We start from the raw sequence: 56,346 nt of genomic DNA, 5'->3' as shown, positions 1-56,346 counted from the left end.
GGCTGCCTGACGTTGGCGTCGATACCAAGACAAAGATTGCGATTCTTTTCAAAAAAGCCGTCAGCCCGCGGCCTGTGCGCTGTGCAGCTGTGCGCCTTGGGTCGGTTGCAGGGCCACGGAACAGACGCTGATCAGGTTGCGCATTTTTTCACCGATGACCTGGGCGCGGTGCCAGCTCAGGCCGTCCAGCACGATATCGATCGCCAGCAGTCCGTCGCCCTGTTGCGCCTGCACTTGTCGCGGGGTCAGGAACTGCAGGGCAAACAGGTTCAGCAGGCGGCAGAGCAGGTCCGGTTCGGCTTCGGCGAGGACCTGGTAGCGCACCTGGCAGTGGGCATTGCCCGCCGCCCAGACATCGGCACGGGTGGGGGCGTCATGGAGGGCTTTGGGAGAAGGCATGGTGGATTTCCTGGGGCGGCGACGGGATAGGCTGGGGGAATTTTTACACGCCGAGCCGGGTATTTCTTATCTATGATGGGCTGATAAGCTCTGATCAAGAGATGATCTATTCGACAATAGCCAGTTAGAGGGTTTTTTTATGCAAGGCGAGCTGGACACCTACGACCGCCGGATCCTGGCCTTGCTGCAAGAAGACGCCTCGCTTTCCAGCGCGCAGATTGCCGAGCAGGTGGGGTTGTCCCAGTCACCCTGCTGGCGGCGGATTCAGCGGCTCAAGGAAGAGGGGGTGATCCGTGCCCAGGTGACCTTGCTCGATCGCAAGAAAATCGGCCTCAACACGCAGATCTTCGCCGAGGTCAAACTCAACGCCCATGGTCGCTCCAATTTCACCGAGTTCACCGAGGCGATTCGCGGTTTCCCGGAAGTGCTGGAGTGTTATGTGCTGATGGGCGCGGTGGATTTCCTGCTGCGGATCGTCACGGCGGACATCGAGGCCTATGAGCGGTTTTTCTTCGAGAAGCTGTCGATGGTGCCGGGGATCCAGGAGGTCAACTCCATCGTTGCCCTGTCCGAGATCAAGTCCACCACCAGCTTGCCGGTATTGCGCCCGGCCTGAAGGTTCATTGGGCAAAGATGTCCTTGACGAACACCAGGACCGGTTTGCCGTTCTGGGACAGGATCAGCACCGTGTAGCGCTCTCCCGATTCCAGCGGGCCCAGGCTCAGGGGCGCGGTGACCAGGGTACCGTCGCAGAAGCCTTGCACGGACAGCTTGACCGGGTTGACGTCGCGTCGCTCCAGCAGACCGGGGTTCAGGTCATGGAAAATCGGCTGCTCCTGCCGACCTGCACGACGCAAACCGCCGCCGGTACAGTCCGGGTCGGCGTTGATCAGCGCCAGCGACGCCTGGAGGCCATTGAAGTCTTTCGGTTGTTCGCGCACGGTCAGCAGTTCAAAGCCCTTGTCGCCGGGGAGCACCACGAAGGTCACGAACTCGCCGGGGACCAGGTTCAACTTGACCGGCACGCTGACGCCGGCACTGCTCAACGCGCCCGTGACCGGTTTGTCGGCGGGAACCGCGGAGAACACTGAGACCACCGATGGCGCCAGTGTCGAAGGTGTCTGTTCGCCCTCCGGGAGCACGTCGAGGGGGCTGTCCAGGGCGTTGACGAAGCGGATGAGAGCCGAGTCCTGGCTCGGCCCGGTGGGATACAGCGCAGTATCGCCGTGGGCGGCAGCGAAGCTTATCAGCGTCGCCAGGCCCAACAGCAGTTCGCGTATCCGATTCATTTTCCCGCTGCCTTGAGCGCCGGTGCCTGCAACAACGCCTTGACGATGTCCTCGCTCCAGGTCTGGTAGCCGGTGCGGGTCAGGTGCTGGCCGTCAATGGTCGCCCACTGGCCCTTGGTGGAGAATTGCAACGAATCGATATAGCTGCATGGCGCGACGTTTTTCGACAGGAAGTCCGACATCGTCTTGACCCGTTCGTAGGTCTTGCCGTACATGCCGCCTTCGCTGCCCCAGTTCGGCCCGACCCAGACGCAGGGTGTGTGGTGGGCGGCGATGGCCTTGACCAGGCTGTCGGTCTGTTTCCAGATCCAGGCCTTGGGGAAACTCGGTTTGTCGTAGCTGGCCATGGTGTCGCCCATGACAATCAGGGTGAGGTTGGGTTTGTCGCTGTCCAGCAAGTCGCCGATCGAGCGGGTCGATGCACCGACCAGCACCGTGGCCTCGGCCGTGCCCCGGCGTTCGGCGCCGCCGCAGGGGCTGGGCGTGGCCTTGAGCCAATCGCCGGCATTGGCCCCGCAAATGCCCAGGGAGTGGACCTGGGCGCCCTGTCGGCTGAGGGCATCGTGCAGCGGGTTGAGCAGGAAATCCGGAGTGGCCAGGTGGCTGTCGCCGATGATCAGGATGGTCAGGCCCGCCAGTACGGATGAGGTTGCCACGATGCACGCTCCCTGGAGTCAGTTGGAGTAAGGCGAACGATAGGGGCTGACCGGCAAGGCCATGGGCCCGGTCATCTTCTCGAACAGGTAACGCAGGTACAGCTCGGCGTTCACCTGTCGGTAATCCTGGGCGTTATCCACCCCCAGCGAACCGCCGAGCAGCACATTCGAGCCGAGCCGGTATTCGCCCGCCGCATTCAGGTTGTAGCCGATGCCGGTGCTGTTCTGGCCCGGATACGTGAGGTTGTTGGCGGCCTGCTCGGCGCTGTGGCCGGGAAAGTAGTCGGCGCCTTTCTGGTCGATATGCTGGACTCCCAACGCGCCGCTGAGCTTGTAAGTGAAGCGGTCGGAACGCTGGGACCAGGTGACCGGGACCGCCATGGAGAAGAACGTCTGCGGGCTGAAGTAGCCGCCGTGGCCGTAGGTAAAGAACCCCTGGTTGTTCTCGTAGGACAGGGCCGAGGTGCTCAGGCCCACGGTCAGCTTGTCGTCGGGCTGGTTGTCCAGGTACCAGTAGATCCCGCCGCCCAGTTCGGCGCGGGTGTTGGACTCGACGTTGTTGCCGACCAGCTTGTGCAGGGCGCCGTAGCCGTAGACCCCGACTTCCTGGTCGTCGTAGCCGAGCTGGACACGTCCGCCGTTGGCGGTCACGCCACCCCACTTCACGCCGGTCCGCCGGTCCTCGGTGCCGGCGAATGAGGTCACGCTGTCGGTGACCGGGCGCCGCGACAGGGCGATGCTGTAGTGCATGTTGGGGCTGGATACCAGCGGCTGGTCCAGGCTCACGCCGCCGATCACGGTGTTGTAGGTGAAGCCCACCGGGCTCACGCCGATATCGGCCTTGATGCCGTGCTCCGGGTTCTCCACTGCCACGGCCATACCCACGCCGTTGGCCTGCTGCGAACCGGGGGAGCCGCTGGCCAGGCCGCTGCCGAAGCGGGTGAGGCTGTCGCTCTTGACGCTGCCGGCGTGCAGCGAAACCGGCGTCACCCGCAGCGCCACGCGATTGTCGCCGGCGGGCAGGTTGGCTTCGAACGGCGTTTCGACATCGGTCAGTTTGCTCAGGCCCGATTCATTGTTGTTGCTGCGCACGCTCAGGCCCTGGGCGATATAACCGCTGCGCTCCTGGAGAATTTCGTCCAGCGCGAGCTGCGCCGGGCTCTGGTTCAGGCGCGCGGGGTCGTCTGAACGGCGGCCGGGGGCAAAGGGATTGGCGCTCGGTGCCGGGTCGCTGTCCAGGCCGCTGTCGGGCACGGCGTCCGAGGCACTGTAGAGCTGCGGGGCCATGGCCGGGTCGGGTGGCATCGTATCGGCGGCCTCGCTGCCCGGCGCCAGCGGATCGGTTATACGGGCGGTACCTCGACGTGGCTGTCCGGTTTGATTGCGGAACGGGTTGTCGCTGTCGTCGTCCTGGCTGTCGAAGGGCTGGCCGTCGCGGCGTTGACCGCCCTCGATGGCCACGGCCTGGCGCAGCAGTTCGGCGGCCTCGGCACTTTTGCCCATGGCGCGGTAGGTTGCGGCGGCGCTGGTCAGCACCTTCGGCACGCCCGGCTTGAGCGCCAGGGCGGTCTTGAGGGACTTGTCGGCCTGTGCATAGTCGTGGTCCTGGGCGGCCAGGCTGGCCACGCTCAGTTGCAGGTCGGCGTTGCGCGGGTCGTTCTGCAACAGGGGTTTGTACAGGGCCATGGCCTTGGCGTTATTGCTGTTGGCGGCATACATCCGCGCCAGCGCCGAAATCGCCTGGGTGTCATGGGGGTATTGCTTCAGAGTCGGCTTGAGCAGGTCGTAGGCCCCGGCCAGATTGCCTTTCTCGCGCAACTGGTCGGCCTGTTTGATGCGATAGAGTTTCACCAGCTCGGCATAGTGGCGGTGATCGCTGTCGTTGAGCCGCGCCCCTTGCAGTGAGCGGAGGATGTCCGCGGCATCGTTGTCCTGGTCGGCCTTGAACAGGATGTCGGCGTACAGCAGTTGCAGTTTGGCGTCGGGACTGGGGGAGCGCTCCACCAGGTCGCGCATCAGGGCCACGCCCTGTTGCGACTGACCGGCGTCGATATAGGCCGCGGCCAGGATCGCCACCCGATCCGGCTTGCCGGCGGTCAGGGCCTGGCTGCGGGCCAGCAGCGCCTGGGCTTCCTGGCGCTGGCCGCGCCTGAGGTTGTCGACGGCGGCTTCGGTCTGTACATGCAGGGCGATCTCCTTGCCCAGTTCGTCCATCTCGCGGCTGCGCCTGGCCTGCGGGATGCGTGCGAGGCTGGCCTGGGCGTCCTGCCATTCACCCAGCTGGGCCGAGAGCAGGGTCCGGGTATACAGCGCATCGGGTTGGTCGGGGTGGCGTTTGAGCAGGTCGTTGACCTGGTCCTTGGCGGCCTGGGTGCGGCCTTGCCCCAGGTAGATCCGGGCCAGGGCAAAGCGCGTCCAGGTATTGCCCGGGTCGTCCACCAGGGCCTGGCGATAGGCTTGCTCGGCGGCGCGCAGGTCGCCGCGCTGTTCGGCGAGCCGCGCGACCTGGGTGGCGCGCAACGAGCGGATGGACACGGCGGAGCCCAGGCGGGCCTGGTCCGCCGGGGGAATCGAGTCGATCAGCTTGAGCGCTTCATCGGCTTTGCCCTGCTGCGAGAGCACCGCGATCAACCCGCCCAGGGCCTGGGGATCGTCGCGATGACTGGCGAGGATACGCCGGTAGCTGGCCTCGGCCTGGGCCAGATGGCCTTGCTCGGCCTGCAAGTTGGCCAGCGCCACCTGGCTGGCCGGTTGGCCGGGGTTCTGGCGGGCGGCCTGTTCGATCATTTTCCGCGCCTGGTCCTCACGTCCGGCCTTTTGCGCCTCGCTCGCGCCGGCCATCAGCCGCCAGTAACGGACGTTGTCCAGCGCCTGTTTCCAGGGATGCCCGCCGGGCTGTTGGGTGGCCCGCAGCAGCAGGTCCTCGGCTTCGTTCAGGCGGTCCTGCTTTTGCCGCAGGACACCCAGGCCGCCGAGGGCGTCGGGGTCGTTGGGTTTTTCCTTGAGACGGGTTTGAAACGCCTGCTCGGCGGCGGCCAGGTCACCGCCCTCAAGCGCCTGCAGGCCTTGGGCGTCCTGCGGGTCGCGTTGCCAGGCGGGCACTTTGCGGGCGGGTGCCGCACTGCTGCGGGCCAGGGTCTTGCCCTTGTTCATCAGGTCGCGGATTTCCTTGTCGTTCGGGTGCGCGGCGAGGAACTGCTCGAACAGCGGGACTTGCGCCGGCGCCGGCGGGCCGATCCAGGTCAGGGCGAAGCGCCAGGTTTCGTTGGCGTCACCGCCGACATCCTTGTCCTTGGCGAGGACCGCCAGGCGGCGGATGCCTTCGGCCCGGGTGTCGAGGTTGCGGACCATGTGCTTGGCCAGGAACAGCGCCACGGCGCGGTCGTCCGGGCGTTCGCGCAGCAATCGTTCAAGACCGGCGCGGGCCTCCTGTTCACCGCCCTTGGTGTAACCCAGCAGGTAGTAATACTCGCGGGCCAGGGTGCCCTGGGGCTGCCGACCGTTGAGCAACTGGCGGTAGACTTTCACCGCGTCGTCGTATTTGTCGGCGTCCACCAGTTGCCGCGCCTGGGCCAACAGCCGGGCCTGCTCATCGCTGCCCAGGGCAATGTCCTGTTCGAGTTGCTGGGCCTGGCGGGGCTGCGGCACCAGTGCCTGCAAACGGGCCAGGTACTTTTTCGCTTCCTCCGGGCGCTTGAGCTGGACGTTGCTCAGCCCCAGGCCATAGAGCGCTTCCGGTTGATCGGGGGCGATCAGCAGCAACTTGTTCCAGGCGTCCATGGCCCGGTCGGGGTTGTTCTGCGACTGCCAGTAGCGCCCTTGCTCGATCAGTTGCGCTTGTGGATCGTCGGCCCGGGCCTGAAGGACCGGGCTGGCCAGGGCAAACAGCAATGTCAGGGTGAGGGTGTGGCGCATGCCTGTTCTCCCGCGCCGTGGATTCACGACAACCGCCGTTTGGCCTGGGCCCGCAGCCCCAGGAAGATCAAGGCACAGAGCAACACGAAGCCGATCAGGACCGCGAGCAGCATCCCGCTCAGATGCCGCGACAGCAGCAGCTGCAAGTGCCGGAACCAGCCCAGGTGACCGACGTAGTACGGCTGGTCGGCGGCCAGGGTGGTGATCTGCTTGTCCTGGATCACGGCCAGGCGGCCCTGGATCAGGTCCTTGTAGTCATCGCCACCGATCATCGCTGTGGTGACCTCGCCCAGTCGCGCCGGGTCGCTGCTGGCGACCACCACCACACTGCGACCGTTTTTGAGCGGCGACTCGAAGCCCGCCAGATAAGGCGTGCCTCGGCCCGACCATTCCAGGGTGGCGCGGGTCTTGCGGATCGCCGCTTGCGAGTCTGGGCTGAACCAGTCGTGAATGCGCAAGGCCAGGTCGCTGAGGTCGAAGAAGTGCCGGCTGCCTTCGCTACGGGCCGGCGACGCGTCGGCCCATTGCTTGAGCAGGGGCTGGTCGTTGCCGGTGGCGAACACCAGCAGGTCCTTGTCGCTGACCGCCTCGACGTCACGGGCCTGGATCACTTGCAGGCCGGTGGCCGGATAGCCGGTGGATTCGCCGAAACGCCCGAGCACGGTGAGGAAGGCGCTGAGGGTCGCGGGCTCCTGGGTGTCGGGCATCACCACCGCGGTTTCCGAGAGGTCGGCCAGGCGGGTGAAGGGGAAGCCGCTGTCGCGGAACTTGCCCAGGTCGGGCATCGCCGTGTAGTGGTCCAGGCCGCTCAGGTCGAGGGTCGAGTCGCCCTCGATCTGGCCGCGCATGTCTTCGACGATGACGTCCCGGCATTCGCCTTGTTTGACATAGTCGTACAGGTAGCGCATTTGCAGCTGCGACTCGTAGGTGGCGATGTCCAGGGGCAGGTACATGCTGGCTTCGCGGGGCAGGCTGTCGTCTTTCTTCAGCCACTCGAGCAGGTCCGGGCCGCCGTTGAGATTGGGGATCGACGGCAATTGCATCGAACGCACCAGGTGGTCGTTGAGGTGTACCAGCAGTGCCGAGTTGGTCGAGAACTGCTGGGGCGTGTAACGGTATTTGAGCAGCAGCGGAGCGCCGCGTCCGCGCCATTCGAACAGGTCCGGCGGCAGGCGCAGGGCGATGACGATGTCCTCGGGGCTGTAGCCGGAGACATGCAATTGCCGGGCTTCGACCAGTTCGCCGAGCTTTACCGGGCGGTCGGTGGGCAGCCAGTTGGGCGCGTCATAGGGCACGCGCACCGGCAGCGGGTCGAGGTGGTCGATCAGCGCGGTGGCCCCGGACAGCGACTGGCTGCCCAGGGCGACGGCCGTGGCGGCAATCTTCAGTTCAGCGTCGTTGCGTCCGCTGATCACCAGCAGCTTGCCATAGGGGTCGTTGGGGTTGGTCATCATGGTCACGCTGGGGCCGCTGGCCGGGTTGCTCGACAGCTCGCCCAGCGCCAGGGTTTCGCGGTGGGTGACGAAGACAATGGCATTGCCCTTGGCCGGTAGTTGCCCGACGCTGGCGGGAAAGGTCGCGGTGCGATAGCTGGCCAGGGCGCCGAACTTGGAAGCGATCGCCGCGGCGGCTTCCAGCTTGGCGGGGCTGGGGTTGGCGTCGAACACAAAGGGCAGGACCAGCGGGCGCGCGTCGTGGCGGTCGAAGAACGGCACCGGCAGCAGGGCCAGGTCATTTTTCAGGGCGATGGGCGAATACTGGATATTCAGCTGGCTGTCGTTGCCGACCCTGGCCCACAGGCTCGAGTGCAACGGGTCTTCGCACTGCATCGTGTAGTGCCCGATCAGTTGCAGGTCCAGCCGGTTGAAGTCGGTGATCAGCCGCGCGGGGATCTCGACCACCCGCTCCAGGTCCTTGCCGGCCTGTTCCCGGGGTAGCGGCAGGCTGACGGCGACCCTGTCGTTGACCAACACGTTGATCTGCGACAGCTCGGGCAGCATCAGCGCCGAATAACCGTAATGCAGGACCACCTGGACACCGGTCACCACCTGATCGGCGCGAATCCCGAAGTCGACGCTGTCGGTCGACTCGACACCGCGCAGGTACAAGGGGTCGCGGCGTCCCAGTTGCTTGAAGGTCAGGCTGTAGCTGTTCTTGTCAGCGGCGATCACCGGTACCTGGCCGGTGCCGGCGGCGGGGCTGCTGCGGTTGTCTGTTTGCGTCACGGCGTTGCCGGAGCCCGGATAGACGCCGCAGCAGAGCAGCAACAGGAGGGCGTAACGAACGCAGCGTCCGTCGCTGCCAGCGGAGAATATCGGGCTCATGGCGTGTCCAGGGCAGGTGCTGAGGAAGAGGTGCCGGAGCGCCGCCGTTCGAGCGCCTGGCCGGGTAATCTGAGGGTTGCCTTGAGCAACTCGGAAACGCCGTGCACGGCGATGACACTGATCGCGCGCAGGGCCTTGAGGGGGGAGTCGGGTACGCTGGTGCCCCAATTCCGCGCCCAGGTGTCGGCGCGCGAGAAGGTCAGGTGGACCAGGTCGCTTTGCTGGCTCAAGGTCATCGGGTCGAAGCGGATGCCGACCGTATTGTCGCGGCTGAAGACCACGCTGCCGTCGAAGTGATAGTGCTGCTGGTGGCGAAACAGCGAGACCCGCAACGGCGTGCCGAGGGGAATCGATTGACCCGGCGCCAGCTTCAGGCCCAGGCCGCCCTGGGAAAAGTCCTGGGTGTGGCTGTGATACTCGGTGCCGTCGGCCAGCCGCAGACCGACCGGCAATTGCGCCTCGACCCGGGGTTCGGCCCGTACCTGGCGGGTTTCGCTGGCGACCGCGATGGCGGCGGCGCACATCAGGGCGTTGTACAGGGCCCAGACCTGGTTGAGCAGCACCGTTTCATCGGTGGTGACATCGGCGCCGAGGTAGTCGTAGACCCCGTACACCACGGCGGCGATATTCAGGACCAGCAGCACGATGTAAGGCCGGGCCATCTTCCAGTCGAAGAAGCCATGGTGCAGGTCGCCGCCCTTGTCGGTGACGTTGAAGTGCCCGGATTTTGGCCTGAGCATACCCATCAGCACCGGCGTCAGGATGTACCAGGCCAGCACCGTTTCGTAGACCTCGTTCCAGTACGAATGGCGGAAGCGCCCCTGGATGCGCGAGTTGGTCAGGTTGGCCAGCAGCAGGTGCGGCGCCGCGTAGGCGGCCACCATCAGCGGCGCGGCGTGGAAGATCTGCGCACCGAAAATCAGGTAGGCCAGAGGCGCAGTGAGAAACACCAGGCGCGGGAAGCCATAGAAGAAGTGCAGCATGGCGTTGCTGTAGCAGATGCGCTGGCCCAGGGTCAGGCCGCGGCCGAGCATGGGGTTGTCGGTGCGGAAAATCTGCGTCATGCCGCGGGCCCAGCGCACCCGCTGATTGATATGCCGCGAGAGGTTTTCGGTGGCCATGCCGGCGGCTTGCGGCAGGGCCAGGTAGGCGGTGTTGTAGCCGGCGCGGTTGAGTTTCAGCGAAGTGTGAGCGTCTTCGGTGAGCGTGGTTTCATCCATCCCGCCGACGGCTTCCAGCGGTGCCCGGCGCATCAGGGCGCAGGAGCCGCAGAACATCGCGGCGTTCCACAGGTCGTTGCCGTCCTGCACCAGGCCGTAGAACAACTCGGCTTCGTTGGGGACCTGCTGGTAGGTCTTGAGGTTTTTTTCGAAGGGGTCCTGGGAAAAGAACACATGGGGGGTCTGCAGCATCGCCAGCTTCGGGTCCTTGAGGAACCAGCCCATGCTGATTTGCAGGAAGGAGCGCGAGGGCACGTGGTCGGCGTCGAAGGCGGCAATGTATTCGCCATGGGTGACCTTGAGCGCCGCGTTGAAATTGCCGGCCTTGGCGTGCAGGTTGTTGTCGCGGGTCAGGTAGTGGGCGCCGACGCTCTCGCAGAACAGCCGGAACTCCTCGCGGTGGCCATCATCCAGCACATAAACCTTGAGCTTGTCCGCCGGCCAGTTCATTCGTAGCGCGGCGAATACGGTGATCTTGACGATCTCCAGCGACTCGTTGACGGTGGTGATAAACACATCGACGCTGGGCCATTGCGCCGGGTCTTCGCCGAGCAGGATCGGCCGGCGCTTGAGCGGCCAGGCGGTCTGCACGTAGCCGAACACCAGCACCAGCAGCGCATAGAGCTCGGCCAGCACCAGGGTGTAGCCGAACAGCATGTCGTGGAAGTTCTCCAACTCCAGGGTCTCGGTCAGGCGCCAGTACATGTAGCGCAGCGAGGCAATCAGCGACAGGCTGATCATGGCGATGATCGGCAGGTGACCTTCGAAGCGTCGCAGGACCAGGACCGCGACCAGGCAGGCAAGGCCGAACAGGGTTTGCTGGAGCAGGTCCGCGGGCGCGCTGATCACCCCGGCCAGGACCACGGCGCAGAGGATCGCGGCGCACAGGATCAGGCCCAGGCGCAGTGGCTGCGACCATTGGCGGAGGTGGTGCAGGGCGGTGCCGAGCAGGCGTTGGACGCGGCGTTCGAAGGTCATGGGTGCTGTGACTCCAGCTGATCGTGGAGCTTGTCGGCGATGGCCAGGAGGTCCTGGCAGCCGCGGGATTCGGCGGATTGCTCGAACGGATTGCATTCATAGGCCAGCGCCTCGGCGATGGCCTCGTCCCAGGTGATCGTGCCGAGCAGTTGGGTTTTCAGTTGGCTCTCGAGGATCTGCGCAATGTCCACGGACAACGGGTGGGCGTTGTCCACGCCGTTGATCACGAACCAGCAGCTTGCCGGCCTGTCACCGCCCAGGTGGGGCTTGATCGCCGTGATCAGGCGCTCGAGGGCGGCGTGGGAGGCCGCGTCGGGCCGGACGACGGCGATCACCAGGTCGGCCATGTGCAGCGCCTGCTGCTGATAGAGCGTGCTGCCGGGAGGGGTGTCGATGATCAGTGTGTCGTGCTTGCCTAGGGCCAGTTCGTTCAGGTGGCGGGCTAGCCAGTGCGGGTCACCTTCGAGCTGGTGTTCAAGGGCTTGCAACTGTTGCGGGTCGTTCTCGCCGAAGGCCAGCAGCCGGGTGTTGGCGTAACCGGTTTGCGCAAGATCGTGCCAGCTGCGCTGTTCCAGGCTGGCCTGGCAGATACCTTGTGCGGGTGGGCGGGTGCCCAGGTGATGGTATTGCGCATTCTGTGGGTCGAGTTCGAGGACGATGGCCTGCCGGTCAGTGCTGTTGAGCAGGATGGCCAGGAGACTGGCCAAGGTGCTGCGGCCGACGCCGCCACGGGTCGAGACCACCGCAATGATCCGGCCCGGAACCTGGGCGGCGAGGGCCGGCTGGGGTTGTTGCGTGGCCTGCGCCTGGCGTTGCCGGGCGAGATCCTGGAGCAGTGTGCGCAGGGACGGTGCTGCGGTTGTTTCAGGCGCGCCGGTATCACCCTGGACGAGCGGCGGCGAGGTCGGTTCGGCAGGCGTGGGGGCTGGAGGCTGGGGGGCCGCAGGGGTGGGCGCTGGCGTTTCGGTGAAGACCCGGGCCACCTCGATTTCCCGATAGCGGTCGGCCTTGGCACCGAACTTTCCCATCAGGTTCGCAACATCATCGTCGTCATCTGAAGGCTGCATGACAGCACCCATCCGTACCATTCTAAGAAAATCTTGAAAGGGGACAGATACGGCTAATCACACAATGCCGTCGTGCTGCATGCCTACCGTACGGTGGGCAAACGATGGTGTTCTTAAAGGTGTCGCCTGAACGTCTTGCGATAGAACCGAAGGCACTTAGTGTTAATCCAGAGTGCTTTATCGATCTATCAGGTTCAAATGTAGACCAGATTTACCGATGCAAGAAATTTTCGGTGAGTCTGATGTCGAACAGCGTCCTGCCGAACGACACCTTCCTGTAGGAGCGTGGCTTGCCCGCGAAGAGGCCCTTACTACCGCCAAAAGCTTTGCTGGCAAGCCATGCTCCTACAGATTGCGGGGCGTTACAGACGCAACAAGGTCTTCCAGGCACGGCTCTGGAACACCGTCAGCGCCTGCTGCACCCGGGCCTCCAGCACTTCATCGCTGATATCGGTCTCGGCCAGTTGCGCCAGCTTGTTCATTTCACCGAACAGGCGATCCAGCTCCGGCAACTCCAGCACGCCACGGGCCAGATGCAGCCAGGCCTGGATGCGTTCGATACGCGGCAGTTGTTCGGCGAGGTCTTCCGGTTGCTGCTGGTAGCGTCCCAGTTGCAACGAGGTGGCTTCCTCGGCCAGCAGCCGTGGCAACCAGTTCTGCAACTGCGCCGCGCCCTGGCGATTGCCGCGGGTGGTGCGCTCGGCGGTCCAGCTACGGGCCAGCAACCAGCGCGAGGTGTTCAGCGAGAACAGGCCCCAGCGCACATCTTCCAGCTCTTCCAGGAACTGCTCCGGCGCGGCCTTGCGCACGTCTTCGTCTTCCTGGCCGGCGTGGACCAGTGGGCGCCAGTCTTCCAGCAACGCATCCAGGGCGCTGCGCAGTTCGCTGGTGGATTGCCGTGGCGCGGCCTGGCCGAGGCTGCCGAGCAGGGCGCGCAATTCGATCAACTGCTCGACCCAGTCCTGCAGCAAACGCCAGTGACCGTTGAACCGGTATTGTTCGGCCAGTCGCTGGCTGCTGGCGAGCAAATGCCAGCCCAAGGCGGCGAACGCATCGTCCAGCGGCATCTCGGCGCTCAACTGCGGGGCCGGCAGGCTCAGCGAATAGCTGTTGGCGTCAAACAGACGATAACCGCGTTCGGCCTTGCTGATATCGCACGGCATCAGCGCCAGTTTCTCGGCCAGCTCGGCGGCCAGTTCCAGCAGTGCCGACGGGTCGCCTTCGCGCAATTCCAGTTCCAGCTCGCAGATTTCTTCTTTCTGCTTGCCGGCGATGACAAAGCCCAGGTCCAGGGCGGCTTCGATCACCACCTTGGCCTTGCCGCGACCCCAGGCGATTTCGGCGCGTTCGCGGACGAAATCGGTGGTGAAGATCGGCTTCAGGGTTTTCTTGTCCAGCTCGGCCAGCGCTTCGGGCCAGCATTCGCCGTCGAGTTTTTTCACATCGAGCTTGGCCTTGGCCAGGTGCCAGTCGTACTCGTTGCGTTCCGACAGACCGGCGACGCTCTGGCCGCGGGTCTTGAGGGTCTGGATCACTTCTTCGCCGTCACGGCGCAGGCGCAGGGCGACCTTGGCCTTGGCCAGGTCGCGCTCGGGGGTGTCGAAATACTGATTGGTCAGCTCGCGACGTTCCCAGCCACTTTTGTTGCGTTTTTTCAGCAGCGGGTGCTCGCGCAGGGCGGCGAGGGTTTCGCGGCTGACGCGGAGTTTGATTTCGGTTTCTTTCTGCATGGCCGGAAAATCCAGGATCGGGAGCGCAGCCGGGGGAGAAGGGGGCTGCCTAGGCCGTGCAGTGTACAGGACAAGCGGGCGGCACGCGTCGCGGCGGTTTATTCCAGTCGCCGGATGGCTCTATGATGAGCTTCGCCTTGGAGTTCGGGAGTCAGCGTCATGCCGTTGCCGTCGATGAAAGATCAATTCGCTGCGCTGGTTGCCGCGCCGTCGGTCAGCTGTACCCAGCCGAGCCTGGATCAGTCCAACCGTCCGGTGATCGACCTGCTGGCGACCTGGCTCGGCGACCTGGGTTTCAGCTGCGATATCCAGCAGGTCAGCCCCGGCAAGTTCAACCTGCTCGCCAGCTTCGGCAGCGGCCCCGGCGGCCTGGTGCTGGCCGGGCACAGCGACACCGTACCGTTCGATGGCGCGCTGTGGCAGACCGACCCGCTGAAACTGACCGAAGTCGATGGCCGCTGGGTCGGCCTGGGCAGTTGCGACATGAAGGGCTTTTTCGCCCTGGCCATTGAAGCGGTGATCCCGCTGCTCGAGCAACCGTTCAAGCAGCCGTTGCTGATCCTCGCCACCTGCGACGAAGAAAGCTCCATGTCCGGCGCCCGGGCCCTGGCCGAAGCCGGCCGGCCCCTCGGTCGCGCCGCAGTGATCGGCGAACCCACGGGCTTGAAGCCGATCCGCCTGCACAAGGGCGTGATGATGGAGCGCATCGAGATTCTCGGGCGCAGCGGCCACTCCTCCGACCCGAGCCTGGGCCATAGCGCCCTGGAGGCCATGCACGACGCCATCGGCGAGCTCAAGGGCCTGCGCTGGCAATGGCAGCGCGAATACAACAACCCGCAATTCAGCGTGCCCCAGCCGACCCTGAACTTCGGCTGCATCCACGGCGGCGACAACCCCAACCGCATCTGTGGCCAGTGCTCCCTGGAATTCGACCTGCGGCCCTTGCCGGGCATGGACCCGAGCGTGCTGCGGGCGGCGATTCGCGCCAAGCTCGAACCCCTGGCGCAACGGCACCAGGTGAAGATCGACTACGCACCGCTGTTTCCCGAAGTGCCGCCGTTCGAACAGGCCGCTGACTCGGAACTGGTCCAGGTCGCGGAAAAAATCACCGGTCATCGCGCCGAGGCAGTGGCATTCGGCACCGAAGCGCCTTATCTTCAGCGCCTTGGCTGCGAAACCCTGGTCCTGGGCCCTGGCGACATCGCGTGTGCGCATCAGCCGGGGGAATACCTCGAAATGTCACGTTTGCAGCCTACCGTGCATCTACTGCGTGAATTGATTCAACATTACTGCTTGAGCCCGGCCGCAACCTTGCGTTAAATGCGCGGCTCATTGATTTTTTCCTGGATACCAAGGAGAGCGCGCGTGTCGCCAAGCCTGTTCCGACGATAACCAACAGCCCGTTGTGCGTTTTGACGTTGCATCTATTTTCTATTGGCTGTTTTTTATACAGGTTCAGGTTTTATGCCCGATTACGTGAATTGGCTTCGCCATGCGTCTCCCTATATCAATGCCCATCGGGACTGCACCTTCGTGGTTATGCTCCCTGGCGACGGTATCGAGCACCCCAACTTCGGCAATATCGTCCACGACCTGGTGCTGCTCCACAGCCTGGGCGTGCGGCTGGTGCTGGTGCACGGCTCGCGTCCGCAGATCGAAAGCCGCCTGGCGGCCCGTGGCCTGACCCCGCATTACCACCACGGCATGCGGATTACCGATGCGGCGACCCTGGAATGCGTGATCGACGCCGTCGGCCAACTGCGGATCGCCATCGAGGCGCGTCTGTCCATGGACCTGGCCGCCTCGCCGATGCAGGGCTCGCGGCTGCGGGTGGCCGGCGGCAACCTGGTCACGGCGCGGCCGATCGGCGTGCTCGAAGGCGTCGACTATCACCACACCGGCGAAGTGCGCCGGGTCGACCGCCGGGGTATCAACCGCCTGCTGGACGAGCGCTCGATTGTCCTGCTGTCGCCGCTGGGTTATTCGCCTACCGGGGAAATCTTCAACCTGGCCTGCGAAGACGTGGCGACCCGTGCCGCCATCGACCTGGAGGCGGAAAAACTCCTGCTGTTCGGCGCCGATCACGGCCTGATCGATGAAAATGGCAAGCTGGTCCGCGAGCTGCGTCCGCAGCAGGTGCCCGCGCATCTGTTGCGCCTGGGCAACGATTACCAGGGCGAGCTGCTGGATGCGGCGGCGCAGGCCTGTCGTGGCGGTGTGGCGCGCAGCCATATCGTCAGTTATGCCGAGGATGGCGCGCTGTTGACCGAGCTGTTTACCCGTGACGGCGGCGGTACGCTGGTGGCCCAGGAGCAGTTCGAACTGGTGCGCGAGGCGGCTATTGAAGATGTCGGCGGTTTGCTCGACCTGATCAGCCCGCTGGAAGAGCAGGGCATCTTGGTGCGGCGTTCGCGGGAAGTGCTGGAGCGTGAGATCGAGCAGTTCAGCGTGGTTGAGCGCGAGGGGATGATCATTGCCTGTGCGGCGTTGTATCAGATTGCCGATTCAGAGGCGGGGGAGTTGGCGTGCCTGGCGGTGAACCCGGAGTATCGCCATGGCGGTCGCGGCGATGAGCTGTTGGAGCGGATTGAAGCGCGGGCGCGGGAGCAGGGATTGAAGACCTTGTTCGTGCTGACGACCCGTACGGCACACTGGTTCCGTGAGCGTGGCTTTGAGCCGAGCAGTGTGGAACGGCTACCGAGCGCGCGGGCTTCGCTGTACAACTATCAGCGTAATTCGAAGATCTTCGAAAAAGCCCTCTGATCTTCACGAGCGGGTCTGGTCCTTGAGGTTTTTGTCGGTCTCAAGGGCCTCTTCGCGGCGGTGCGGCGTCCCGACAAGCCCTGCTCCTACAGTTCTGTGTCGTACACAAAATCAGTGGGCGACGACGTACTGTAGGAGCAGGGCTTGCCCGCGAAGGCGTCAATGAAGACGCCGCATCAATTACTGATCGCCAGAATACTCGCCTGGTACGACCCGACAAACACGTCGAAATCCCCCACCTCGTTCTGTTCCAGCTCAGCCTGTTGCACCAGGGATTTACGAGCCGCTTCCTCGAAGCCGGCCTGTTCTTCCTTGCTCAACGGCTGACTGCGGAAGAACTCGGCATGGGCCTGGCTCTGGCGCATCGAGAACTGCGCGAAGCTTTCCTTGTGCGCGGTCATGCTCGCCAACACCTGGGCCGATGGTGTCAGGGACGAATCCTTGACCTTGGCAAGCTGCTCGTCCAGCGCCTTGGCGTGACTATCACCACCATGGCTGCGGTCCAGCAACGCCGCCAGCGGCGCGATCTTCTCCAGCAACTCGTTGGCCCATTCCTTCAGGCCCACCGCCTCACCCCGACGCTGCAATTGCAGGCCCGGGCGCCGACCTTCCTTGACCACGCTGAGGAAGTTCGAGGTGGCATTGCCGCACTCGTTGTTTTCGAACAGCGGACTGTCGTTCAGCGCGCAATACAGCAGGAACGCATCGAGGAAACGCGCCTCGGTCAGATCGATACCGGTCGGCAGGAATGGGTTGATGTCCAGGCAGCGCGCCTCGACATACTGCACGCCACGGGCCATCAGCGCCTGGATCGGCCGCTCGCCGGTGTAGGTCACGCGTTTGGGGCGAATATTGGAGTAGTACTCGTTTTCGATCTGCAGGATGTTGGTGTTGAGCTGTACCCACTCACCATCCTTGTGTGTGCCGATCTCTACGTAAGGTGCGTAGGGAGTGGCCACCGCCTTGCGCAGGCTGTCGATGTAGCTGTCCAGGTCGTTGTAGCAGGGCGTCAGGCCGGCCTGGGCGTTGCTCTGGTAACCCAGGTCGCTCATGCGCAGGCTGGTGGCGTAGGGCAGGTACAGCGTATCGGCGTCGAACTGTTCCAGCGAATGGGCACGCCCGCGCAGGAAACCGGCGTCCAGGGCCGGCGATGCACCGAACAGGTACATCAGCAGCCAGCTGTATCGGCGGAAGTTGCGGATCATCGCGATGTAGGCCAGCGACTGGTAGTCGCGGTCCGTGCCGACGAAACCCTCTGCCTGCTTGAGCACGGGCCAGAGCTGTTCCGGCAGGGAGAAATTGTAGTGAATCCCGGCAATGCACTGCATGGTCTTGCCGTAGCGCAGGGCCAGGCCCTGGCGGTACACATACTTGAGCTTGCCGATATTCGAGGTGCCGTAATAGGCGATCGGAATATCTTCTTCCGCCGGCAACGGGCAAGGCATCGACGGGCTCCACAGGTACTCGTTGCCGAGCTTGCTGTAGGCAAAACGATGGATCTTGTCCAGGCTGGCCAGGGTGTCCGCCGGGTCGGCCAGGGCGGGAGTGATGAACTCCAGCAGCGACTCGGAATAGTCGGTGGTGATTTGTTCGTTGGTCAGTGCGGAGCCCAGCTCTTCGGGGTGCGGTGTCTGCGCCAGACGAGCAACGCCGGTGACGCGCAGGCATTCACGCTCGATGCCGTGCAGGCACTGTTCGAGCAGAGAGAGGTGGTCGCGCTCGCCGAGCAGAGCCAGGCGGCGGTTGAGAAGTTCGCTCAAGTTGGATTCCTTCACGCGTCGGTCGCCCCAATATGGGGGTGGGCAAGACGGTCTACAAGGGTGAAGTTGAGAACTGGCGTGGTCGCCTGGTAAATATCAGAAAACGCCGACACTTCCTCCCTGGGTCGGAGGCAGTGAAAGGGAAAACCCCGACACTGCTTTCACAGTGTCGAAATTAACCCAAATCGAGCCAGGGCGGCTAGAGAACAGCGAAGGTGCCTTGTGCTTTAGCGACAAGTTTGTCGCCTTGGCGCACTTCGGCTTCGACCACCAGGGTGCGGCGGCCGGGGTGGATGACCGTGGCGACGCACAACACTTCGCCCTCGGCCACCGCCCGCATGTAGTTGATCTTGCACTCGATGGTCACGCTGCGCTGGTCAAAACCATGGGAGCTGGAGCAGGCCAGTCCCATGGTGATGTCCACCAGGCTGAAAATCGCCCCGCCGTGCATCACGTTGCCGCGATTGCGCAGGTGCGGCTCCAGCGCCAGGGCCACCTCGGCAACACCGGTTTCCAGGCGTTGCAGGCGGCAGCCGAGCATCTCGCTGAAAGCGCTCTGGGTGAGGCCCTCAGGAATGTCCATCAGCGTTTCTTCAACTGTTTGGCGTTGGCGAACAGCGAAGCCATGGCATTGTTGCTTGGCGCGGCCGGGGTGCTTTCCTTGCGCGGCGCGCTGTTCTGCGACGGCCGTGGTGCCGAGCCCGGACGCGAGCCACGGGCCCCGTCGACTTTCTCGCCCGGGGTGTCGCTCATGCGCATCGACAGGCCGACGCGTTTGCGCGGGATATCGACTTCCATGACCTTGACCTTCACCACATCGCCGGCTTTCACCGCTTCACGGGGGTCCTTGATGAATTTCTCGGACAGTGCGGAGATATGCACCAGGCCGTCCTGGTGTACGCCGATATCGACAAAGGCACCGAAGTTGGTGACGTTGGTTACCACACCTTCGAGAATCATCCCCGGCTCCAGGTCCTTGAGGTCTTCGACGCCGTCCTGGAACGCTGCGGTCTTGAACTCGGGACGCGGGTCGCGGCCCGGCTTCTCCAATTCCTGGAGAATGTCGGTGACGGTGGGCAGGCCGAAGGTTTCATCGGTGAATTTCTTCGGGTCCAGGCGCTTGAGGAAGCTGGCGTCGCCGATCAGCGAGCGGATGTCGCGGTCGGTTTCTGCGGCGATGCGCTGCACCAGCGGGTAGGCTTCCGGGTGCACGGCGGAGGAGTCCAGCGGATTGTCGCCGTTCATCACCCGCAGGAAGCCGGCGGCCTGCTCGAAGGTCTTCTCGCCCAGGCGGGCGACTTTCTTCAGCGCGGCGCGGGTCTTGAACGCGCCGTTTTCATCGCGGTGGTTGACGATATTCTGCGCCAGGGTCGGGTTGAGGCCGGAAATCCGCGCCAGCAACGCCACCGAGGCGGTGTTCACGTCGACGCCGACGGCGTTCACGCAGTCTTCCACCACCGCATCCAGGCCACGGGCCAGCTTGAGCTGGGACACGTCGTGCTGGTACTGGCCGACACCGATGGATTTCGGGTCGATCTTCACCAGTTCGGCCAGCGGGTCCTGCAGGCGGCGGGCAATGGACACGGCGCCACGGATCGACACATCCAGGTCGGGGAATTCCTTGGAGGCCAGTTCAGAGGCCGAGTACACCGAGGCGCCGGCTTCGGACACCATGACCTTGGTCATCTTCATGGCCGGGTATTTCTTGATCAGCTCGGCGGCCAGCTTGTCGGTTTCACGGCTGGCGGTGCCGTTGCCGATGGCGATCAGGTCCACCGAATGCTTAGCGCACAGGGCGGCGAGCACGGCGAGGGTCTGGTCCCACTTGTTGTGTGGCACGTGGGGGTAGACGGTGGCGTGGTCCAGCAGCTTGCCGGTGGAGTCCACCACCGCGACCTTGCAGCCGGTACGCAGGCCCGGGTCGAGGCCCAGGGTGGCGCGCGGGCCGGCCGGGGCGGCCAGCAGCAGGTCGTGCAGGTTGTGGGCGAAGACATTGATCGCCTCGGTTTCCGCGCCGTCGCGCAGCTCGCCCAGCAGGTCGGTTTCCAGGTGGGTGTAGAGCTTGACCTTCCAGGTCCAGCGCACCACTTCGCCCAGCCATTTGTCGGCGGGACGATTCTGGTTCTGGATGCCGAACTGCTGGCCGATCATGCCTTCGCACGGGTGCATGCTGCCCGGCTGCTCGTCGCCGACCTTCAGCGCGGAGCTGAGGATGCCTTCGTTGCGGCCACGGAAAATCGCCAGGGCGCGGTGCGACGGCATGCTTTTCAGCGGCTCGTCGTGTTCGAAGTAGTCGCGGAACTTGGCACCTTCCTCTTCCTTGCCGGCGATGACCCGGGCACTCAGGGTGGCTTCCTGCTTGAGGTAGTTGCGCAGCTTGTCCAGCAGGCCGGCGTCTTCGGCGAAGCGTTCCATCAGGATGTACTTGGCGCCTTCCAGGGCCGCCTTCACGTCCGCCACGCCTTTTTCACCGTCGACGAAACGCGCGGCTTCGACTTCCGGATTCAGCATCGGGTCGTTGAACAGGCCGTCCGCCAACTCGCCGAGGCCGGCTTCCAGGGCGATCTGGCCCTTGGTGCGGCGTTTCTGCTTGTACGGCAGGTAAAGGTCTTCGAGGCGGGTCTTGGTGTCGGCCAGCTTGATATCGCGGGCAAGTGTAGGGGTCAGCTTGCCTTGCTCCTCGATGCTGGCGAGGATGCTGATGCGCCGTTCGTCGAGTTCTCGCAGGTAGCGCAGGCGCTCTTCCAGGTGACGCAGCTGGATGTCATCCAGGCTGCCGGTCACTTCCTTGCGGTAGCGCGCGATGAAGGGCACGGTGGAGCCCTCATCCAGTAGAGCGACGGCCGCTTCGACCTGTTGTGGGCGGACGCCGAGTTCTTCGGCGATGCGGCTGTTGATGCTGTCCATAAAACCACCTGACAAAGTGTGAAAGCAGACGCGTCGAGGCTCTCAAGCCATCGGGACGAATCTGGTTTGGGATCAAAAGGCAGCCTTGAGACCCATGAAATCAGCACATTGCTGTGTGCCTTGGAAAATAAAGAGCGGCACGCCACAGCAATGATCAGACGTTGCCTGAGACAAGAGGCGGCGCATTATAACCAGCGTTCCGGGCTTGCGGGGATTGTGCACCCGCGCGGTGCCTTTAGAGCGTTTACTGGTAGTTGAGGAAAAATCTGCTAACAATGCACCGGATACGGATAAGGGCCGCTGGGCCCATAATGCGTGCCGAGATCAAAGGAGCATCCAATGAGCAGCACTGCAAACCCTGCTGAAGGCGAAAAAATTCTCATCGTTGATGACGATCCCGGGCTGAGCAGCCTGCTGGAACGTTTTTTCACCAGCAAGGGCTATCGCGCCCGCGCAGTGGCGAACACCGAACAGATGGACCGCCTGCTGTCCCGTGAAGTTTTCAACCTGGTGGTCCTCGACCTGATGCTGCCCGGCGAAGACGGCCTGACCGCCTGCCGTCGCCTGCGCGCGGCGAACAACCAGGTGCCGATCATCATGCTCACCGCCAAGGGCGATGAGCTGAGCCGGATCAAGGGCCTGGAGCTGGGCGCCGACGATTACCTGGCCAAACCCTTCAACCCCGATGAGCTGATGGCCCGGGTCAAGGCGGTGTTGCGTCGCCAGTCGGCACCGGTGCCGGGCGCACCGGGCAGCGAAGACGAGAGCGTGACCTTCGGTGACTACGAGCTGTCCCTGGCCACTCGCGAACTCAAGCGCGGCGAAGAAGTGCACATGCTCACCACCGGCGAGTTCGCCGTGCTCAAGGCGCTGGTCATGCATGCCCGCGAGCCGCTGACCCGCGACAAGCTGATGAACCTGGCCCGTGGTCGTGAATGGGATGCGCTGGAGCGTTCTATCGACGTGCAGATCTCCCGTCTGCGCCGCATGATCGAACCGGATCCGTCCAAGCCGCGCTATATCCAGACCGTCTGGGGCGTGGGTTACGTGTTCGTGCCGGACGGCGCCGCGACCAAGTGACGATGCCCGGTGCCTGTTGACGGGTGCCTGTTGATCGGTAGGAACGATTCGCCCGGGTAAACCCCGGGCGAGTCGCAATCCGCAATATGCGAGCCCGCCCGCTCGCCTCTGCAAAGTGTCCAGCGGCTGCCCATGAAAACCCCTCTCTGGTTCCCCCAAAGTTTCTTCGCCCGTACCCTCTGGCTGGTGCTGATCGTCGTGCTGTTCTCCAAGGCACTGACCCTGGTGTACCTGCTGATGAACGAAGACGTGCTGGTGGACCGTCAGTACAGTCACGGCGTGGCCCTGACCCTGCGTGCCTATTGGGCGGCGGACGAGGACGATCGCGACAAGATCGCCGATGCCGCCGGCTTGATCCGGGTGGTCAGCGGTGGGGTGCCGGAAGGTGAACAGCACTGGCCCTACAGTGAGATCTACCAGCGCCAGATGCAGGCCGAGTTGGGTGCCGACACCGAGGTGCGGTTGCGCATGCACTCGCCGCCGGCCCTCTGGGTGCGGGCGCCGAGCCTGGGTGCCGGCTGGCTGAAAGTGCCGCTGTATCCGCATCCGCTGCGCGGGCAGAAAATCTGGAGCGTGCTGGGTTGGTTCCTGGCCATCGGGCTGCTCTCCACCGCGTCGGCGTGGATCTTTGTCAGCCAGCTCAACCAGCCGTTGAAGCGTCTGGTGGATGCCGCGCGGCAACTCGGCCAGGGGCGCAGCGTACGGCTGCCGATCAGTGATACCCCCAGCGAAATGACCGAGGTGTACCGGGCCTTCAACCAGATGGCCGAGGACGTCGAACAGGCGGGTCGAGAACGGGAGTTGATGCTGGCAGGTGTGTCCCATGACTTGCGCACGCCGTTGACGCGGCTGCGCCTGTCACTGGAGCTGATGGGCAGTCATGACGATCTCAGCGATGAGATGGTCCGGGATATCGAGGACATGGACGCCATCCTCGACCAGTTCCTCGCCTTTATCCGCGACGGTCGCGACGAGTCGGTGGAAGAGGTCGACCTGAGCGAGCTGGTGCGCGAAGTGGTGGCGCCCTATAACCAGAGCGAAGAGCGGGTACGCACGCGGTTGCAACCGATCCAGCCGTTCCCGTTGCGGCGGGTGTCGATGAAGCGGCTGTTGAATAACCTGATCGGCAACGCCTTGCACCATGCCGGCGAGGGCGTGGAAGTGGCGGCCTATGTTTCGGGCGACAGCAGCGCGCCGTACGTGGTACTGAGCGTCATGGACCGAGGGACGGGGATTGATCCGGCGGAGCTGGAAGGCATCTTCAATCCCTTCACCCGGGGCGACAAGGCCCGTGGCGGCAAGGGCACGGGCTTGGGGCTGGCGATTGTCAGGCGGATCGCCTCGATGCATGGCGGCAATGTCGAACTGCGCAACCGCACCGGTGGCGGCCTGGAAGCGCGGGTTCGTTTGCCGCTGGGGTTGATGCTGCCTCGCGACGCGGTGTAGAAATCAGCCTTTACCCTTGGTCCGGGTCATGTTCGGGCCGCCGTTCTTCTCGATGTGCTCGATGATGATCCCGGCCACATCCTTGCCGGTGGTCACCTCGATGCCCTCAAGGCCAGGCGAGGAGTTCACCTCCATCACCAGCGGGCCGTGATTGGAGCGCAGGATATCCACCCCGGCCACGCTCAGGCCCATCACCTTGGCCGCGCGAATCGCGGTCATGCGTTCTTCCGGGGTGATCTTGATCAGGCTGGCGCTGCCGCCGCGATGCAGGTTGGAGCGGAACTCCCCAGGCTTGGCCTGGCGCTTCATCGACGCAATCACCTTGTCGCCCACCACGAAGCAGCGGATATCGGCACCACCGGCTTCCTTGATGTACTCCTGGACCATGATGTCCTGCTTCAGGCCCATGAACGCCTCGATCACCGACTCCGCCGCCGTCGCCGTTTCGCACAGCACCACGCCGATACCCTGGGTGCCCTCGAGCACCTTGATCACCAGCGGTGCGCCGTTGACCATGGCGATCAGGTCGGGAATATCGTCCGGCGAGTGGGCAAAACCGGTCACCGGCAAGCCGATCCCGCGCCGCGACAGCAACTGCAGCGAACGCAGCTTGTCCCGCGAGCGAGCGATGGCCACCGACTCGTTGAGGGGAAACACCCCCATCATTTCGAACTGGCGCAGCACCGCGCAGCCATAAAAGGTCACCGAGGCGCCGATCCGCGGGATCACCGCATCGAAACCCTCCAGGGGCTTGCCGCGATAGTGGATCTGCGGCTTGTGGCTGGCGATGTTCATATAGGCGCGCAGGGTGTCGACCACCACCATCTCATGGCCGCGGGCAACGCCGGCCTCTACCAGGCGACGAGTGGAATACAGACGCGGGTTACGCGACAGCACAGCGATCTTCATGCAACACCTGTGGCAGAGGTAGTAGTGACCGGGAAAACCGGCTTGTCTTGAACGTATTTGTGCTCTGGATTGACCACCAACTGGCCATCGATCAGGGCTTTGGAACCGAGCAACAGGCGATAACGCATGGCTTTGCGGCAGGCGAGGGTGAACTGCACCTGCCAGACCCGGTCGCCCAGGGCCAGGGTGGTGGCGATCACATAACGCACCTGGGCATGGCCGTTGGAGCTCTTGATGGTCTTCATCGTCAGCAACGGCGCTTCGCAGCGGCGGTGACGCAATTGCACCACGCTGCCCAGGTGGGCGGTGAAACGCACCCACTTCTCACCGTCGCGCTCGAAGGGCTCGATTTCGGTGGCGTGCAGGCTGGAGGTGCTGGCACCGGTGTCGATTTTCGCCCGCAGGCCGGCGACTCCCAAATCCGGAAGCGCCACCCACTCGCGCAGACCCACAACAGTCAAATGGTCAAATGTCTTCAAAATGCTCAACCGGTGGAGAAAGGCGCTCTGGCTGCCCGGCAGCCGTAATTGCGGTATTCACGCAGAATATCGGGTAAATGGCGATAGTTATCTCTGCGACCTGTTTCAGGTCGTGAAATTACCCCCTGGATCACCTGGCATTCTAGACTGGCCAGGACCATTCAGCTTCGACGGCAACGGTAGTACAGTTCGACAATATTTCAGTTTGAGGAAGGACAGTGGCGCAGAAAGCGGAAGAGGACGACAAGGTTCGGTTGGACAAGTGGTTGTGGGCGGCGCGCTTCTATAAGACCCGTGCCCTGGCCAAGGCGGCGATTGAAAGCGGCAAGGTGCATTGTCGCGGCGAGCGCTGCAAACCGGGCAAGGAGCCACGGGTGGGCGACGAGATCCAGATTCGCACCGGTTTCGACGAACGGACCGTGGTGGTGCAGGCGCTGTCGCTGGTCCGTCGCGGCGCTCCCGAAGCGCAGACGCTCTATGCTGAGACCGAGCAGAGCCTGGCCAAGCGCGAAGCCGCGGCGGCGCAACGCAAGGCCGGTGCGCTGGGCCTGACCACCGACGGCAAGCCGAGCAAGAAACAGCGACGTGATCTATTCAAGTTTCGTGGCAGCGGCGCCGAATAGGGCGCAGCGCGTCGCCTCAGTCCTTGACTGAGCGCCATTCGCCCCCATGTTGCTTGGTACAAATCCCGTTTGTTCATAAAATGCTCACTTCCCTGGGCAGAACACCCCTATTCCTACTTCCAGAATTGATACCTATGTCAGACCTACCGGACACCGACTACACCCAGCGCTTCATCTTCGATGACAGCGACACCCGCGGCGAATTGGTGTCGCTGGAGCGCAGCTACGCCGAAGTACTGGCCAAGCACCCCTACCCGGAGCCGATCGCGCAACTGCTCGGCGAGCTGATGGCCGCCGCGTCGTTGCTGGTCGGTACCCTGAAGTTCGACGGCCTGCTGATTCTCCAGGCGCGTTCCGAAGGCCCGGTGCCGCTGCTGATGATCGAATGCTCCAGCGAGCGCGAGATCCGTGGTCTGGCTCGCTACGACGAGGCACTGATCCCGGCTGACGCGACCCTGGCCGACCTGATGCCCAATGGCGTCCTCGCCCTGACCGTCGATCCGACCCAGGGCCAGCGCTACCAGGGCATTGTCGACCTGGACGGCGAAACCCTGTCGGAGTGTTTCACCAACTACTTCGTCATGTCCCAGCAGGTCGGCACACGCTTCTGGCTCCACGCCGACGGTCGCCGTGCCCGTGGCATGCTGCTGCAACAACTGCCCGCCGACCGCCTGCGCGAGCAGGAAGAGCGCGACGCCAGCTGGCAGCACCTGACCGCCATGGCCAGCACCCTGACCGCTGACGAGCTGCTGAGCCTGGACAACGAAACCGTCCTGCACCGCCTCTACCACGAAGAAGCCGTGCGCCTGTTCGACCTTCAACCGCTGCGTTTCCATTGCAGCTGTTCGCGGGAGCGTTCGGGCAATGCACTGGTCAGCCTGGGGCTGGAAGATGCCCAGCAACTGGTGGTCGAACACGGCGGCCATATCGAGGTCGATTGCCAGTTTTGCAACCAGCGCTATCTGTTCGATGCCGCTGACGTTTCGCAATTGTTCGCCGGTGCCGGCGTCGACACCCCGTCAGATACTCGTCACTAAAACGGTTCAGCGCAGGTAAATCTCCTGTCAAACGACAGAAAATAGGCGTTCTGACAGGAGGACCCTACTCTTTTTGGGCTTTTCTGGCATAATCCGGCCCACTTTTTTCGCGGTAGTAGTGCACGACTTTCTACTACAAAACGTTTGGAGCACTCGGCCAGTGGCCGACGGGGAATCTCATGACGCAAGCAAACAATGCCGTGTACACCGATCTGAGTGTTGACGATCTGGTAAAAGAAGCCCTGGCTCGTGGTGAAGGCGAACTCGCCGACACCGGCGCGCTGGTCGTGCGCACCGGTCACCGTACCGGTCGTTCGCCGGTCGACCGTTTTATCGTCGAAGAGCCTTCCACCCAGGATGCGATTGCCTGGGGCCCGATCAACCGCAAGTTCCCGGCCGACAAGTTCGATGCCCTGTGGAACCGCGTTGAAGCCTTTATCGGCGAGCGCGAGCGTTTTGTTTCCCACGTGCACGTCGGTTCCGACCCGGCGCACTACCTGCCGGTCAAGATGACCACCGGTACCGCCTGGCACAACCTGTTCGGCCGTTGCCTGTTCATCAACCCGGAAGCCGGCCAGTACAACGCCGGTGGCAAGGACGAGTGGCAGATCCTCAACGTGCCGGAGTTCGAGTGCGTGCCAGAGCGTGACGGCACCAACTCCGACGGCACCGTGATCCTCAACTTCGCGGCCAAGAAAGTCCTGATCGCCGGCATGCGTTACGCCGGTGAAATGAAAAAAGCCCTGTTCTCGGTGCAGAACTTCCTGCTGCCGGCCGTCGATGTACTGCCGATGCACTGCGCGGCGAACATGGGCGAAGAGGGCGACGTGACCCTGTTCTTCGGTCTGTCGGGCACCGGCAAGACCACCCTGTCGGCTGACGAAAGCCGTTACCTGATCGGTGACGACGAACACGGCTGGGGCGTGGGCGTGGTGTTCAACATCGAAGGCGGTTGCTATGCCAAGTGCATCGACCTGTCCGAGAAGAACGAGCCGGTGATCTGGAAAGCCATCCAGCACGGCGCCGTGCTGGAAAACGTCGTGCTGGACGCCAACAAGAAGGCCGACTACGCCGACGACAGCCTGACCCAGAACAGCCGTGCGGCCTACCCGCGCGAACTGATCGAAAAACGCGCACCGAAAAACCTCGGTGGCGAGCCAAATGCCGTGATCTTCCTGACCTGCGACCTGACCGGCGTACTGCCACCGGTGTCGATCCTCAGCGAAGAACAGGCCGCTTACCACTTCCTGTCCGGCTACACCGCACTGGTGGGTTCGACTGAAATGGGTTCGGGCGCCGGCATCAAGTCGACCTTCTCCACCTGCTTCGGCGCACCGTTCTTCCCGCGTCCGGCTGGCGTGTACGCTGAACTGCTGATCAAGCGGATCCGTGGTTTCGGTTCCAAGGTCTACCTGGTCAACACCGGTTGGACCGGCGGCGGCTACGGCGTTGGCAAGCGCTTCAATATCCCGACGACTCGTGGCGTGATTGCCGCGATCCAGAGCGGTGCGTTGATTGGTGCTGAGACCGAGCACCTGGACACCATCAACCTGGACGTGCCATTGGCCGTACCGGGCGTCGAGACTGGCCTGTTGAACCCACGCAACACCTGGGCTGACAAGGCTGCCTACGACGAAGCGGCGAAAGCGCTGGCGGGTCTGTTCATCGAGAACTTCAAGAAGTTCGACGTGAGCGACGCGATCAAGGCGGCTGGGCCGAAGTTGTAATCGAGTCTGGTTATCCGCCTCAAGAAAACCGCCCTTCGGGGCGGTTTTTTATTGTGTGGCTGATTCTGCTGTCGATAGCTTCAGGGGTATCCACTTTTGACGGTTTGTGAACGGCTGCGGGATTTTTGCTCATGGGCTGGGTGCTGGTAATCCGTTTGCACTAGCGGATTCCAGTAGTTTAAAGGGATGTCTCAGTATCTCCAGATCGTCCAGTTGCCTGCGCTTCGACTCTGGCAAGGTCTGATACCTGGCCTTGTAACGCAGCATTGTGTCGTAGCCCATGAGCTGAACAGTGGCGGCCAGGTTTTGTGGGTCGTCGGTTGCGGAGAAGTCCGGCAGACCTGTTTCCCTGGCCATCTGTGTGGCAGCGAGTAGTTCGAGAGTGGCATGCTTCTCGCACTCCCACGACGCCAGGGATCTGAAGTACAGCAAGGCAATTTTCTTTTCTTCGTCATCCAGTCCGGCAGGGGACAATAGATTGGCAGGCAGGACCTTTTCCGTGTTTAGGCAGGCTTGTTGTTGTGCCTCCATGGCGGCGGTGGCCCTGGCGAAGTCGGCAATAACGAAGCCATGGAAGCGCTGCTCGACGGTTATGGACTGATCGGCGCTGGCTCCAAGGGCCAGTGCGCCAAGGCATCCGATCCAGATTGCCTTAGTACATGCAGCCATTGGCGACTCCTTTCCAGAACTCGAATTGAGCTCGATCGTGTAAGTGCTGCAGTGCCTGGTCATTGGCGATGGTGACGACTCGATTGCGCTGTATTTTCGACCAGGCATGTGTGCTTTCGCTGAAGAGTTTCCAATCGTATTGTGTGATGTTGAAGGCCGTTTCCAGCGGCACGCTACGGGTGAATAAGCGGGCTATCACGCCACTCGATGTCACGGCTGCACCGAGCTGGGTCATGCGAGTGATTTTGTTGATCTGTTCGATGCTGGCGAGGCTTTGGGCATCGAGTTTCAATTGATGAATCAATGGGCAGGTATACACGGGAGCAGACCTCAACAGTATGAGGTTGCCTTATAACAATATTTATTTTTCGTGCTTAGTATGGCGAGCATCTTTCAGGCAGGGCTTTCGATATTAAAAGAAATAACTTACAAGAAAGTATGCATTTCTTATCCCCAGATGCACGAAAGCCCGCTCGATGAATCGATGCGGGCCTCGGAAGGTGGGCAAATGGTTGACCAGATGCGTTGTGGCTATTTTATCAATCTGCTCGTCCCAAGACAACAAACTTGGCGAGTAATACTTCAGTGAACCCAGTCTTCGTATTCAAGACCTGTAACACGACTGAACTCGCGCAGATTATTGGTGACTAGCTTGCACCCCATGGCTATGGCGTGGCCCGCAATGGCAGTGTCATTGCCGCCAATGATTGAGCCGCTATCAGTTAATTGACGTCTTACTTCGACCGCTGCGTCCACGGCGCTCTGATCCCACGGCAGGACAGCATCCAGGCGTTTCACAAACTCATCAACCATCGTTTTGTGTCTGGCGGATGCTTTCTTGCCGATCTGTCCGTAGCGCATTTCTGAATAAGTGATCGCAGAAATTACGATTCGGTTATTTCGGCCAACTTCTGCTACCAACCGCTTCAATACGGATTCGGGGCGTTCACGCATGATGAACGAGCAAATGCAGGTATCGAGCATATAGGTGGTCACAGGTTGAACCTACCTTCATCGGTGATGATGTCCGGACGCTCTTGCAGAAAGTCCGTGTCAGCAGCGGGCACTTCTGCCAGCGATTGCCAGCTGGGACGCACGGGGCGCAGGGTGATCACATCGCCATTGCGGGTAATTTCCAGTTCTCCTACACCTTCGTAAGCCATGTCGTTTGGCAGGCGAATCGCCTGATTTTTTCCGTTCTTGAAAATTGAGACTGTGCGCATGATGTCGCTCCTGCATATGTCTAGCATATGCAGAGTAGCATCGGTTTTTTGCATAGGCAAGGCATATGCTTGCTCGAGCATTGTCTGAATTGTCACCTGATTACCTCCAGAAGGGATTTTCTGCGGGCTATTGAGAGGCTGCGTCAGAAAGCCGAATGCAAATAATGAAGGCGCTGATACCTGCTGTGGATCAGCTCTTACATTCATTCTCGTAGCCAGACTCTCAAAATGGGTTGTGAATTACCCAAGCTAAGTAGGCCATTTCCTATAGAGAAATGGCCTGTCTTTGATGGCGTTACTGAGCGACTTGCCCGCCCAATGCCATCGTCCGCTGCTGGAGCAGTTGCAACAGGTCGCAACCTTCACGCACCAACAGGTACGCGGCATTGGTGACGTGGGTGAAGTCTTTGTCGCAGGTGGTGATGAGGCTCATGCACGTCATGGTTTCCAGCAGATCGCTGGCGGCCTGAAGGCGTTGGTAGGCGCTGGTTTGCAGATCGTCGAGGCTGGCGTTGGTGTCGATGAGCAGAACTGGGATTGTGGTGAAGTTGGTGCTGAGGGGGATGTAGCGATTTTGAGTGTTCATAGGTATGCGCTCTGATGAGATTCATTGATCCGTGCGCACTCTGACAGGTGACCAAACCCGGTCGCTGAATTGGCAGCGACGGGGCGAACTATAGGAGGCTTCGGCGGGGCAGCGCAAGGCGTGGCGATCTGCTCTCAAGATGATGCAACCGGAAGCACTTTTCACATTGACAGTGCTTGTGGCGCTTGAGCGAGTTGTCCACAGTCCATGGACCGTGGACAAGCGCCAAAATGTGTTCGACCAAACTCAAGATAAAAACAATGTGCGCTTGTTTCGGGGCAGCCGAATTGGCATCGATAGATGGGGCTCGGCAGGAGCGTCAGATTTACTCCGCTGCGCTATACGTCTTCATCGCCGTGCAATAGCGCACCTGCATCTCCTTGCTTTTCTCATCCTGGTCGCGGTCCCAGCGCTTGCCCCATTCGCCGCACTGTTCCTTGAAAAAGACCTCCGCCGATTTGCGACATTCACGGCGCTCGGTGCTGCCGGCGAGGAAGTTGCCGCAGACGCTGGCGTTGTCGATGACGTTGTTGAAGATCCGCCATTTCGCCTGATAACGGTCGCGGCCATCCCATTCGCGAATGCTCACCGTGGCGATTTCGTATTGGCGTGTCTGCCTGGCTTCAGGTGCGTTCAAGTTGGCTTGGTAGCCCGCCAGGTAGCTGGCCGACACCAGGCCCTGGACCTTCGGGGTGGGTGGGGCTGCGGCGTGTGCTGCTGCCGCGGGCGCCTGGGTCTGCACCACGACAACCACTTGCGGTGCAGGCGCTGGCACGAGTTTGGCGGTAGGTTCTGGATGCGATACCGGCTCCACTGGCGCTTCGGACGGCTTGGCCGTTTCAATCGGCACTGGCTCATCCGCTGGCAGTGCCGCAACAGGGATCGGGTGGCTGCTGTTACGGTTGACCGTCATGTAGCCGAGCATACCCACCAGTATCAGCACCAATACCCACATTCCATAGGATTTGGGCTGCGCTGGGCGCGGTACTTTCTGTTTGGCCGGGTGCGATCCCAGCACCACGTCAAAATGTTCGGGGTGCAGGCGCTTGAAACGGATGACGCCATCGTCATCTTCTTGCTCGGGTTGGTGCATGTCGCCGCTGCCTTCCTTGGTGAGTCAGCGGGTTATCGGCGCTTTCTCGTGGGCTTTGAGGGGAGTTGCAGATTAAATCGTCAAATGGCCGTTGGCGAGTAACGATGGCTCCACAAAAATGAAATTTTCCTTTTGAAAAGCAGGCACCTCAGACAAAAAATCGGTATGTTTCCCACCAATTTTTAGGGCGCCATCCGGTGCTCGATTTTTGCACTTAAAGGGAGTTAAGTATGTCTCTGCTTCGCGTGGCCTCGGTATTGTCGTTGTGTGCCGCCGCCTGGTCGGTCCAGGCCGGGCAATTGCCCATCGAAGTCCTCAGTGCCGTGGTCAAGGATCAGAAGATCGCCGACGCCGAAGTGCTGTTGCAGCGCAACGGTGAGCAGAACGTGGTTGGCAAGACCAACGCCCAGGGTCAGGTCGTTCTCGAGGCCAACTTCGCCGACGATGCCAGCAATCTGCTGATCATCAAGAAGACCGGTTATTCCAATCTGGTGGTCAAGTGCCCCTGCAAGGACATGACCTATGCCGTCAGTCCAGTGATGCAGAGCCTCGACGGCCTGCGCGTGGTGCTGACCTGGGGCAAGACTCCGGCAGACCTCGACTCCCACATGATTTTCCCCGGCAACAATATCTACTTCGAACAGCAGAAGGGCACCGACGCCGAATTGGACGTGGATGACACCGACAGCTATGGCCCGGAAACCATCACCCTGCAGAAGAAGCACTACGGCGAAAGCTATGTGTATGCGGTGCATGACTACACCAACGCCAACAATCCGAGCTCTCGCCAGTTGTCCAACAGCCAGGCCACGGTATTTGTCTACATGGGGCAGTCCCTGGTCCGTACCTATTACGTTCCCGTCAATCGCAGCGGCAACCTGTGGACCGTGTTCCGTATGACCGGCAACGGTGACTTCCAGGACATCAACACCTTCAGCGGTGTGACCGTGGAGGCCAAGAATGTGTTGAATGAAGTCTCGCCGCTGCTTGACGACAAGGTCGCGGTCGCCGAAGTGGCGGTCAGCTCTACGGCGCAGATCGATGCGAAGGCTCTGAATGTGAAAGGCGAGGTAGCCTACAAGGCCGGTAATCTGGAGCAGGCGATTGCCTTCTTCCGTCAGGCCATCGATCTGAACAACGGCTTTGGTCAGGCCTACAGCAACCTCGGTCTGGCGTATCAGAAGGCCGGTAATACTGCTGAAGCCATTTGGGCCAACCGCAAGGCCGTTGCCCTGGCAGCCGGCAACTCGGCCAACACCGTGCGCGCGAGCTCGTACTACAACATTGCCCGTATCTATGAAGACGCCGGGCAGTTCTCCGACGCCCAGCGTCACTACGAGTTGGCCAAGGAACAGAAAGCCAACCCGGTGTACGACACGGCGATCGAGCGGGTAAAAAATCGCTGAATCGCACACTGATCCAACCCCACAACGCGCCCTGTCTGGCGCGTTGTTCGTTTCTGGGGGCCGTTACGGGGTGTTCTATCCCGCAGGACCGTTATCGGTAGGCGAGATTTGTCGGCTGCTGCTCCGCACGCTCGCCTGCCAGCCGCGTCGCCGCCGCCAGATCCATCAGGCCACGCCCATAAGCCTCCCCCTTGGCAAAAAAACCGTTGTTGTTGGCGCTGTCGAGCAATACATCACGCAGTTGCTGGGGTGTGAGTTCGGGAAAGCGACTTTGCAGGGCGGCAAGCGCGCCGCTGACCAGCGCCACGGCAGGCGAGGTACCGGCCGTTTCCTTGTAGCCGCCCTTGGCACTGGTGGTCAGCAAACCTTTGTCGACGCCACCATCCCCGCCCGGGACCGCAATGCACCAGCGTTCGGCCACGCCGCAGTAGTTGGACTTCTGGTTGATAAGCGTGCCGTCATTCTTCAGCGCCACCACGGCGATCCAGCCCTTTTCCAGCTCCGGCAAGGCCACGGGCAGACCGGGTTCGGCCAGGGGTTCGCGGCGTAGCTCATTGCCCGTGGGAAAAACAAACACGGCGCCGTCGGCCACCAACTGGCGAGCAACCGGCAAGGAATCGCCCATCACCTGTTTGTAGCGCGCTTCAGTGATTTCGGTGGCGGGAATGTCGTTGGCCCAGGAGTTACTCAGGATCCGGGCCCCGGCCGCGAAGCTGTCTTTCCAGGCGCGGGCGATCTGATCGTCGAAAAAGAACGGTTCGTTGTTGTCGCCGATGCGCATGGCGATCAGCTTGGCATCGAAGGCGATGCCGTGCATGCCCTGGCCGTCGCGGTTGGCGGCGATAATGCCGGCCATCTGCGTGCCATGGCCGTGGGGATCGATCAGTTCGGGGACGTCGCGCACGTAATCGTGGCCAGGTGTGGCGAGGCGGTCCTTGAATTCGGGCAGTTCGGTATTGAGGCCTGAATCGATGATCGCCACGCTGATACCTTTGCCGGTGCCGCCCTGTGCATAAAGTGCCGACGCCTTGACCAGTGCCAGCGCGCGTTGGGCCTTGTATTCGGGGGTTTCGAAGCGGCTGGAGAGCGGCTCGGTCTCAGCCGCGCCCGGCTTGAGCAGGCTGGAGTCCAGGCCGGACAGGCAGCCGCTCAGCAAGAGAGGCGCCAGGAGCAGGCCGTGACGGGCCAAGCGAGAGAAGGGGCGAGGTGCGGTGTCCATATAAGCTCCTGTGCAAACGAGGGCCGTTGAACCGTCCGTTTCAACGGCGCAGTGATCGGCGACTGGGCGTCAGTTGCCAAAGGAGCTTCGATGTAACCGGCATTTCCACAGGCGCGCACTTGAGGATTTGTATCCGGGTATTGGCCGCCATCGCGCAACCGCGGCCTGCTTTGCGCTAGTCTGGCGCGCCGTAGCAGTTTGTAATGCTTGCCTCGGACCTTTTCTCGCCCGACCGCCTAGGGTTTGTTTATCCACAGCGGTCAACGGAGTGACAGCTTATGCACGACACCCTCCAGCGGGTTTTTGGTTATCCACAGTTTCGCGGCGGCCAGGAGGCCGCGATCAGCGCGGTATTGGCCGGGCGTTCGGCGGCGGCGATCTTTCCCACCGGTTCCGGCAAGTCCTTGTGTTATCAACTGCCGGCGCTGCTCCTGCCGCACCTGACGCTGGTGGTGTCGCCGCTGTTGGCGCTGATGCAGGACCAGCTTGCGTTTTTGCAACGCCACGGTATCGCAGCGGCGAGCATCGACTCGGCCCAGAGCCGCGATGAAGCCAATGCGGTGATGGCCCGGGCCCGCTCCGGCGAGCTGAAGATCCTGATGATTTCCGTGGAGCGCCTGAAGAACGAGCGCTTCCGCAATTTTCTCCAGCAGGTGCGGATTTCCCTGCTGGTGGTGGACGAGGCGCACTGTATTTCCGAGTGGGGCCACAATTTCCGCCCGGACTACCTGAAGCTGCCGGACTATCAGCGCCAGTTCCGCATTCCCCAGGCCTTGCTGCTGACCGCCACCGCGACGCCGAAGGTGATTGCCGATATGCAGGCCAAGTTCGCCATTGCACCGGACGATGTGGTCACCACCGGTTTCTATCGGCCGAACCTGAACCTGCTGGTGGAATCGGTCGGTGGCCAGGACAAGCATCGCCGGCTGGTGGAGTGGCTGGGCGGGCGCCTCGGGCAGCCGAGTATCGTCTACGTCACCTTGCAGAAGACCGCCGAGCAGATCGCCCAGCACCTGAGCCGCAACGAAATCCCGGCCACGGCCTATCATGCCGGCTTGCCCCATGAGCAGCGGGAGGCGATCCAGAAGCAGTTCATGGCCGGGCAGTTGAACTGCATCGTCGCCACCATCGCATTCGGCATGGGCATCGACAAGGCCGATATCCGTAACGTGGTGCATTTCGACCTGCCCAAGTCCATCGAGAATTACAGCCAGGAAATCGGCCGGGCCGGGCGCGACGGCCAGCCTTCCGATTGCCTGGTGCTGGCCAACCGCGACAGCCTCAATGTGCTGGAGAACTTCGTCTACGGCGATACGCCGGAGCTGGAGGGGATTCGTCGGGTGCTGGACGAACTGAAGGGGGCAATCCCGGATGGCCAGTGGGAGTTCCTGCTCGGGCCTTTGGCGGACCAGAGCAATATCCGCCAGTTGCCGCTCAAGACCTTGCTGGTGCAGTTGGAGTTGCGTGGCTTGATCGCGCCGCGTTATGCGTATTTCGCCGAGTACCGTTTCAAGTTCCTGGTGGAGCCCGAGGTGTTGCTGGCGAAGTTCGAGGGCGAGCGGCGCGACTTTGTCTCGGCGATTATCCAGACCTCCAGCCGGGCGCGGACCTGGGCCACGGTGAACTTCGACGCCTTGTATCAACAGCATCAGGCCGAGCGCGGCCGGGTGGTGAAGGCCTTGGACTTCTTCCAGGAGCGGCGCTGGATCGAGCTGGAAAGCAAGCAGATGACCGAGGTCTACAGCCTGTTGGTCAGCGACTTCGATTCCCATGCCCTGAGCCTGGAGCTGTACGCCTATTTTGCCCAGCACGAGGTCAGCGAGATTGCGCGGATTCACGCGATGCTGGCCTTGTTTGCCACCGAGCAATGCCTGGGCTACCGGTTGGCCCGCTATTTCGGCGACGAGCAGGCGCCTGAGCGCTGTGGGCATTGTTCGGTATGTCACGGGCAGGTGGCGTGCCTGCCGGAGCCGCCGGCGTTGCCTGCTCTTGATCAGCGCGACTTTCCGGGGCTGTGCAGTGGTTTTATCCACAAGCACCAGGAGCACAACGGGCATTCGCCGAGTGCGGAGTGCCTGACGCGCTTCCTCTGCGGTATCAGCGTGCCGTTGTTTACGAAGTTGAAGGCCAGGGCGCTGCCGGGGTTTTCGGCGCTGGAGGCCTATCCCTATGCCGATGTGCGGGAGTGGGTCGCGGCCTGGTCCCTTGAGGGGCAGGCCGCCTAGGGGCTACCGAGGGCGCTGCGTCTTATTGCACAACCGGTCGGTCACTGAGCACGGCGTACTCGTCGCCTTCCAGCGTAAAGCCTGCGACTTCGTGCATGCCCAGGCGTTCATGGGCTCGCAGCGAGGTGGTGTTGTCCCGGCGTATGAATAGAATCGCTTCACGACCGGGGCAATGCCGCTGAAGTTGCGCGTAGAGCTGCGGCAGCAGGCCTTGGCCTCTTTCCGTGCTGGCGATGCAGGCGGGGCCGTACACGTAGGCGTCGGGCGTACCCGGCCATGCGCTCAGCATGGCCTGGATCGATGGCGGCGCGGGGTGCATATCCTTCGGCGCGCTGAACAATACGCCAACGACACGGGCATCGCGGAAGGCAACCACCACGGGGGAGCCGCCAAGGGCCATCTGCCTGACCTTGTCGAGAGGAAACTCTCCGGTCAGCGATCCGCCCTGGGAAGGGGAATTGGCCTGGAGCAGTTGGGCGATACCCTCGATATCAGCAGCGGTAGCAAGGTTGATCCTGTACATGGGTGGTCTCCTGGGGGGAGGCGAACCTACTGCATGGATGGCGCCCAAGTTTTTATATTACGCCCGGATTTCGAGCGTTGCAGGCATGGCCGTGTTGCCTTCAGTTTTCAGGCGGCGCGGTTGGCAGGTTCTGTCCCACCGCCAGCCCGGCGCGGATCGCGGCCAGCGCGGCCTGGTAGTAGGCCTTGCCTTCCGGCGACTCGGCAAAGTTGCTGAACTCTTCCAGCTCCGGGTCGGACAGGCCGCGATAGACGTAGAGCAGGGTGTTATCCAGGTCGTTGCCGATCTGTTCCATCAAGCGTTCGCGCTGGCCGTTCAGCATGCTTTGTGCCGCGCCGGCACCGAGCAGCCCCGGAATCATCGAACTCAGGCTGTCGGCCGCGACGCCGGCGATGGCCAGGCTGACTTCCGCCCCGGCTTCGCGCGCCGGCAGCGCACGGCCCAGGTGGTTGATCAGCAGGCGCCGGGTGGCACTGGCTTCGATATGCGGCAGGCCCTTGGCGTTCTTGGCCAATTGGTCGCGGCGGGTGGCGAGCAGTTCGGCGGAGACGATCTTGCGCCCCAGCGGTGACTGGAAGAACGTCAGGGCCGGCTTCGGGTTGGCGAGGTTCTGGCGCAACTGGGCCTCGGCCCGCTGGTCCATGGCCTGGGGCGCGAAACGCTGGTTGCTGTTGCTCACCAGCGCGTCATAGACCGCCGGTGGCAGGCTGTTGCGGTACTTTTGCTGGGCGGCGCTCAGGGCATCGTTGAAATGCGCGCGTTGTTCCGGCCAACCGGCGACCCGGTACAACTGGTCGTGGTTGTCTGCCCAGGCGGGCAAGGTGCAGAACATCAATAGCGAAAAAAGCAAACGGCGCATAGGGACTCCTGTCTACAGCCGGCTATTGTCCCGGCGAGCGCGGTACTTGTCGAGAATTCCTGTAAGTCGTTCGGGGGGCTCTGTCGGATTTCCGGGCTTCTGGATACTATGCGCGGCATGCACATTCCCTCTGATCACCCGCTGCTGCTACGTATCGTCGACGACCTGGCCGAGCGTGGCTGGTCGCAGCAGAATATCTTCCTGCCGCAGGCGCTGACCCTGGCCCTGGCCGCCGAGTGCCGCCAGCGATCCGCCGAGGGCGAGCTGACCCCGGCTGGCGTGGGACGCGGGCCTGCCCAGGAAGTGCGCGAGGGAATTCGTGGCGATCATATCCAGTGGCTGGAACCCGGCCAGACCAGGCCCTGCGATGAATACATGGGGTTGATGGACAGCCTGCGCGAGGCCCTCAACCGTGGCCTGTTCCTGGGGCTCGAGGATTTCGAAAGCCATTTCGCGCTGTACCCGCCCGGAGCCTTCTACAAAAAACACGTGGACCGCTTCCGTGATGATGATCGACGGACGGTGTCGGCGGTTATCTACCTGAACGATGCTTGGTTGCCGGAGCACGGCGGCCAATTGCGTATGTACCTTGACGACGGCGTGGAGCATGACGTGGTTCCGACCGGCGGTTGCCTGGTGCTGTTCCTCTCGGGGGAGGTGCCCCATGAAGTCTTGCCGGCGACCCGTGAACGCCTGTCACTGACCGGCTGGTTTCGTCGGCGCGGGAGCGATCCGTTTCCATGAAGCAGAAGATTCTGGTCAGTCGCTGCTTGCTGGGGCATCTGGTTCGTTATGACGGTGGCGCCAGCGGGCCTTACGCGCAGCTGTCCCAGTGGCAGGATGAAGGTCGGGTGGTGCCGTTGTGCCCGGAAGTGGCCGGTGGCCTGCCGACGCCCCGTGCGGCAGCGGAGATTCCCGGCGGGCAGGGGGCGCAGGTGCTGGAAGGGCTGGCCCGGGTGATCACCACCGAGGGCGAGGATGTAAGCGAAGCCTTTCTCTCTGGTGCGTATCAGGCGCTGGAGTTGGTGCGGCGGCATGACATCCGTATCGCGGTGCTCAAGGCCAACAGCCCGTCCTGTGGCAACCTGTTGACCTATGACGGGACCTTCAGTGGGGTGAAGGTTCGCGGCGAAGGGGTGACGGCGGCCTTGTTGAAGCAGGCCGGCGTGCAGGTGTTCAGTGAGTTGGAACTGCCTGACGCGCTTATCGCCCTGCAGGTCCTGGAGCATCACCCGAAGCCGTAAACCGCTGGCTCACGGCTTCGGCGGCTGAGTCGCATCTATCCCGAACCACTTCTTTGAGAGCGCCGCGAGGCGCCCGTCCGCCTTCATGCGCTGCAGCGCATTGTCCAGGCTTGCCTGGAACGCCGGGTTACCCTTCTGAAACGGAATCGCCAGGGCCACTGTCGGCCCGTCGGAGTCCTCCGGAACCAGTGGTAGCGAGCTGTCGCGCATGGCGAAGGGGATCTGTGTCGGCGGTTCTTCCCGGTGTGTGATCCATTTCATGCTGGGATAACCATAAGGCTCGCTGAAGTCGTAACGTTTTCTCAGTTCTGCAGTCATAGGCATGTGGTTGATGGCGACATCGTACTTTCCACTCTCGACGCCTTGCAGCAGGTCGGTGACGTCGGTGGGGACAAACGAGGCCTGCACGTCCAGTTCCCGGGCCAGTTGTTCGCCCAGTTCGACTTCGAAGCCGGTCAGGCGCCCGTCTTCGGTAAAGCCGAAGGGTCGCATGTCGCCTTCCAGGGCAATGCGCAACTCGCCCCGGTCGTTGACGTCATCAATCAGTTCAGCCTGGACGAAAGGGCTGACGAAAGGCAGTAAAAGTAATAGGCCAGGCAGAAAACCCATGGTCGCTCCCGAATTGGAATACAAATATGTACCGCGCCGTTCAGGCACGCTTTGCTATGTTATTGAGTGCCTTGGACCACAAATCGCCACAAAGTTGTCATAACCGTACTGAAATTGCGGAAAACTGGAGAAGTTAATGAAAACCTTAGTGTCTCGTGTTGCGTTGGCTACTGTTTTGCTGGGTTCTTCGATGCTGGCGGTTGCGGATGATCTTCCGCGTATTGCGGCGCCCAAGGACGCCAAGGTCTTTATCGTTTCGCCGAAAAACGGCGCCACGGTCGACAAGACCTTCACGGTCAAGTTCGGCATGAAGGGCCTGGTGCTCAAGCCGGCCGGTGACGAAACGCCAGGCTCCGGTCACCACCACCTGCTGGTCGACCAGAAGGCCCTGCCGGACCCAGCCCTGCCGATTCCGGCGACCGACACCGTGATCCACTACGGCAAGGCCCAGACCGAAACCCAGCTGACCCTGACCCCGGGCAAGCACACCTTGCAACTGGTGGCGGGTGACAAGGGGCATATGCAGTTCAATCCGACCGTCGCCTCGAAAGTCATCACCGTCAACGTGAAGTAAATCCGTGTCAGAAAAAAAGGGAGGCCCTCGCAGGCCTCCCTTTTTTCGTCCAGCGCTTGAGGCTTAGAACAACACGCGGGACCGGATGGTGCCGTTGATGTGTTGCAGCTTCTCTTGCGCCAGGTCCGAGTACTCGGCGTCGACGTCGATCACCACGTAACCGACTTTCTCGTTGGTCTGCAGGAACTGACCGGAGATGTTAATGCCGTTTTCCGCGAAGACCTTGTTGATTTCGCTCATCACACCCGGGATGTTCTGGTGGATGTGCAGCAGGCGATGCTTGCCTGGGTGAGCCGGCAAGGCCACTTCAGGGAAGTTCACGGACGATACCGAGGTACCGTTGTCGCTGTACTTGACCAGCTTTTCCGCCACTTCCAGACCGATGTTGGCCTGGGCTTCGGCGGTCGAGCCACCGATGTGCGGGGTCAGGATCACGTTGTCCAGGCCACGCAGCGGGCTTTCGAACTCTTCGTCGTTGGAGCGTGGCTCCACCGGGAAGACATCGATGGCCGCGCCGATCAGGTGCTTGTCCTTGATCGCGTTCGCCAGGGCGTCCAGCTCGACCACGGTGCCGCGTGCGGCGTTGATCAGGATCCCGCCTTTCTTGATCGCGCGGATTTCCTTCTCACCGATCATCCACTGGGTCTCGGCGGTTTCCGGAACGTGCAGGGTGACGATGTCGGACATGCCCAGCAGGTCGGTCAGATTCGAGACCTGGGTGGCGTTGCCCAGCGGCAGCTTGGTCAGGGTGTCGTAGAAGAACACCTGCATGCCCAGGCCTTCGGCCAGAACCGACAACTGCGTACCGATCGAGCCGTAACCGATGATCCCCAGCTTCTTGCCCCGGATTTCGAAGGAGTTGGCCGCGCTCTTGATCCAGCCACCGCGATGGCAGGAAGCGTTCTTCTCGGGAATGCCGCGCAGCAACAGGATCGCTTCGGCCAGCACCAGCTCGGCAACGGAGCGGGTGTTGGAGTACGGGGCGTTGAACACGGCGATGCCGCGCTCGCGAGCCGCGTTGAGGTCGACCTGGTTGGTGCCGATGCAGAAACAACCGACAGCGACGAGTTTCTTCGCGTGTTCGAAGATGTCTTCGGTCAGTTGGGTGCGCGAGCGAATGCCGATGAAGTGGGCATCGGCGATCTTTTCCTTCAACTGGGCTTCTGGCAAGGAGCCAGTCAGGTACTCGATATTGACGTACCCGGAGGCCTTGAGGACGTCCACGGCGGATTGGTGGACGCCTTCGAGAAGAAGGAACTTGATCTTGCTCTTATCGAGAGAAGTCTTGCTCATCTGCGTAAACCTGTGTCCCGGAGAAAAATGGCAGGGAAATGGACAGCTTGAGCTGACCGCGCGGCGTGATCGCCGGCACCGCAGATCGGCCTGATAGCACGCTTCTGCGGGGGGCGTATGCTAGCATATGCGACCCGCAAACACTCATTCTGCGACGTGAAGCGTCCTCAGGATGACCATGAATTGTTCGAGAGTTCTGTCGATGACCCATCCTGCCCTGATTGATGAGCTGAAGACCCTGGTTGAGCCTGGTAAGGTCCTGACCGATGCTGACTCCCTGAATGCTTACGGGAAGGATTGGACCAAGCATTTCGCTCCCGCGCCGATGGCCATCGTGTTCCCGAAGACTACCGAACAGGTCCAGGCCATCGTGCGCTGGGCCAACCAGCACAAGGTCGCGCTGGTGCCATCGGGCGGTCGTACCGGGCTGTCCGCCGCGGCCGTGGCGGCCAACGGTGAAGTGGTGGTGTCCTTCGACTATATGAACCAGGTGCTGGACATCAACCTGACCGACCGCACCGCGGTTTGCCAGCCTGGCGTGGTCACCGAACACCTGCAGAACGTGGCCGAGGAAAAGGGCCTGTACTACCCGGTGGACTTCGCCTCGGCCGGTTCCAGCCAGATTGGCGGCAATATCGGCACCAATGCCGGCGGGATCAAGGTGATTCGCTACGGCATGACCCGCAACTGGGTGGCCGGCATGAAGGTGGTGACCGGCAAGGGCGATGTGCTGGAACTGAACAAGGACCTGATCAAGAACGCCACCGGCTACGACCTGCGCCAGCTGTTTATCGGCGCCGAGGGCACCCTGGGTTTTGTGGTCGAAGCCACCATGCGCCTGGATCGCGCGCCGAAGAACCTGACCTGCATGGTCCTCGGCACCCCGGATTTCGACTCGATCATGCCGGTGCTGCACGCGTTCCAGGGCAAGCTGGACCTGACCGCCTTCGAATTTTTCTCCGACAAGGCCCTGGCCAAGGTCCTCGGCCGTGGCGACGTGCCGGCGCCGTTCGAAACCGACTGTCCGTTCTACGCCCTGCTGGAATTCGAGGCGACCACTGAAGAAGTGGCCAACCACGCCCTGGAAACCTTCGAGCACTGTGTCGAGCAGGGTTGGGTGCTGGACGGCGTGATGAGCCAGAGCGAAACCCAGTTGCAAAACCTCTGGAAGCTGCGCGAGTACATCTCCGAGACCATTTCCCATTGGACGCCGTACAAGAACGACATTTCGGTCACTGTGTCGAAAGTGCCAGCGTTCCTCAAGGAAATCGACGCCATCGTCGGTGAATACTACCCGGACTTCGAAATCGTCTGGTTCGGTCACATCGGCGACGGCAACCTGCACCTGAACATCCTCAAGCCGGAAAACCTGAGCAAGGACGAGTTCTTCGCCAAGTGCGCTACCGTGAACAAATGGGTGTTCGAAACCGTCGAGAAGTACAACGGTTCGATCTCCGCCGAACACGGCGTGGGCATGACCAAGCGCGATTACCTGACCTACAGCCGTTCCCCGGTTGAAATTGAATACATGAAAGCGATCAAGGCGGTGTTCGATCCGAACGGGATCATGAACCCGGGCAAGATCTTCGCGGTTTGAACCAGAAGTCACTGATGACAAAGACCAGGAGTCAGTCATGAGCTATCAGCACCAGTATGTCGACGGTACCCGTATTCACTTTCCTCTCGGCAAGGTGGTATGCATCGGCCGTAATTACGCCGAGCACGCCAAGGAACTGGACAATCCGGTGCCGACCGAGCCGTTGCTGTTTATCAAGCCGGGCAGCTGCGTGGTGCCGATCGAGGGTGGTTTCAGCATTCCGGCGGACCGTGGTTCGGTGCATTACGAGGCCGAGATTGCCGTGTTGATCGGCAAGCCGCTGTCCAACAAGCCGAGTGTTGAAGAGGTTCTGGATGCCATTTCCGGGTTTGCGCCGGCATTGGACCTGACCTTGCGTGACAAGCAGGCGGAGCTGAAGAGCAAGGGCCTGCCCTGGGAAGTCGCCAAGTCGTTCGACGGTGCCTGCGTGCTGTCGCCGTTCGTGGTGGGGAGTACCTTCCCGGACCTGACCCAGATCGGCATTCGCCTGACCATCAACGGTCAGGTTCGCCAGGACGGGATCAGCAGCGACATGCTCAACCCGATCGTGCCGATGATCCAGTACATGGCCGCATGCTTTTCGTTGCAGGCCGGTGACGTGATCCTGACCGGTACGCCGGTGGGCGTCGGCCCGCTGAATGCCGGGGATGAGCTGGTACTGGAATTGCCGGGCGCCAGCCGCTTCAACAGCAGCGTCCGTTAATCCCGACGCCCCCCCTGTAGGAGCGAGCTTGCTCGCGATGATGGCACAGACACCGTGGGGCATCAGGCGCCCCGCGTTATCGTTAACGCCCATCGCGAGCAAGCTCGCTCCTACAGAGGGGGGGCGGTGCTTGCCTCAGGCCTTGAGGGTCTTCACGCCTTCGCTGGTGCCCAGCAGCAGCAGGTCCGCCGGACGCGCCGCGAACAGGCCGTTGGTGACCACGCCGACAATCGCATTGATCTGGCTTTCCAGCTCCACCGGGTTGGTGATCTGCAGGTTGTGCACATCCAGAATGATGTTGCCGTTATCGGTCAACACGCCCTCGCGATACACCGGATCACCCCCCAGTTTCACCAACTGGCGCGCCACATGGCTGCGGGCCATGGGGATCACTTCGACCGGCAGCGGGAAAGCGCCGAGCACCGGGACCAGCTTGCTGCCGTCGGCGATGCAGATAAAAGTCTTGGCCACGGCCGCGACGATCTTCTCGCGGGTCAGGGCCGCGCCGCCGCCCTTGATCAGGTTCAGGTGTTCGTCGCTTTCGTCGGCGCCGTCGATGTAGAACTCCAGGTCGCTGACGGTGTTCAGCTCATAGACCGGAATCCCGTGGCCCTTGAGGCGCGCGGCGGTGGCTTCGGAACTGGCGACCGCGCCGTCGAAGGCGCCCTTGTGTTGCGCCAGGGCGTCGATAAAGCAGTTGGCGGTGGAGCCGGTGCCCACGCCGATAACGCTTTTGTCATCGAGCTTGGGAAGGATGAAGTCGACAGCGGCTTGGGCCACGGCCTGTTTGAGTTGATCCTGGGTCATGCGGGCTCCGAAAGCGGGCAGGGGGTGTGCGAAAGGCCGGCATTATAAGCGTCGGGGCGGGGAAGGTCATTGTCCGTTTGGCCGCAGGCACGGGCAATAAAACCTCAGGAACCCTGTGGTCGTTGCCGCAAGCGCTGGGTTAGACTCCTCGGTCCCTGTCCACACCCGCCAGCGATGCCTTCCGATGCTTGAACAGTACGTCAAGAAGATCCTCACCTCGCGCGTCTACGACGTTGCCGTGGAAACCCCGTTGCAGACCGCTCGCCAGCTCTCCGAGCGGCTGGGCAACAAGGTCTGGCTCAAGCGCGAAGATTTGCAGCCGGTGTTTTCCTTCAAGATTCGCGGTGCCTACAACAAGCTGACCCAGCTTAGCGAGGCCGAGCGCGCCCGTGGCGTGGTCACGGCATCGGCGGGCAACCATGCCCAGGGCCTGGCCCTGGCGGCCAAGGTGCTGGGGGTCAAGGCCACCATCGTGATGCCCAAGACCACGCCGGAAATCAAGATCGAAGGCGTGCGCTCCCGGGGCGGCAAAGTGGTGTTGCATGGCGACTCTTTCGCCGAAGCCCTGGCCCATTCCCTGCGGCTGGTCGAGGAAAAAGGCTACGTCTATATCCACCCCTACGATGATCCGCACACCATTGCCGGGCAGGGCACCGTGGCGATGGAGATTCTGCGTCAGCATCCGGGGCCGTTGGATGCGATCTTCGTTCCGGTCGGTGGCGGCGGCTTGATTTCCGGGATCGCGGCCTATGTGAAGTACCTGCGGCCGGAGATCAAGGTGATCGGTGTCGAGCCGGATGACTCCAACTGCCTGCAACAGGCCATGGCCGCCGGCGAGCGGGTGATCCTGTCCACCGTGGGGTTGTTCGCCGACGGCGTGGCCGTGGCGCAGATCGGCCAGCACACCTTCGACATCTGCAAGGACTATGTCGACGAGGTGATCACCGTCAGTACCGACGAGATCTGCGCCGCGATCAAGGATATCTACGACGATACCCGCTCGATCACCGAGCCGGCCGGTGCCCTGGGTGTGGCTGGGATCAAGAAATACGTCGAGTCGCGCAAGATCACCGGGCAGACCCTGGTGGCCATCGACTCCGGCGCCAACGTCAACTTTGACCGCCTGCGCCATGTGGCCGAGCGTGCCGAGTTGGGCGAAGGGCGCGAAGCGATTATCGCCGTGACCATTCCGGAGCGACCGGGCAGTTTCAAGGCGTTCTGCGAAGCCATCGGCAAGCGTCAGATCACCGAATTCAATTACCGTTATCACACCGGCCACGAAGCGCATATTTTCGTCGGCGTGCAAACCCACCCCGACAGCGATCCGCGCAGTGCCCTGATCGACAGCCTGACCGGCCAGGGTTTCCCGGTGCTGGACCTGACCGACAACGAGCTGGCCAAGTTGCATATCCGTCATATGGTCGGTGGCCATGCGGCCCGTGTCAGTGACGAGATGGTGTTGCGCTTCGAATTCCCGGAGCGTCCGGGGGCGTTGTTCAACTTCCTCAACAAGCTCGGCGGGCGCTGGAATATCTCGATGTTCCATTACCGTAACCATGGTGCCGCCGATGGCCGGGTGGTCGCGGGCCTGCAGGTGCCGGAGGAAGAGCGTCATCTGGTGCCGGCGGCCCTGGCGGAAATCGGCTACCCGTATTGGGATGAAAGCGATAACCCGGCGTATCGGTTGTTCCTCGGCTGAAACACGGTGGATGGCTGCTAAGCTGATGGGCAGGTTCCATTCTGAAAGGCACCGCGTAACCTTGTAGGAGCCTGGCTTGCCAGCGAAGCTTTTGACGCTCTCACGGGCCCCTTCGCTGGCAAGCCATGCTCCTACACGGGAGGTGTTCGACTCTGCATCTGATTGCTGCTCGAAAGTTGATCGTAAAACCAAGGAAACGATGAAATGGAAACCCTCACTGCCTTGAAACTGCTACACGGTGCGGCGCCGGTGCTTTTGCTGGGCAGCGCGCTGGCGGTGACGATCAGGCTTTGGCGCGGACGCCGTGCCGGCGATACAGCCATTCAAAATCACACTTTGCAGCGTCCCTGGTTCTTCGTTTGGGGGCTGATGGCGCTGTGCCTGGCCGTGCTGCCGGTCAGTGGCTGGTGGTTGGTGCACCTGTCCGGTTGGCCGTTGGGTCAGACCTGGCTGCTGGGTTCGAGTGTGCTCTACACCCTGTGTACCCTGAGTTGGGTGTGGCTGGTGGTCCGTCTCAATCGCCTGCGCCGTGGTATCACGGCGCGGCATCCAGGGTTTACGCTGGCCCTGGCGATTTTCACGGTTGTCGGTTTTGTCGCTATTGCGGGCCTGATGGGCGCGAAACCGGTTTAAGCCGTCAGGCCGGGGATTTACCATGAAGGTGCTTCTGGTGGGGGCCACGGGGTTCGTCGGCCGCCATTTGCTGGCGGCGTTGAGTGCCGCCGGTCACGAAGTGATCGCCACCAGCCGTGATCATCACCTGCGCTCGCTACCGGGGGTCGAATGGCAGGTGCTCGACCTGGATCGGTTGGCCGAGGACTCCAAGCATTTCATCCTGCCCCATGGTATCGATCTGCTGATCAATGCCGCCGGGTTGCTGAGCACTGATGAGCAGGCACTGCGCCTGACCCAGGACCTGGGCACCCGGGCGCTGTTCGACCTGGCGGCGCGCCGTGGCGTGCGGGTGCTGCATATTTCCGCGCTGGGCGCCGGCGAGCAGCCGGATGTGCCATTTCTGGCGAGCAAGGCGGCAGCGGATGATTACCTGATGACGCTCGGCGTGCCGGCCGTGGTCCTGCGCCCCTCGTTGCTGCTGGGGGCCGGCGGGGCCAGCAGTGCCTGGCTGGCGCGCCTGTCGCCCTGGCCGCTGATCCCCTTGCTGGACCTGCAAGCGCGCTTGCAACCGCTGCATATCGACGATTTGTCCGCCGCCGTGCTGGCCTTGCTGCGGCATTGGCCGGCGCACTCCCAGGTGTTGCCGCTGGTGGGGCCGCAAGTGCTGACCCTGGCGCAAGTGCTCGATCAGTTGCGTGCGGCCCAGGGCTGGGGGCCTGCGCGGTATGTGAAGGTGCCGGGGATCTTGTCGCGGGCCGTTGCCTGGCTGGGCGAGCGCCTGGGCTGGCGGGCCTTGAATCGCCAGAGCCTGCGCATGGCCCAGCGTGACAATGTCGCCGGTCCCGAGGCGTTGGTCGAGGTCTGTGGTTACCGCTCCGCGCCGCTCTCCACTCGCCTGCAGGACTGGCCGAACGCCGGCCAGAGTGTCCAATCGGCACTGCGACCGTTGTTGCTGGCGGTGATGCTGTTGATCTGGCTGGGCACGGCGGTGGTTTGCCTGGGGCCGGGTTATGACTGGAGCCTGCGGATCATGGCCGAGGCCGGGGTAAGCGGGGACTCCGCAGCGTTCGCGGTCTACGCCGGGTCGCTGTGCGACGGGCTGCTGGGCCTGGGGATGTTGTTCCGGCGTACGCGCAAGTGGGCGTTCCGGGCGCAATTGCTGTTGATGGGGGCCTACACCCTGATTATCAGCTTCGTGCTGCCGCACTACTGGTTTGACCCTTATGCCGCCGTCGCCAAGAACCTGGTGCTGATGGTGGCGACCCTTTGGCTGCTTTGGACCGAACCGCGTCGATGAGTGCTTACCTGCTGCTGAAAACCTTGCATATCCTGTCTTCCACCATTCTTTTCGGCCTGGGTGCCGGTTCCGCGTATTACGCCTTGCGCGCCTGGCGCACGGGCAACGTCGAGGTGATTGCGGCGACCTTCAAGCACCTGGTGTTCGCCGATTGGGCTTTTACCACCACTACGGCGGTGTTCCAGCCGTTGAGCGGGCTGGGGTTGATGCATCTGGCGGGCTGGCCGATCCAGCAAGGCTGGCTGGTGTGGAGCCTGGGCCTGTTCGTGTTGGCGGGGATCTGCTGGCTGCCGGTGGTCTGGCTGCAGATCCGGGTGCACAGGATGGCCGAGCAGGCCTTGGGTGACGGCACGGCGATGCCGATCCAGGCCGAGACCTATATGCGCTGGTGGTTTGTGCTGGGCTGGCCGGCGTTTTTGTCGTTTATGGCGATTTTTTATCTGATGGTTGCCAAGCCGGTCTGATCTGACACCGAGTCGCCTTCTTCGCGGGCAAGCTCCGCTCCCACATCGGGTCCTGAGTCGTACGCACCTTCTGTGCACGGCGCAAATCTAATGTGGGAGCGGAGCTTGCCCGCGAATAGGCCATCAATCGCGCAGCGTAATCACCGGCCATCCACGCTTCTCGGCTTCGGCCCGCAGATTCGGATCCGGGTCCACCGCCACGGGATTGGCCACCTGCTCCAGCAACGGCAGGTCATTCATCGAATCGCTATAGAAATAGCTGTCTTCCAGGCCATGCCCGGTTTCTTCCAGCCAACGGTTCAAGCGCGTCACCTTGCCCTCGCGAAAGCACGGGATATCGGTGCTGCGCCCGCTGTAGCGGCCGTCGATCATCTCGCACTCGGTGGCGATCAGGGTCTCGACCCCCAGCCGCGCGGCAATCGGTGCCGTGACAAAACGGTTGGTGGCGGTGATGATCACCAGCTTGTCGCCGGCGTCGCGGTGTTGGGCCAGCAACGCCAGGCCCTTGGGCAGCACGATGGGTTCGATGCAGTCGCGCATATAGTCGCGATGCCACTCGTCCAGTTGCGCCATCTCGCTGCGGCCGAGAATTTCCAGGCAGAAATTCAGATACTCGGCGTTGTCCAGGCGGCCCGCCAGATAATCCTGGTAGAACTCGTCGTTGCGGGTTTTATAGGCCACCGGGTCGAGAATCCCCCGTTCGCAGAGGTAATCGCCCCAGGCGTGGTCGCTGTCGCCGCCCAAAAGTGTGTTGTCCAAGTCGAATAAAGCCAGACGCATTGCGGTTACTCGCTGATAAGCCTGTAAAAAGGCCTCCAGAATACGGTCTTTTCACAAGAGTGCACATAAGGTAGGCAGGCTCGTTGCTGCTTTCACAACCTTTGTGGAACAATGCGTTGACATGCGTTTGCGAGGTGGTTGCCGTGATCGACCCCGATGGTTTCCGTCCTAATGTCGGGATAATTCTGACGAATGATGCTGGGCAGGTCCTCTGGGCACGTCGCATCAATCAAGATGCATGGCAGTTTCCGCAAGGCGGGATCAACCCGGACGAGACGCCTGAAGACGCTTTGTACCGTGAATTGAACGAAGAAGTCGGCCTGGAACGCGAGGATGTGCAAATTCTGGCCTGTACCCGGGGCTGGTTGCGCTATCGTTTGCCGCAACGCTTGGTGCGTACCCACAGCCAACCGCTGTGCATCGGCCAGAAGCAGAAATGGTTTCTCCTGCGCCTGCTCTCCAACGAGCAGCGGGTGCGGATGGATTTGACCGGTAAACCGGAGTTCGATGGCTGGCGTTGGGTCAGCTATTGGTACCCGTTGGGCCAGGTGGTGACATTCAAGCGCGAGGTCTACCGTCGCGCGCTCAAAGAGCTTGCCCCGCGCCTGTTGGCGCGCGACTGACACGGAGTTCGACCCCGAGCCATGCTCAATACGCTGCGCAAGATCGTCCAGGAAGTTAACGCCGCCAAGGATCTCAAGGCGGCGTTGGGCATTATTGTATTGCGCGTCAAAGAGGCCATGGGCAGCCAGGTCTGCTCGGTCTATTTGCTGGACCCCGAAACCAACCGCTTTGTCCTGATGGCCACCGAGGGCTTGAACAAGCGCTCGATCGGCAAGGTCAGCATGGCGCCGAACGAAGGCCTGGTTGGCCTCGTGGGTACGCGCGAAGAACCGCTGAACCTGGAAAACGCCGCCGATCACCCGCGGTATCGCTACTTTGCCGAAACCGGCGAGGAGCGTTATGCCTCCTTCCTCGGTGCGCCGATCATCCACCATCGCCGGGTCGTCGGCGTGTTGGTGATCCAGCAGAAAGAGCGTCGCCAGTTCGACGAGGGCGAAGAAGCCTTCCTGGTGACCATGAGCGCCCAGTTGGCCGGCGTTATCGCCCATGCCGAGGCCACCGGTTCGATCCGTGGGCTGGGGCGTGAAGGCAAGGGCATCCAGGAAGCCAAGTTCATCGGTGTGCCGGGTTCGCCGGGTGCTGCGGTGGGTACGGCGGTGGTCATGTTGCCGCCGGCGGACCTGGACGTGGTGCCGGACAAGGCGATCGCCGATATCGATGCCGAACTGGCGCTGTTCAAGACCGCCATCGAAGGCGTGCGTGCCGATATGCGCACGCTCTCGGCCAAACTCGCGACCCAGCTGCGTCCGGAAGAGCGCGCGTTGTTCGACGTCTACCTGATGATGCTCGACGATGCCTCCCTGGGCAGCGAAATCACCAACGTGATCAAGACCGGCCAATGGGCCCAGGGCGCCTTGCGCCAAGTGGTGACCGATCACGTCAACCGTTTTGAACTGATGGACGACGCCTACCTGCGCGAGCGTGCGTCGGACGTCAAGGACCTCGGGCGCCGGCTGCTGGCCTATCTGCAATCCGAGCGCCAGCAGGCCCTGGTCTACCCGGACAACACCATCATGGTCAGCGAAGAGCTGACCGCGGCGATGCTCGGCGAAGTACCGGAAGGCAAGCTCAAGGGCCTGGTCTCGGTACTGGGTTCGGGTAACTCCCACGTGGCGATCCTGGCGCGGGCCATGGGCATTCCAACCGTCATGGGCCTGGTGGACCTGCCGTATTCGAAGGTCGACGGCATCGAGATGATCGTCGACGGCGCCCGTGGCGAGGTGTTTACCAACCCCAGCGAAGTGCTGCGCAAGCAATACGCCGGTGTGGTGGAAGAAGAACGCCAGCTGTCCGAGGGCCTGGACGCCTTGCGCGAGCTGCCGTGCGTGACCCCGGACGGCCATCGCATGCCGCTGTGGGTCAATACCGGCCTGCTGGCGGATGTGGCCCGGGCGCAGCAGCGCGGGGCCGAAGGTGTCGGCCTGTACCGCACCGAAGTGCCGTTCATGATCAACCAGCGTTTCCCGAGCGAGAAGGAACAGCTGGCGATCTATCGCGAGCAGTTGTCGGCGTTCCATCCGCAACCGGTGACCATGCGCAGCCTGGACATCGGCGGCGACAAGTCGCTGCCGTATTTCCCGATTGAAGAAGACAACCCGTTTCTCGGCTGGCGCGGTATCCGCGTGACCCTCGACCACCCGGAAATCTTCCTGGTACAGGCGCGGGCCATGCTCAAGGCCAGCGAGGGCCTGAACAACCTGCGGATCCTGCTGCCGATGATCTCGGGCATCCACGAGATGGAAGAGGCGCTGCACCTGATCCACCGGGCCTGGGGCGAGGTGCGCGACGAAGGCACCGACGTGCCGATGCCGCCGGTGGGGGTGATGATCGAGATTCCGGCGGCGGTCTACCAGACCCGCGAGCTGGCACGGCAGGTGGACTTCCTCTCGGTGGGCTCCAACGACCTGACCCAGTACCTGCTGGCCGTGGACCGCAACAACCCACGGGTCGCGGACCTTTACGACTACCTGCACCCGGCGGTGCTGCAAGCCTTGCAGAACGTGGTGCGTGACGCCCATGCCGAAGGCAAGCCGGTGAGTATCTGCGGCGAGATGGCCGGTGATCCGATGGCGGCGGTGCTGTTGATGGCGATGGGCTTTGACAGCCTGTCGATGAACGCCACCAACCTGCCGAAGGTGAAATGGATGCTGCGTCAGATCAATCTGAGCAAGGCCCAGGAACTGCTGGCCCAGGTGATGACCATCGACAACCCGCAGGTGATTCGCAGTACCTTGCAGTTGGCGCTGAAGAACCTCGGGCTGTCACGGATGGTGGTGCCGACTGTCACGCATTGAGAGGGCGGAGCTAGACCTTTAGCTCCACCTCTCCCAGATGCCCGCCATACGGCCCGAAGCTGCGCTCCATGAGATGGCGCGTGCCATCGGCGTGGCTGATCAGCACCGTGCTGGCCCGTGTGCCGTAGGTGGGGCTGGAGATAAACACGCTGGACAGCAGACTCTCGGTTGTCTGTCCCACTCCGGTGTCCGGCAACTCGGCAAGCGGCGCGATCGTCGGGTCGCCGAGCATCGCCAGCAACGCCTCCGGTCGCGGATCCGCCAGTTCCCAGGACAGCGCCGCGCGGGCCTTGAGCAGTTTCGGCCAGGGCGTATCGAGCCCGGCATTGGACAGCCCGTAGACACCCTCCGCCAGTTGGCGCGGTTCACCCTCGTGGGAATTGAGATGCCACAGCGCATCCGCTGTTCCCAGGAGCAGGTTGAACCCGGCATATTCTGCCGATCTTGCGCGAATTTCGGCTAAATACTCATCAATCGGCAGGCCTTCGGTGAGAAAGCGCGCCACCAACTCCCCCCGTGAGCGCCGGGCCACCGGCTGGTGCGGATTGCGGATATTGGTCAAGGCCGCAAAGCGCCCCCGGGCCCCGATCCCCAGCCAGGTCCCGCCCGCCTCCAGATCACGCCCCGCATACACCTGCGGCGCTTCTGGCCATTGCGCCAGGGGCAGGCTTGGTCGGGCATAAAATTCGTCACGGTTGGCCGCGACGATCAGCGGCTGGGCGTGGCCCGGGCGCCAGGCAAAGACAATCAGGCACATCAGGTGGTCCTCGATGTTTTTGCCCACTCTACGCAGGGTATCCATCGCCATCCAGTAGAGCCGTGTGCCGCCTTCCGTTACCATGCCGGACTTGTTTTGCGGGGTCGCGCATGGAATTTCTGCTCTATCTGGTCTTGGGGGCCTGCGCCGGCGTGCTGGCCGGGCTGTTCGGCGTGGGCGGCGGGATCATTATCGTCCCGGTGCTGGTGTTCAGTTTCACCCTGCAAGGGTTCGATCCGCTGATCCTCACGCACCTGGCGGTGGGCACGTCCCTGGCGACGATCATTTTCACCTCGTTCAACACCATTCGCGGGCATCACAAGCGCGGCGCGGTGCTCTGGCCGGTCTTTGCCTGGATGGCCGTGGGCATCCTGCTGGGCTCGGGCCTCGGCGCCTTGACCGCCAAGGCCATCGCCGGCCCGCACCTGCAGAAGATCATCGGCGTGTTCGCCCTGGTGGTGGCGGCGCAGATGGCGCTGAACCTCAAGCCCAAGGCCAGCCGCAGCGTGCCCGGCAAGTTCGGCCTCGGCCTGGCGGGGGCGTTTATCGGCTGGGCCTCGGCGATTTTCGGGATCGGCGGCGGCTCCCTGACCGTGCCGTTCCTGACCTGGCGCAGCGTGCCGATGCAGCAGGCGGTGGCGACGTCCTCGGCCTGTGGCTTGCCGATTGCCCTGGCCAGTACCTTGAGTTTCATGATCCTGGGTTGGCACGATCCATTGTTGCCGGCCCACAGCCTGGGCTTTATCTATTTGCCGGCCTTGCTCGGGATTGCCCTGACCAGTATGTTTTTTGCTCGCTTCGGTGTGCAACTGGCGCACCAACTGTCGCCGCTGTTGCTCAAGCGGCTGTTTGCCGGCCTGTTGTTCATTGTCGGCCTGAAGTTCCTGATCTGAGCCACAGGCTCGGTTCAGTCATGCCGGCGCAATATTGGCTTAATGGCGCGGTTGCAACATGACCCGCCGGCCCGGGCGATTGCTGTTCGCCGGGCCCTGAATTTTTACTCTATCGAGGAGTTGCAATGCTGCCTTACCCGCAGATTGACCCGGTGGCCCTGGCCATCGGCCCGCTGAAAATCCACTGGTACGGCCTGATGTACCTGGTCGGCATTGGCGGTGCGTGGCTGCTGGCCTCCCGGCGCCTGAACCGTTTCGATCCGACCTGGACCAAGGAGAAACTCTCCGACCTGATCTTCTGGCTGGCCATGGGTGTGATCGTTGGCGGGCGCCTGGGTTATGTGCTGTTCTACGATCTGAGCGCCTACCTGGCCAACCCGACGCTGATCTTCGAGGTCTGGAAGGGCGGCATGGCGTTCCATGGCGGCTTTATCGGGGTGATGGTGGCGGCCTGGTGGTTTGGCCGGCGCAACGGCAAGTCGTTCTTCCAACTGATGGACTTTGTCGCGCCGATGGTTCCGATCGGCCTGGGTGCCGGGCGGATCGGCAATTTCATCAACGCCGAGCTGTGGGGCAAACCGACCGACTTGCCGTGGGCGATGATCTTCCCGCCGTTCAGCGACCCAGCCCAGTTGCCGCGTCACCCGTCGCAGCTGTATCAGTTCGCCCTGGAAGGCGTGGCCCTGTTCGTGATCCTCTGGTTGTTCTCGCGCAAGCCGCGGCCGACCATGGCGGTTTCGGGCATGTTCGCGTTGTTCTACGGGATCTTCCGTTTTGTCGTCGAGTTCGTCCGGGTGCCGGATGCGCAGCTCGGCTACCTGGCGTTCGGCTGGGTGACCATGGGGCAGATCCTCAGCCTGCCGATGATCATCGGCGGCCTGGGCTTGCTGTGGTTCGCCTATCACCGCGCCCCGACTACACCGGCCGCGAAAGACGCCGCGCTTTAAATTCGAATCGGGGCTCGCGGGCCCCGTATTCAAGGATGCAGGTAACTCATGAAGCAATATCTCGAACTGGTCGCCCACGTCATCAAGAACGGCACCAAGCAGGCCAACCGTACCGGTGTGAACACCATCAGCTTTCCCGGGGCCATGCTGCGTTATGACCTCCAGGAAGGTTTTCCGGCGATCACCACCCGCAAGATGGCGTTCAAGTCCGCTGTCGGCGAGATGTGCGGTTTTCTCCGTGGGGTGAACAGCGCCGCCGAGTTCCGTGCGCTGGGCTGCAAGGTCTGGGACCAGAATGCCAACGAAAACGCCCAGTGGCTGGCCAACCCGTTCCGCCAGGGCGAAGACGACCTGGGCGAGATCTATGGGGTGCAATGGCGTAAATGGCCGGCGTACAAGCAGATTGCCAAGAGCAACGTCGCGGCTATCGAGCAGACCTTGGGCCAGGGTTATCGGCAGATTGCCGAGGGCGAGGAAAACGGCCAGGCCTATGTGGTGCTGTACAAGGCCATCGACCAGGTGCGCCAGTGCGTCGACACCATCATCAAGGATCCGGGTAGCCGGCGGATTCTGTTCCATGGCTGGAACTGTGCGCAGCTGGATGAAATGGCGTTGCCGCCGTGTCATTTGCTGTATCAGTTCCATCCGAATGTGGAGACCAAGGAGATTTCCCTGACCCTCTACATCCGTTCGAATGATCTGGGGTTGGGCACGCCGTTCAACCTGACCGAAGGCGCGGCACTGCTGAGCCTGATCGGGCGCCTGACCGGTTATACGCCGCGCTGGTTCACCTATTTCATCGGCGATGCCCATGTGTATGAAAACCACCTGGACATGCTCAACGAACAGCTGACCCGCGAGCCGTTCCCGATGCCGAAGCTGGTGATTTCCGAGCGTGTGCCGGAGTTTGCCAAGACCGGGGTGTACCAGCCAGAGTGGCTGGAGCTGGTGGAGCCGGGGGATTTCTCGCTGGAAGGCTACCAGCACCATGCGCCGATGACGGCGCCGATGGCGGTCTGAGGAGTATCACTATCCCT

General features: G+C 62.4%; 51 protein-coding genes. 24 read left to right on the top strand and 27 right to left on the bottom strand.

The annotated features are described in order from the left end of the window. Positions 1–60: 60 nt before the first annotated feature. Positions 61–399, bottom strand: coding sequence for a hypothetical protein (locus M5C56_RS06085; protein ID WP_103495528.1), 339 nt, complete (start codon positions 397–399; stop codon positions 61–63). A gap of 139 nt (positions 400–538) precedes the next feature. Between M5C56_RS06085 and M5C56_RS06080 the strand changes: the two genes are divergently transcribed. Next, complete coding sequence (locus M5C56_RS06080; protein WP_103495529.1) at positions 539–1,015, top strand: Lrp/AsnC family transcriptional regulator; 477 nt, start codon at positions 539–541, stop codon at positions 1,013–1,015. Between the two features lie 4 nt (positions 1,016–1,019). Here the strand turns inward: M5C56_RS06080 and M5C56_RS06075 are convergent, their stop codons facing one another. The 7 genes from M5C56_RS06075 to M5C56_RS06045 form a co-directional block, all read right to left on the bottom strand. Then, positions 1,020–1,688: an alginate O-acetyltransferase AlgF gene (locus M5C56_RS06075; protein ID WP_103495530.1), complete on the bottom strand. Its 669-nt coding sequence runs from the start codon at positions 1,686–1,688 to the stop codon at positions 1,020–1,022. Beyond that, a complete protein-coding gene (locus M5C56_RS06070; protein ID WP_103495531.1) occupies positions 1,685–2,344 on the bottom strand; it encodes an SGNH/GDSL hydrolase family protein in 660 nt (219 codons plus the stop codon). The genes M5C56_RS06075 and M5C56_RS06070 overlap by 4 nt, the downstream gene beginning before the upstream one ends. 18 nt (positions 2,345–2,362) lie before the next feature. Next, complete coding sequence (locus M5C56_RS06065) at positions 2,363–6,259, bottom strand: cellulose biosynthesis protein BcsC (protein WP_103495532.1); 3,897 nt, start codon at positions 6,257–6,259, stop codon at positions 2,363–2,365. 23 nt (positions 6,260–6,282) lie between these two features. Continuing rightward, positions 6,283–8,583: a cellulose biosynthesis cyclic di-GMP-binding regulatory protein BcsB gene (bcsB, locus tag M5C56_RS06060; protein WP_103495533.1), complete on the bottom strand. Its 2,301-nt coding sequence runs from the start codon at positions 8,581–8,583 to the stop codon at positions 6,283–6,285. Beyond that, complete coding sequence (gene bcsA, locus M5C56_RS06055; RefSeq protein ID WP_103495534.1) at positions 8,580–10,781, bottom strand: UDP-forming cellulose synthase catalytic subunit; 2,202 nt, start codon at positions 10,779–10,781, stop codon at positions 8,580–8,582. The genes bcsB and bcsA overlap by 4 nt, the downstream gene beginning before the upstream one ends. Beyond that, on the bottom strand, positions 10,778–11,848 hold the full coding sequence (gene bcsQ / locus M5C56_RS06050) for a cellulose biosynthesis protein BcsQ (RefSeq protein WP_103495535.1): 1,071 nt from the start codon (positions 11,846–11,848) through the stop codon (positions 10,778–10,780). Before bcsQ ends, bcsA begins: the two co-directional genes overlap by 4 nt. A gap of 362 nt (positions 11,849–12,210) precedes the next feature. After that, positions 12,211–13,578, bottom strand: coding sequence for a CYTH domain-containing protein (locus M5C56_RS06045; RefSeq protein WP_103495537.1), 1,368 nt, complete (start codon positions 13,576–13,578; stop codon positions 12,211–12,213). Positions 13,579–13,737: 159 nt separating this feature from the next. Between M5C56_RS06045 and argE the strand changes: the two genes are divergently transcribed. Beyond that, entirely contained in the window at positions 13,738–14,898 is a 1,161-nt protein-coding gene (argE, locus tag M5C56_RS06040) for an acetylornithine deacetylase (protein WP_103495538.1), read from the top strand. 144 nt (positions 14,899–15,042) lie between these two features. After that, positions 15,043–16,341, top strand: coding sequence for an amino-acid N-acetyltransferase (gene argA / locus M5C56_RS06035; protein ID WP_103495539.1), 1,299 nt, complete (start codon positions 15,043–15,045; stop codon positions 16,339–16,341). Positions 16,342–16,517: 176 nt separating this feature from the next. Here argA and gshA read toward each other — a convergent pair whose 3' ends face one another. The 3 genes from gshA to M5C56_RS06020 all read right to left on the bottom strand — a co-directional run bounded on the left by gshA (position 16,518) and on the right by M5C56_RS06020 (position 21,008). Next, positions 16,518–18,101: a glutamate--cysteine ligase gene (gene gshA / locus M5C56_RS06030; protein ID WP_103499806.1), complete on the bottom strand. Its 1,584-nt coding sequence runs from the start codon at positions 18,099–18,101 to the stop codon at positions 16,518–16,520. 199 nt (positions 18,102–18,300) lie between these two features. Next, a complete protein-coding gene (locus M5C56_RS06025) occupies positions 18,301–18,684 on the bottom strand; it encodes a PaaI family thioesterase (RefSeq protein WP_103499807.1) in 384 nt (127 codons plus the stop codon). Then, entirely contained in the window at positions 18,684–21,008 is a 2,325-nt protein-coding gene (locus M5C56_RS06020; protein WP_103499808.1) for a Tex family protein, read from the bottom strand. Before M5C56_RS06020 ends, M5C56_RS06025 begins: the two co-directional genes overlap by 1 nt. 339 nt (positions 21,009–21,347) lie before the next feature. Between M5C56_RS06020 and ompR the strand changes: the two genes are divergently transcribed. Next, the gene (ompR, locus tag M5C56_RS06015) at positions 21,348–22,088 is read left to right on the top strand and encodes a two-component system response regulator OmpR (protein ID WP_100942051.1); all 741 of its coding nucleotides are present in this window, start codon (positions 21,348–21,350) and stop codon (positions 22,086–22,088) included. Between the two features lie 132 nt (positions 22,089–22,220). After that, a complete protein-coding gene (locus tag M5C56_RS06010; RefSeq protein ID WP_152736753.1) occupies positions 22,221–23,534 on the top strand; it encodes an ATP-binding protein in 1,314 nt (437 codons plus the stop codon). A gap of 3 nt (positions 23,535–23,537) precedes the next feature. On the opposite strand, the gene rimK is transcribed toward M5C56_RS06010, so the two are convergent. Both rimK and M5C56_RS06000 read right to left on the bottom strand, forming a co-directional pair. Then, a complete protein-coding gene (gene rimK / locus M5C56_RS06005) occupies positions 23,538–24,443 on the bottom strand; it encodes a 30S ribosomal protein S6--L-glutamate ligase (RefSeq protein WP_100942049.1) in 906 nt (301 codons plus the stop codon). Continuing rightward, positions 24,440–24,922, bottom strand: coding sequence for an ATP-dependent zinc protease (locus M5C56_RS06000; protein ID WP_103497980.1), 483 nt, complete (start codon positions 24,920–24,922; stop codon positions 24,440–24,442). Before M5C56_RS06000 ends, rimK begins: the two co-directional genes overlap by 4 nt. 218 nt (positions 24,923–25,140) lie before the next feature. On the opposite strand from M5C56_RS06000, the gene M5C56_RS05995 reads away from it, so the two are divergent. The 3 genes from M5C56_RS05995 to M5C56_RS05985 all read left to right on the top strand — a co-directional run bounded on the left by M5C56_RS05995 (position 25,141) and on the right by M5C56_RS05985 (position 28,309). Further along, on the top strand, positions 25,141–25,545 hold the full coding sequence (locus tag M5C56_RS05995) for a S4 domain-containing protein (RefSeq protein WP_103497977.1): 405 nt from the start codon (positions 25,141–25,143) through the stop codon (positions 25,543–25,545). 134 nt (positions 25,546–25,679) lie between these two features. Further along, positions 25,680–26,582, top strand: a complete 903-nt coding sequence (hslO, locus tag M5C56_RS05990; protein WP_103497976.1) for an Hsp33 family molecular chaperone HslO — start codon at positions 25,680–25,682, stop codon at positions 26,580–26,582. Positions 26,583–26,761: 179 nt separating this feature from the next. Beyond that, on the top strand, positions 26,762–28,309 hold the full coding sequence (locus tag M5C56_RS05985; protein ID WP_103497975.1) for a phosphoenolpyruvate carboxykinase: 1,548 nt from the start codon (positions 26,762–26,764) through the stop codon (positions 28,307–28,309). Positions 28,310–28,438: 129 nt separating this feature from the next. Here the strand turns inward: M5C56_RS05985 and M5C56_RS05980 are convergent, their stop codons facing one another. From M5C56_RS05980 to M5C56_RS05955, 6 genes are all read right to left on the bottom strand, one after another. Beyond that, a complete protein-coding gene (locus tag M5C56_RS05980; protein ID WP_103497974.1) occupies positions 28,439–28,978 on the bottom strand; it encodes a hypothetical protein in 540 nt (179 codons plus the stop codon). Further along, complete coding sequence (locus M5C56_RS05975) at positions 28,962–29,270, bottom strand: hypothetical protein (protein ID WP_103497973.1); 309 nt, start codon at positions 29,268–29,270, stop codon at positions 28,962–28,964. Before M5C56_RS05975 ends, M5C56_RS05980 begins: the two co-directional genes overlap by 17 nt. A gap of 290 nt (positions 29,271–29,560) precedes the next feature. Further along, entirely contained in the window at positions 29,561–29,974 is a 414-nt protein-coding gene (locus M5C56_RS05970; protein WP_248766924.1) for a type II toxin-antitoxin system VapC family toxin, read from the bottom strand. Then, complete coding sequence (gene vapB, locus M5C56_RS05965) at positions 29,971–30,201, bottom strand: type II toxin-antitoxin system VapB family antitoxin (RefSeq protein WP_103497971.1); 231 nt, start codon at positions 30,199–30,201, stop codon at positions 29,971–29,973. Before vapB ends, M5C56_RS05970 begins: the two co-directional genes overlap by 4 nt. Positions 30,202–30,496: 295 nt before the next feature. Continuing rightward, entirely contained in the window at positions 30,497–30,787 is a 291-nt protein-coding gene (locus M5C56_RS05960) for a hypothetical protein (RefSeq protein ID WP_103497970.1), read from the bottom strand. A gap of 325 nt (positions 30,788–31,112) precedes the next feature. Then, positions 31,113–31,880 carry a hypothetical protein gene (locus M5C56_RS05955; protein WP_103497969.1) on the bottom strand — a complete coding sequence of 256 codons (768 nt, stop codon included), beginning with the start codon at positions 31,878–31,880 and terminating at the stop codon, positions 31,113–31,115. 230 nt (positions 31,881–32,110) lie between these two features. Between M5C56_RS05955 and M5C56_RS05950 the strand changes: the two genes are divergently transcribed. Further along, the gene (locus tag M5C56_RS05950) at positions 32,111–33,286 is read left to right on the top strand and encodes a tetratricopeptide repeat protein (protein WP_103497968.1); all 1,176 of its coding nucleotides are present in this window, start codon (positions 32,111–32,113) and stop codon (positions 33,284–33,286) included. Between the two features lie 91 nt (positions 33,287–33,377). On the opposite strand, the gene M5C56_RS05945 is transcribed toward M5C56_RS05950, so the two are convergent. Next, on the bottom strand, positions 33,378–34,505 hold the full coding sequence (locus M5C56_RS05945; RefSeq protein WP_103497967.1) for a S8 family peptidase: 1,128 nt from the start codon (positions 34,503–34,505) through the stop codon (positions 33,378–33,380). Positions 34,506–34,783: 278 nt separating this feature from the next. Here M5C56_RS05945 and M5C56_RS05940 point away from each other — a divergent pair, with 278 nt between their 5' ends. Further along, positions 34,784–36,730, top strand: a complete 1,947-nt coding sequence (locus tag M5C56_RS05940) for an ATP-dependent DNA helicase RecQ (RefSeq protein WP_103497966.1) — start codon at positions 34,784–34,786, stop codon at positions 36,728–36,730. A 22-nt stretch (positions 36,731–36,752) separates the two neighbouring features. Here M5C56_RS05940 and M5C56_RS05935 read toward each other — a convergent pair whose 3' ends face one another. After that, positions 36,753–37,253 carry an N-acetyltransferase gene (locus M5C56_RS05935; protein WP_103497965.1) on the bottom strand — a complete coding sequence of 167 codons (501 nt, stop codon included), beginning with the start codon at positions 37,251–37,253 and terminating at the stop codon, positions 36,753–36,755. A gap of 100 nt (positions 37,254–37,353) precedes the next feature. Continuing rightward, complete coding sequence (locus M5C56_RS05930; RefSeq protein WP_103497964.1) at positions 37,354–38,112, bottom strand: DUF2059 domain-containing protein; 759 nt, start codon at positions 38,110–38,112, stop codon at positions 37,354–37,356. Between the two features lie 108 nt (positions 38,113–38,220). Here M5C56_RS05930 and M5C56_RS05925 point away from each other — a divergent pair, with 108 nt between their 5' ends. Both M5C56_RS05925 and M5C56_RS05920 read left to right on the top strand, forming a co-directional pair. Next, positions 38,221–38,856, top strand: coding sequence for a 2OG-Fe(II) oxygenase (locus M5C56_RS05925; protein WP_103497963.1), 636 nt, complete (start codon positions 38,221–38,223; stop codon positions 38,854–38,856). Then, complete coding sequence (locus M5C56_RS05920) at positions 38,853–39,356, top strand: DUF523 domain-containing protein (RefSeq protein ID WP_103497962.1); 504 nt, start codon at positions 38,853–38,855, stop codon at positions 39,354–39,356. Before M5C56_RS05925 ends, M5C56_RS05920 begins: the two co-directional genes overlap by 4 nt. A gap of 9 nt (positions 39,357–39,365) precedes the next feature. Here M5C56_RS05920 and M5C56_RS05915 read toward each other — a convergent pair whose 3' ends face one another. Further along, positions 39,366–39,965 (bottom strand): transporter substrate-binding domain-containing protein, encoded by a 600-nt coding sequence (locus M5C56_RS05915; RefSeq protein ID WP_103497961.1) that lies wholly within the window; start codon positions 39,963–39,965, stop codon positions 39,366–39,368. Between the two features lie 136 nt (positions 39,966–40,101). Between M5C56_RS05915 and M5C56_RS05910 the strand changes: the two genes are divergently transcribed. Continuing rightward, on the top strand, positions 40,102–40,539 hold the full coding sequence (locus tag M5C56_RS05910; protein ID WP_103497960.1) for a DUF4399 domain-containing protein: 438 nt from the start codon (positions 40,102–40,104) through the stop codon (positions 40,537–40,539). A gap of 63 nt (positions 40,540–40,602) precedes the next feature. Here the strand turns inward: M5C56_RS05910 and serA are convergent, their stop codons facing one another. Then, a complete protein-coding gene (gene serA / locus M5C56_RS05905; RefSeq protein WP_103497959.1) occupies positions 40,603–41,832 on the bottom strand; it encodes a phosphoglycerate dehydrogenase in 1,230 nt (409 codons plus the stop codon). 202 nt (positions 41,833–42,034) lie between these two features. On the opposite strand from serA, the gene M5C56_RS05900 reads away from it, so the two are divergent. After that, the gene (locus M5C56_RS05900) at positions 42,035–43,429 is read left to right on the top strand and encodes an FAD-binding oxidoreductase (RefSeq protein WP_103497958.1); all 1,395 of its coding nucleotides are present in this window, start codon (positions 42,035–42,037) and stop codon (positions 43,427–43,429) included. A gap of 37 nt (positions 43,430–43,466) precedes the next feature. After that, entirely contained in the window at positions 43,467–44,132 is a 666-nt protein-coding gene (locus tag M5C56_RS05895) for a fumarylacetoacetate hydrolase family protein (RefSeq protein ID WP_103497957.1), read from the top strand. Between the two features lie 135 nt (positions 44,133–44,267). Here M5C56_RS05895 and rpiA read toward each other — a convergent pair whose 3' ends face one another. Next, a complete protein-coding gene (gene rpiA / locus M5C56_RS05890; RefSeq protein WP_103497956.1) occupies positions 44,268–44,939 on the bottom strand; it encodes a ribose-5-phosphate isomerase RpiA in 672 nt (223 codons plus the stop codon). A gap of 115 nt (positions 44,940–45,054) precedes the next feature. Here rpiA and ilvA point away from each other — a divergent pair, with 115 nt between their 5' ends. From ilvA to M5C56_RS05870, 4 genes are all read left to right on the top strand, one after another. After that, positions 45,055–46,638 (top strand): threonine ammonia-lyase, biosynthetic, encoded by a 1,584-nt coding sequence (ilvA, locus tag M5C56_RS05885; protein ID WP_103497955.1) that lies wholly within the window; start codon positions 45,055–45,057, stop codon positions 46,636–46,638. A gap of 204 nt (positions 46,639–46,842) precedes the next feature. After that, entirely contained in the window at positions 46,843–47,271 is a 429-nt protein-coding gene (locus M5C56_RS05880) for a DUF2269 family protein (protein ID WP_103497954.1), read from the top strand. A gap of 22 nt (positions 47,272–47,293) precedes the next feature. Beyond that, the gene (locus tag M5C56_RS05875) at positions 47,294–48,550 is read left to right on the top strand and encodes an SDR family oxidoreductase (RefSeq protein WP_103497953.1); all 1,257 of its coding nucleotides are present in this window, start codon (positions 47,294–47,296) and stop codon (positions 48,548–48,550) included. Next, a complete protein-coding gene (locus M5C56_RS05870; RefSeq protein WP_103497952.1) occupies positions 48,547–49,014 on the top strand; it encodes a DUF2269 domain-containing protein in 468 nt (155 codons plus the stop codon). The genes M5C56_RS05875 and M5C56_RS05870 overlap by 4 nt, the downstream gene beginning before the upstream one ends. A gap of 123 nt (positions 49,015–49,137) precedes the next feature. Here the strand turns inward: M5C56_RS05870 and M5C56_RS05865 are convergent, their stop codons facing one another. Further along, positions 49,138–49,794 carry an HAD family hydrolase gene (locus M5C56_RS05865; protein WP_103497951.1) on the bottom strand — a complete coding sequence of 219 codons (657 nt, stop codon included), beginning with the start codon at positions 49,792–49,794 and terminating at the stop codon, positions 49,138–49,140. A 143-nt stretch (positions 49,795–49,937) separates the two neighbouring features. Here M5C56_RS05865 and M5C56_RS05860 point away from each other — a divergent pair, with 143 nt between their 5' ends. Continuing rightward, positions 49,938–50,417: an RNA pyrophosphohydrolase gene (locus tag M5C56_RS05860; RefSeq protein ID WP_040071746.1), complete on the top strand. Its 480-nt coding sequence runs from the start codon at positions 49,938–49,940 to the stop codon at positions 50,415–50,417. Between the two features lie 21 nt (positions 50,418–50,438). Then, positions 50,439–52,712, top strand: a complete 2,274-nt coding sequence (gene ptsP, locus M5C56_RS05855) for a phosphoenolpyruvate--protein phosphotransferase (RefSeq protein WP_100942022.1) — start codon at positions 50,439–50,441, stop codon at positions 52,710–52,712. A 10-nt stretch (positions 52,713–52,722) separates the two neighbouring features. Here ptsP and M5C56_RS05850 read toward each other — a convergent pair whose 3' ends face one another. Next, entirely contained in the window at positions 52,723–53,469 is a 747-nt protein-coding gene (locus M5C56_RS05850; RefSeq protein WP_103497979.1) for an NRDE family protein, read from the bottom strand. Between the two features lie 110 nt (positions 53,470–53,579). Here M5C56_RS05850 and M5C56_RS05845 point away from each other — a divergent pair, with 110 nt between their 5' ends. The 3 genes from M5C56_RS05845 (at position 53,580) to M5C56_RS05835 (ending at position 56,329) form a co-directional block, all read left to right on the top strand. Beyond that, on the top strand, positions 53,580–54,362 hold the full coding sequence (locus tag M5C56_RS05845; protein ID WP_103497950.1) for a sulfite exporter TauE/SafE family protein: 783 nt from the start codon (positions 53,580–53,582) through the stop codon (positions 54,360–54,362). A gap of 125 nt (positions 54,363–54,487) precedes the next feature. Then, positions 54,488–55,309, top strand: a complete 822-nt coding sequence (gene lgt / locus M5C56_RS05840; RefSeq protein ID WP_103497949.1) for a prolipoprotein diacylglyceryl transferase — start codon at positions 54,488–54,490, stop codon at positions 55,307–55,309. Between the two features lie 48 nt (positions 55,310–55,357). Further along, positions 55,358–56,329: a thymidylate synthase gene (locus tag M5C56_RS05835; RefSeq protein WP_103497948.1), complete on the top strand. Its 972-nt coding sequence runs from the start codon at positions 55,358–55,360 to the stop codon at positions 56,327–56,329. Positions 56,330–56,346: the final 17 nt, after the last annotated feature.

The organism is Pseudomonas sp. MWU13-2862 (genome assembly GCF_023242495.1).
In the GTDB taxonomy this organism is placed as follows: Bacteria; Pseudomonadota; Gammaproteobacteria; order Pseudomonadales; family Pseudomonadaceae; genus Aquipseudomonas; species Aquipseudomonas gingeri_D.
This window is presented reverse-complemented; position numbering and strand designations above follow the sequence as displayed.

Excerpts from the sequence above, each read along its gene's own strand:
- M5C56_RS06085 (WP_103495528.1), bottom strand. The coding sequence starts at position 399 with ATGCCTTCTCCCAAAGCCCTCCATGACGCCCCCACCCGTGCCGATGTC.
- M5C56_RS06080 (WP_103495529.1), top strand. The coding sequence starts at position 539 with ATGCAAGGCGAGCTGGACACCTACGACCGCCGGATCCTGGCCTTGCTG.
- M5C56_RS06075 (WP_103495530.1), bottom strand. The coding sequence starts at position 1,688 with ATGAATCGGATACGCGAACTGCTGTTGGGCCTGGCGACGCTGATAAGC.
- M5C56_RS06065 (WP_103495532.1), bottom strand. The coding sequence starts at position 6,259 with ATGCGCCACACCCTCACCCTGACATTGCTGTTTGCCCTGGCCAGCCCG.
- bcsB (WP_103495533.1), bottom strand. The coding sequence starts at position 8,583 with ATGAGCCCGATATTCTCCGCTGGCAGCGACGGACGCTGCGTTCGTTAC.
- bcsA (WP_103495534.1), bottom strand. The coding sequence starts at position 10,781 with ATGACCTTCGAACGCCGCGTCCAACGCCTGCTCGGCACCGCCCTGCAC.
- bcsQ (WP_103495535.1), bottom strand. The coding sequence starts at position 11,848 with ATGCAGCCTTCAGATGACGACGATGATGTTGCGAACCTGATGGGAAAG.
- M5C56_RS06045 (WP_103495537.1), bottom strand. The coding sequence starts at position 13,578 with ATGCAGAAAGAAACCGAAATCAAACTCCGCGTCAGCCGCGAAACCCTC.
- argE (WP_103495538.1), top strand. The coding sequence starts at position 13,738 with ATGCCGTTGCCGTCGATGAAAGATCAATTCGCTGCGCTGGTTGCCGCG.
- argA (WP_103495539.1), top strand. The coding sequence starts at position 15,043 with ATGCCCGATTACGTGAATTGGCTTCGCCATGCGTCTCCCTATATCAAT.
- M5C56_RS06025 (WP_103499807.1), bottom strand. The coding sequence starts at position 18,684 with ATGGACATTCCTGAGGGCCTCACCCAGAGCGCTTTCAGCGAGATGCTC.
- M5C56_RS06020 (WP_103499808.1), bottom strand. The coding sequence starts at position 21,008 with ATGGACAGCATCAACAGCCGCATCGCCGAAGAACTCGGCGTCCGCCCA.
- ompR (WP_100942051.1), top strand. The coding sequence starts at position 21,348 with ATGAGCAGCACTGCAAACCCTGCTGAAGGCGAAAAAATTCTCATCGTT.
- M5C56_RS06010 (WP_152736753.1), top strand. The coding sequence starts at position 22,221 with ATGAAAACCCCTCTCTGGTTCCCCCAAAGTTTCTTCGCCCGTACCCTC.
- rimK (WP_100942049.1), bottom strand. The coding sequence starts at position 24,443 with ATGAAGATCGCTGTGCTGTCGCGTAACCCGCGTCTGTATTCCACTCGT.
- hslO (WP_103497976.1), top strand. The coding sequence starts at position 25,680 with ATGTCAGACCTACCGGACACCGACTACACCCAGCGCTTCATCTTCGAT.
- M5C56_RS05985 (WP_103497975.1), top strand. The coding sequence starts at position 26,762 with ATGACGCAAGCAAACAATGCCGTGTACACCGATCTGAGTGTTGACGAT.
- M5C56_RS05980 (WP_103497974.1), bottom strand. The coding sequence starts at position 28,978 with ATGGCTGCATGTACTAAGGCAATCTGGATCGGATGCCTTGGCGCACTG.
- vapB (WP_103497971.1), bottom strand. The coding sequence starts at position 30,201 with ATGCGCACAGTCTCAATTTTCAAGAACGGAAAAAATCAGGCGATTCGC.
- M5C56_RS05960 (WP_103497970.1), bottom strand. The coding sequence starts at position 30,787 with ATGAACACTCAAAATCGCTACATCCCCCTCAGCACCAACTTCACCACA.
- M5C56_RS05955 (WP_103497969.1), bottom strand. The coding sequence starts at position 31,880 with ATGCACCAACCCGAGCAAGAAGATGACGATGGCGTCATCCGTTTCAAG.
- M5C56_RS05950 (WP_103497968.1), top strand. The coding sequence starts at position 32,111 with ATGTCTCTGCTTCGCGTGGCCTCGGTATTGTCGTTGTGTGCCGCCGCC.
- M5C56_RS05945 (WP_103497967.1), bottom strand. The coding sequence starts at position 34,505 with ATGGACACCGCACCTCGCCCCTTCTCTCGCTTGGCCCGTCACGGCCTG.
- M5C56_RS05940 (WP_103497966.1), top strand. The coding sequence starts at position 34,784 with ATGCACGACACCCTCCAGCGGGTTTTTGGTTATCCACAGTTTCGCGGC.
- M5C56_RS05935 (WP_103497965.1), bottom strand. The coding sequence starts at position 37,253 with ATGTACAGGATCAACCTTGCTACCGCTGCTGATATCGAGGGTATCGCC.
- M5C56_RS05930 (WP_103497964.1), bottom strand. The coding sequence starts at position 38,112 with ATGCGCCGTTTGCTTTTTTCGCTATTGATGTTCTGCACCTTGCCCGCC.
- M5C56_RS05925 (WP_103497963.1), top strand. The coding sequence starts at position 38,221 with ATGCGCGGCATGCACATTCCCTCTGATCACCCGCTGCTGCTACGTATC.
- M5C56_RS05920 (WP_103497962.1), top strand. The coding sequence starts at position 38,853 with ATGAAGCAGAAGATTCTGGTCAGTCGCTGCTTGCTGGGGCATCTGGTT.
- M5C56_RS05915 (WP_103497961.1), bottom strand. The coding sequence starts at position 39,965 with ATGGGTTTTCTGCCTGGCCTATTACTTTTACTGCCTTTCGTCAGCCCT.
- M5C56_RS05910 (WP_103497960.1), top strand. The coding sequence starts at position 40,102 with ATGAAAACCTTAGTGTCTCGTGTTGCGTTGGCTACTGTTTTGCTGGGT.
- serA (WP_103497959.1), bottom strand. The coding sequence starts at position 41,832 with ATGAGCAAGACTTCTCTCGATAAGAGCAAGATCAAGTTCCTTCTTCTC.
- M5C56_RS05900 (WP_103497958.1), top strand. The coding sequence starts at position 42,035 with ATGACCCATCCTGCCCTGATTGATGAGCTGAAGACCCTGGTTGAGCCT.
- M5C56_RS05895 (WP_103497957.1), top strand. The coding sequence starts at position 43,467 with ATGAGCTATCAGCACCAGTATGTCGACGGTACCCGTATTCACTTTCCT.
- rpiA (WP_103497956.1), bottom strand. The coding sequence starts at position 44,939 with ATGACCCAGGATCAACTCAAACAGGCCGTGGCCCAAGCCGCTGTCGAC.
- M5C56_RS05880 (WP_103497954.1), top strand. The coding sequence starts at position 46,843 with ATGGAAACCCTCACTGCCTTGAAACTGCTACACGGTGCGGCGCCGGTG.
- M5C56_RS05875 (WP_103497953.1), top strand. The coding sequence starts at position 47,294 with ATGAAGGTGCTTCTGGTGGGGGCCACGGGGTTCGTCGGCCGCCATTTG.
- M5C56_RS05870 (WP_103497952.1), top strand. The coding sequence starts at position 48,547 with ATGAGTGCTTACCTGCTGCTGAAAACCTTGCATATCCTGTCTTCCACC.
- M5C56_RS05865 (WP_103497951.1), bottom strand. The coding sequence starts at position 49,794 with ATGCGTCTGGCTTTATTCGACTTGGACAACACACTTTTGGGCGGCGAC.
- ptsP (WP_100942022.1), top strand. The coding sequence starts at position 50,439 with ATGCTCAATACGCTGCGCAAGATCGTCCAGGAAGTTAACGCCGCCAAG.
- M5C56_RS05850 (WP_103497979.1), bottom strand. The coding sequence starts at position 53,469 with ATGTGCCTGATTGTCTTTGCCTGGCGCCCGGGCCACGCCCAGCCGCTG.
- M5C56_RS05845 (WP_103497950.1), top strand. The coding sequence starts at position 53,580 with ATGGAATTTCTGCTCTATCTGGTCTTGGGGGCCTGCGCCGGCGTGCTG.
- lgt (WP_103497949.1), top strand. The coding sequence starts at position 54,488 with ATGCTGCCTTACCCGCAGATTGACCCGGTGGCCCTGGCCATCGGCCCG.
- M5C56_RS05835 (WP_103497948.1), top strand. The coding sequence starts at position 55,358 with ATGAAGCAATATCTCGAACTGGTCGCCCACGTCATCAAGAACGGCACC.